The organism is Pseudomonas sp. 20P_3.2_Bac5, from assembly GCF_025466035.1.
In the GTDB taxonomy this organism is placed as follows: domain Bacteria; phylum Pseudomonadota; class Gammaproteobacteria; order Pseudomonadales; family Pseudomonadaceae; genus Aquipseudomonas.
This window is the reverse complement of the sequence record NZ_JANLOA010000070.1, coordinates 111673-168817: the sequence shown is the minus strand read 5'-3', so window position 1 is coordinate 168817 and position 57145 is coordinate 111673. Positions and strand designations below refer to the sequence as shown.

Below are 57145 nucleotides of genomic sequence, written 5' to 3'. Positions count from 1 at the left end.
CAGCGCTCAACTTGTGGCCGTTGAGGCCGTAGCTGAGCATGCCGTTGAGCGAGGTGTTGTCGATCTTGCCGCCGCGGGCCTGGCCCTGGTCATCGCTGATCGCCAGGCGCAGGTCGGCGCCGAAGGTACCCGGGCCGAACGGCTGGGTGGCGACCAGGCCGGCGAAGTGCTGGCGATACACATCGTCGAGCTGGGCGAAGTGATAGCTGCCGGTGATGCGGTCGGTGAATTTGTAGTCCAGGCCGGCGAGGTCGAAGTGATTGCCGGCGACGGTGCCGAGGAAGCGACCGTTCTTGTTGTTCAGTGCGATGTCTTCCTTGTTGGTGTCATCGCGATCCTTGGCCTTCTCCAGGCGCCCGCCGGTGAAGGTCAGGTTCTTCAATTCTTTGGAGGTCAGCAATCCGCCTTCGAAGGTCTGCGGCAGGATCCGCCCGTCGTTGGGCTTGAGGGTTGGCAGTTCCGGGATCAGCGTGCCGATCTTCAGCTCGGTGGCGGAGATCTTCACCTTGCCGGTCAGGCCAAGCTTGGAATATTCGTCGGCGGCGCGGCCGTCGTCATGGGTCGGCAACAGGCCGGTGCCGGTGCGGTCGGGGCTGGAGTCGAGCTTGATGCCGAGCATGCCCAGCGCATCGACGCCAAAACCGACGGTGCCTTCGGTGTAGCCGGACTGGAGGTTGAGCATGAAACCCTGGGCCCATTCGTCGCGCTTGGATTGCTGCGCGCTGGTGCCGTCGCGAAAGTCGCGGTTGAAGTACATGTTGCGGGTTTCGAAAGTGGCGCTGCTGTCTTCGATGAAGGCGGCCTGGCTCAGCGGGGCGACGCTGCAAAGGGCAATGGCGCTGGCGAGGGAAGTTGGACGAGCGGAAGGACGACGAGTAGGCGCGAACGCCTGCGGCTGTGATGACAGCATCGTGGAGTAACCCCGTTTATTGTTCTTATCGGTTCGAACACTGCGGTTCGTTCTACGGCTCCCGGAAAGGGCCGTGAACGGATGCTAGGGGCTCAACCTTTCGCTAACCTTTCAATCGACTTTCATCCGCGCGGTGGCTTCACAGGCCATGCTTCCTCTGTAAACTCCGCGCCACTGAACGCGATGCGACCGGGAGAAATCGATGCGAGTGCTGCTCGTCGAAGACCATCTGCAACTGGCCGAAAGCGTGGCCCAGGCGCTGAAAAGCACCGGCTTGACCGTGGACGTGCTGCACGATGGCGTGGCCGCCGACCTGGCCCTGGCCAGCGAGGAATACGCCGTGGTGGTGCTCGATGTGGGCCTGCCGCGGATGGACGGTTTCGAAGTGCTGGCGCGCCTGCGTGCCCGTGGCAAGACCGTCCCGGTGCTGATGCTCACCGCGCGCAGCGACGTCAAGGACCGGGTCCACGGCCTCAACCTCGGTGCTGACGATTACCTGGCCAAGCCGTTCGAACTGACCGAGCTGGAAGCGCGGGTCAAGGCCCTGCTACGGCGCAGCGTGCTCGGCGGCGAGCGCCAGCAGCGCTGCGGTCCGCTGGTCTACGACCTCGATACCCGGCGCTTCACCCTCAGCGATGAACTGCTGACCCTGACCTCCCGCGAACAGGCAGTGCTGGAGGCGTTGATCGCCCGTCCTGGCCGGGTGATGAGCAAGGAGCAACTGGCCTCCCAGGTCTTCGGCCTGGACGAGGAAGCCAGCGCCGACGCCATCGAAATCTATGTCCATCGGCTGCGCAAGAAACTCGATGGCCACGCTGTCGCCATCGTCACCTTCCGTGGCCTCGGCTACCTCCTTGAGCACCGTGATGCGTAGCGCCGGCAGCCTGCGCGGCCGCCTGCTGTGGAACCTGGCGCTGCTGCTGGTGGTGTTGATGATCGCCAGTGGCCTGAGTGCCTACTGGAACGGTCGCGAAGCTGCCGACACCGCCTACGACCGGACCCTGCTGGCCTCGGCGCGGACCATCGCCGCCGGGTTGTCGCAGCGCGACGGCACCCTCAGCGCCGACGTGCCCTACGTGGCGCTCGACACCTTTGCCTACGACAGCGCCGGACGCATCTACTACCAGGTCAACGACATCCACCAGAAGCTGATTTCCGGCTACGAAAACCTGCCGGCGCCGCCGCCCGGCACCCCACGCACCGACGATTACCCGGCGCTGGCGCGGTTCTACGATGCGCGCTACCTGGGCCAGGATGTGCGCGTGGTCAGCCTGCTCAAGGCGGTCAGCGAACCGAACATGAACGGCATGGCCGAGATTCGCGTGGCCGAGACCGAGGAAGCGCGGGTCCGCATGGCCCGCAGCCTGATGGCCGATACCTTGCTGCGCCTCGGCATGCTGGCGCTGGGGGCATTGTTGCTGGTGTGGTTTGCCGTCAGTGCGGCGCTGCGACCACTGGAACGGTTGCGCGGCGCCGTGGAAGAGCGCCAGCCGGACGACCTGCGGCCCTTGCCTTCGGTCGAGGTGCAGCACGAACTGGGGCCGCTGGTGCGGGCCTTGAACCACTTCACCGAACGCTTGCGCGAGCAGTTCGAGCGTCAGGCGCAATTCATCGCCGATGCCGCTCACGAGTTGCGCACGCCGTTGGCGGCGCTCAAGGCTCGAGTCGAGTTGGGGCTGCGCTCGAAAGAGCCGCAGGTGTGGCATGAAACCCTGCAGGCCACGGCGCAGAGCACTGACAAGCTGACCCACCTGGCCAATCAGTTGCTGTCCATGGCCCGGGTGGAAAACGGCGCCCGGGCGATTGCCGAGGGCGGCGCACAATTGCTCGATCTCAGTCAGTTGGCGCGGGAACTGGGCATGGCCATGGCGCCGCTGGCCCATGCCCGCGGGATCGCCCTGGCGCTGGAGGCCGAGGCGCCGGTGTGGGTGCGTGGCGAGCCGACGCTGCTCAACGAGTTGCTCAGTAATCTGGTAGACAACGCTTTGGCGCACACGCCCAAGGGCGGCAACGTGATCTTGCGGGTCACGGCACCGGGCGAGCTGGAAGTCGAGGATGACGGGCCGGGTATACCGGAGCAGGAGCGGGAGAAAGTCTTCGAACGCTTTTACCGGGGCAGTGCCCAGGGCACCGGGTTGGGTCTGGCGATTGTCGGTGAGATCTGCCGCGCGCACCTTGCCGCCATCAGCTTGCATGATGGCGAGAAGGGCGGGTTGAAGGTTCGGGTGAGTTTCAATCCGGCGGTGTGATGGTTTCAGGCCTCAATGTCAGCGGAACATCCGCTTCGCATCCATCAGCTCTTCCGACAGCACCGGACTGCTCGCCGACAACCGCAGATGCCTGAACGCCGGCAACGCCGCCAGCGGCCGTTCCCACTCGTTGCTATCGCACAGCACCCGGGCGATCTGGACGATGTCGATGTAGTCCACTTTGGCGGATTCCCGGTCCAGGTTCTGCACCTCTCCCGGTAACCCGGCCAGTTGCTCGGGGAACTCCCAGACGCTGAGGATCTTGTCGCCCAGCACCGGTTGGATCTGCTCGATCACATGGTTCAGGCAAACCGGGTCCGACAGCAGTTCGTTGTGCTCCTCGGCATAGGTCAGGATCGGCAGCACGCCGATCTGATGGACCAGCCCCGCGAGGGCGGCCTGATCGGGCTTCAGCTCGGTGAAGCGTTGGCACAGTTCATAGCTTATCCCCGCAACCTCAAGGCTTTTCGCCCAGATTTCCCGCATTTTTTGCTCGATCACTTCCGAGCGGGCATGGAAGATCTGCTCGATCACCAGGCCAATCGCGAGGTTGCAGCTGTAGTTGACCCCCAGTCGGGTGATCGCGGTCTGCAGGTCGGTGACTTCAGTAATAGCGCGCAGCAGCGGGCTGTTGACCACTTTGATCAGGCGAGCGGCGAGGGCGGCGTCGCTGCCGATCACCTTGCTCAGGGTGCTGACACTGATCTCGCTGTCTTCCGCCGCTTCGCGGATGCTCAAGGCAACCTCGGGCAGGGTCGGCAAGACCAGATCGTCATTGTCGATGGCGGCCAGTAACTGCGTTTGGACCATCTCGGCCAGCGTGTTCATCGTGATTCTCTCCCGCGTTCAGGGATGGCCCCGTCGGTATGCGCGGTGGGGCGTGGCGGGTTCAGCGCTGGATCTCGCGGTCGCGGTCCAGTTCGTAAGGTAACGGCAGCAGGCTCAGGCGTGGACCTTCGAGACTGCCCAGGTGCAAGTTGTCGTCTTCGACGGCGTCGGCCGTCAGCACCGCGAGCAGTTCGCCGCGGGCGGCAATCACCACTTCACCGACGGATGAACCGTGGGTCGGCGAGAAAATTTCGCTGCCGGGGGCCGGCATCTCGCCCTCGCTCAGGGCCAGCCGGTACAGGCGGCGCTTGAGCTTGCCGAGGTATTGCATGCGGGCGACGATTTCCTGGCCGGTGTAGCAGCCTTTCTTGAAGCTGACGCCACCCACCGCCTGCAGGTTGATCATCTGTGGAATGAACAACTCGCGGGTCTGTTCCATGACCTGTCCGATACCGGCGCGGATTTGTCCGAGCAGCCAGTCGTCCAGCTCGCCTTCCGACAGATGGTCGCTCACTTTCGCACGCACCGAGTCGGCCTGGGCGGCAGGCACCCACAGTTCGACACGGTCAGGAGAAACATTGATCGCGATCAGACTGTCATGGCGCACGGTGGCGCCAGCCTGATCCGGCACTTCCAGGCCCAGGGAGGCGAGGGCAGCTTCACCGTGGCTCAGGCCGAAACGGACCCAGGCAGCGCTTTCGTCGGTGAGCTTGGCCTTGGAGAACACGGCGTACTTCTTCAGGTCGGCCAGTTGCGGCTCCAGCAGCTCGCGGGTCATGGCCAGAAGGAAGCCATCGCCTTCGGGAAGGATGCGGAAGCTCGATTGCATCCGGCCTTTCTGCATGCAGCGCGAGCCGAGGCTGGAGGTGTTTTCGCTGAGATAACCGATATGGCAGGTCAGTTGACCTTGAAGGAACTTGCCAGCGTCCGAACCGCGTACAGCGAGGACGCCTTCATGGGAGAGGGTGCAGAAAAAAGCGGAGTCGGCCATGGTTCATCGCAGGTGAAATAAGACTGGGGGCCATCATAGAGTGCCATTGGCAAAATAGGTAGCGGACCTAGACCAATGCCGTGTGCCCTTGTGGGGTCCGGTCTGTATACTGGCCGCCTATTCGAGGAGGGCCCCATGGTCGAACAAACTGAACTCAATCGACTGTTCTGGCACAGCCGCCGCGGCATGCTGGAACTGGACGTACTGCTGGTACCTTTCACCCAGGAGGTTTACTCGACCCTGAGCGAGACGGATCGCGAGCTGTATGTTCGTCTGCTGAGCTGTGAAGACCAGGACATGTTCGGCTGGTTCATGGAACGCTCCGAGTCCGAAGACCCGGAACTGCAACGCATGGTTCGCATCATCCTGGACCGTGTCCAGCCCAAGTAACAGTTTCGAGTGCCGCTGGCAGGGCTCGAAGCTACTGCTGGCGGCTTATCTCGCCTGTCTCGCGCTGGCCATCACGGCGCTTGCGCTCCTGGCGATCCCGCCACTGCTTGCCTTCGCGGGCCTGGCCCTTTGCCTGGGGCATGCCTTCTGGGTCATTCCCCGCCAGATCCTCCTTTCCCACCCCGACGCCATCACCCGACTGCGCCGCGATGCCCATGGCTGGCAGCTATGGAGTGCCGTTCGTGGCTGGCACGCGGTGCAATTGCGCCGCGACAGCATGGCGCTGCCGGGGTTGGTGATCCTGCGTTTCCGCAGGCCCGGGCAATTCTTCGCCCGCAGCCAGTGCATCGGTCATGACGCGCTGGAGCCGGTGCAGCACCGGCGCCTGCGCTTGCGGCTGAAGTTCAGTCGGAAAAGGTGGGCGGCTGCAGAATAGTGTCCCTGGCATCCGGCAGCAGGTTCGGATAGTCCAGGGTGTAATGCAGGCCGCGGGACTCCTTGCGCTGCATGGCTGACTTGATCATCAGCTCGGCAACCTGGGCCAGGTTGCGCAGCTCGATCAGGTCGCGGCTGACTTTGTAGTTGCTGTAGAACTCGTCGATTTCATCCAGCAGCAGGCGCACGCGGTGCTCGGCCCGTTGCAGGCGCTTGTTGGTGCGCACGATGCCGACGTAGTCCCACATGAACCGCCGCAACTCGTCCCAGTTGTGCGCGATGATCACGTCCTCGTCCGAGTCGGTCACCTGGCTGGCGTCCCAGCAGGGCAGGGCGTTGGGCATGCCGACCTGTTCCAGTTGCGCGACGATGTCGGCAGCCGCCGAACGACCATAGACGAAACACTCCAGCAGCGAGTTGCTGGCCATGCGGTTGGCGCCGTGCAGGCCGGTGAAACTGGTTTCGCCGATGGCGTAGAGGCCCGGCACATCGGTGCGACCGTCCTGGTCGATCATCACGCCGCCACAGGTGTAGTGGGCGGCCGGGACCACCGGGATCGCCTGGCGGGTAATGTCGATGCCGAAGGTCAGGCAGCGTTCGTAGACGGTCGGGAAGTGGCTTTTGACGAAATCGGCGGGCTTGTGGCTGATGTCCAGATAGACGCAGTCCACGCCCAGTCGCTTCATTTCATGGTCGATGGCGCGGGCGACGATATCCCGTGGCGCCAGTTCGGCGCGCGGGTCGAAGCGGGGCATGAAGCGTTCGCCGTTGGGCAGCTTGAGCAATCCGCCTTCGCCACGCAGGGCCTCGGTGATCAGGAAACTTTTGGCCTGCGGGTGATACAGGCAGGTCGGGTGGAACTGGTTGAATTCCAGGTTGGCCACCCGGCAACCGGCGCGCCAGGCCATGGCGATGCCGTCGCCACAGGCGCCGTCCGGGTTGCTGGTATAGAGGTAGACCTTGGCTGCGCCGCCGGTGGCCAGCACCGTGAAGCGAGCGCCGAAGGTGTCGACCTCGCCGGTCGCGCGATTGAGCACGTAGGCGCCGAGGCAGCGTTCGCCGTCCAGGCCGAGGCGGCGTTCGGTGATCAGGTCCACCGCTACGCGCTGCTCCAGCAGTTCGATATTCGGCCGCTGCCGGGCCTGGTCCAGCAAGGTTTTGAAGATTGCCGCCCCCGTGGCATCGGCGGCATGGATGATGCGCCGGTGGCTGTGACCGCCTTCGCGGGTCAGGTGGAACTCGAAACCACCGTCGTCGACGCTGGCATGTTCATCGCGGGTGAAGGGCACGCCCTGGTCGATCAGCCACTGGATCGACTCGCGGCTGTGCTCGACGGTGAAGCGCACCGCGTCTTCGTGGCACAGGCCGCCGCCGGCATTGAGGGTGTCTTCGACGTGGGATTGCACGGTGTCGGTATCGTCCAGCACCGCGGCGACGCCGCCCTGCGCCCAAAAGGTCGAGCCGTTGGCGAGATCGCCCTTGCTCAGTACCGCGATGCGCAGATGGGAGGGCAGGTTCAGTGCCAGGCTCAGGCCCGCGGCACCGCTGCCGATCACGAGGACGTCATGTTGTAATTGTTGGCTCATGTCTGGATTTTCCGCGCGGGGCGACCACGAAGGACACTGGTATAAGGACGGTGGTATCGGCACAATGGTCAAGCGTTTATGGCATTGTGAAACTATCGTGAATCTGGGTGGGGTGCCTTTATAGCAGCCTCAATGCCCTGATTTCCATGTCACTGACGCGCTTCTGGCAGCCACGCGTGGAACTTTACTGGAAACGTACCTATCCATAGAGGGTTGCCTGTACGCCAGCAGCCGCAGCGGCAGGAGGCGACGGTCGTTTTGATCGTTGCCCATGTATAGAAGACTGATTTATTGACGCAGCCGGCAGCGACCGCGCTGCGTTTTTCGTGCGAGCCGATCAAGGGCCGCCGGAAACTTGTCTGGAGGGGGAGAACTTTTGCAAAAAGCCCGAGTCTATGGTTGCAAGCCTGAACGATGGCCAATGCAGCACCCCTCCAGGTTCACCGAGGAGTGTTCATGCTAACCCAGGAAGAGGATCAGCAGCTTGTCGAGCGCGTGCAGCGCGGCGACAGGCGAGCGTTCGATCTGTTGGTGCTGAAGTATCAGCACAAGATTCTCGGGTTGATCGTGCGATTCGTGCACGACACCCATGAGGCCCAGGATGTAGCGCAGGAAGCGTTCATCAAGGCCTACCGTGCTCTTGGCAATTTTCGTGGTGACAGCGCTTTCTATACCTGGCTGTACCGCATTGCGATCAACACGGCGAAAAACTATCTGGTGTCCCGCGGTCGGCGGCCACCGGACAGCGATGTCAGTTCCGAGGATGCAGAGTTTTACGATGGCGATCATGGCCTCAAGGACCTCGAATCCCCAGAACGGGCGCTGTTGCGGGATGAGATCGAAGGCACCGTCCATCGAACCATCCAGCAACTGCCAGAAGATTTGCGTACGGCGTTAACTTTACGTGAATTCGATGGTCTGAGTTACGAGGACATTGCGAGCGTCATGCAGTGTCCGGTGGGTACCGTGCGCTCTCGTATTTTCCGCGCTCGGGAGGCCATAGACAAAGCCCTGCAGCCGTTGTTGCAGGAAACCTGAGACAGCGGCGACAGCCAAGAGAGGAACCGCCATGAGTCGTGAAGCTTTGCAGGAATCGCTGTCCGCGGTGATGGATAACGAAGCGGACGAACTGGAATTACGTCGGGTATTGAGTGCCATGGACGATTCCGACACCCGAGCCACCTGGTCGCGTTACCAGGTCGCCCGTGCAGCGATGCACAAGGAACTGCTGCTGCCGAAACTGGATATCGCCTCCGCGGTCTCCGCCGCGCTGGCCGATGAAGCTACGCCGGCCAAGGTTGCTCGCGGCCCATGGCGTACTGTTGGTCGCCTGGCGGTAGCCGCCTCGGTGACACTGGCAGTGCTGGTCGGTGTACGCCTGTACAACCAGGACGAAATCACGGGTGCCCAACTGGCTGCCCAGCAACCGGTTCAACAAGGCCTGGTTGCACCACAGGTCCAGGGTCCGGCGGTTCTGGCAGGCTATAGTGAAAGTGCTGAACAGCCTACAGGGCCGATGGCCAATGGCGTGCTGCAAGGCCAAAGCGGCTGGCAAGACCAGCGTCTGCCAGGCTATATGCGCCAACACGCTCAGGAAGCAGCAGTGAAGGGTACTGAAAGCGCACTGCCTTACGCTCGTGCCGCCAGCCTGGATAATCGCTAGGAACACCAAGGAGGATCATGCGCGCGCTACCTCTCATACCGCTCTTGCTCAGCGGCTGTCTGACGCTGCCGGCCTTGGCCGCCAACTCGTCGACAGATGCCGCTGACTGGCTCAACCGTCTGGCCAAGGCCGAGCAAGAGCAAAGTTATCAGGGCACTTTCGTTTACGAGCGCAATGGTAGTTTCTCCACCCACGATATCTGGCATCGGGTCCAGGACGGTAAAGTCAGCGAGCGGCTGTTGCAGCTCGATGGTCCGGCCCAGGAAGTCGTGCGTGTCGATGGGCAGACCCAATGCGTGAGCGGGGCCCTGGTTCCGGGTGTGGGCAATGCGACGCAGTCGTCGGCGCGAGTCCTCGATCCTCTGAAACTGATGAACTGGTACGACTTGAGCGTCGCGGGTCAATCCCGCGTCGCCGGGCGCGATGTGGTGATTCTTACCCTGCGCCCGCGTGACCAGCATCGTTATGCATTCGAGTTGTACCTGGATCGTAAAACAGCGCTCCCGCTGAAGTCCCTGTTGATCAACGACAAGGAGCAACTGCTGGAGCGCTTCCAGTTCACCAGCCTGGAGACCAGGGTCCCCAGCGACGGTGAGCTCAAGTCCAGTGCCAATTGCCAGCAGGTTGCCCCGGCGTCAGGTCAGGTCAATGAGGCAGTGGTGGGCTGGCGTTCGGATTGGCTGCCGCCCGGTTTCGAGCTGGTCAACAGCAGTGTGCGCAAGGACCCGGACGGCAAGCACAGTATCAGCAGCATGATGTATGACGATGGTCTGGCGCGGTTTTCGGTGTTCCTCGAGACGATCGACAGTGGTGCCGGCTCTGACGCTCGCACCCAGTTGGGCCCGACTGCCGCTGTCTCGCGTCAACTGACCACGCCAAAGGGCGAAATGATGGTCACGGTCGTGGGAGAAATCCCGATTGGCACCGCTGAGCGTGTGGCGTTGTCGATGCGCCTGCAGGACGCTCAAGCCAGCCAGTGATAAACCCTGGAGTTGTTTTAGTACATGGATGACAAGGATGAAAAGCATGTCCCAGAGCCGCTGACATGATTGGTAAGCCTTCAAGTTTGCAAAAACATCCAGATTTTTCTATAGGTCAGCCCCTTCGGGGTCTGGCCTTTCCTGCTGTTGCAGCATCAAGAATGCCAATGTTTCTGGCCTGGTCGCAGCCCTTGGGTTTGTCACCAGGCCTTTTTCGTTGGCAGGTCCCTACTGCTTAACCACGCTCGTTGTGACGGGAGCCGTATGTCAATACCACGCTTGAAATCCTATCTATCGCTGTTTGCGGCCGTGCTGATGCTCGGCCAGATGGCTGCTGCCCAGGCTGAAGCCCTGCCGGACTTCACCACCCTGGTCGAGCAGGCTTCGCCGGCCGTCGTTAACATCAGTACCAAGCAGAAACTGCCGGATCGCCGCGTCGCTGCCGGTCAGATGCCGGACCTCGAAGGCCTGCCACCGATGTTCCGTGAGTTCTTCGAGCGCAGCATTCCGCAGCAACCTCGCGGTGGTGATCGCCAGCGTGAAGCGCAGTCGCTGGGTTCGGGTTTCATCATTTCCGATGATGGCTACGTGCTGACCAACAACCACGTGGTCGCCGATGCCGACGAAATCATCGTCCGCCTGTCCGACCGCAGTGAGCTGCAAGCCAAGCTGGTCGGCACCGACCCGCGCACCGACGTGGCGCTGCTCAAGGTCGAAGGCAAGAACCTGCCGACCGTGAAGCTGGGCGACTCGTCCAAGCTGAAAGTGGGTGAGTGGGTACTGGCGATCGGCTCGCCGTTCGGTTTCGACCATTCGGTGACCAAAGGTATCGTCAGCGCCAAGGGCCGTACCCTGCCGAACGACACCTATGTGCCGTTCATCCAGACCGACGTGGCGATCAACCCGGGTAACTCCGGTGGCCCGCTGTTCAACATGAATGGCGAAGTCGTGGGTATCAACTCGCAGATCTTCACCCGTTCCGGCGGCTTCATGGGCCTGTCGTTCGCGATCCCGATCGATGTGGCAATCGACGTTTCCAATCAGTTGAAGAAAGACGGCAAGGTCAGCCGTGGCTGGCTGGGCGTAGTGATCCAGGAAGTCAACAAGGACCTCGCTGAATCCTTCGGTCTGGACAAGCCGGCCGGTGCCCTGGTAGCCCAGGTGCTGGAAAACGGTCCGGCCGCCAAAGGTGGTCTGCAGGTGGGGGACGTGATCCTCAACCTGAACGGCCAGCCGATCGTCATGTCCGCCGACCTGCCGCACCTGGTGGGTGGTCTGAAAGACGGTGCCAAGGCCAAGCTGGAAATCATCCGCAACGGCAAGCGCCAGAACCTCGACGTGACCATCGGCGCGCTGCCGGATGACGATCAGGAAGTCAGCGCCAGTGCTGGCGGCGGGCTCGAGCGCAACAGCAACCGCCTGGGCGTTACGGTCTCCGACCTGACCGCCGAGCAGAAAAAGTCCCTGGAACTCAATGGTGGCGTCGTCATCAAGGAAGTCCAGGACGGTCCGGCGGCCTTGATTGGCCTGCGTCCAGGTGACGTCATCAGCCACCTGAACAACCAGGCGATCGCTTCGGCCAAGGAGTTCACCGAAATCGCCAAGGAACTGCCGAAGAACCGTTCGGTGTCCATGCGCGTACTGCGTCAGGGTCGTGCCAGCTTCATCACCTTCAAGCTGGCTGAATAAGCCGGTCTGACCAGAAAGGGCAGCCTCGGGGCTGCCCTTTTTTGTGCCTGCCACTTGATGAAATCGGCAGTGTCGGGCGTTTGCCCGGCGAATGGAATCTCCCACAACCCATCGGCATCAGGTACAATTCCCGGCTATTTTTCGGCGGGCGTCCGGCCTGCAGCCTTTTTGAGTGTTGATCCGTGAGTGATTTGAGTCATATCCGCAATTTCTCCATCATCGCCCACATTGACCATGGCAAGTCGACGCTGGCCGACCGCTTCATCCAGATGTGCGGTGGCCTCAGTGCCCGCGAGATGGAAGCGCAGGTTCTCGACTCCATGGACCTCGAGCGCGAGCGCGGGATCACCATCAAGGCCCACAGCGTCACCCTGCATTACAAAGCCAATGACGGCGTTACCTACCAGCTGAACTTCATTGACACCCCCGGCCACGTTGACTTCACCTATGAAGTCAGCCGTTCGCTGGCGGCCTGTGAAGGTGCGCTGCTGGTGGTCGACGCGGGTCAAGGCGTGGAGGCCCAGTCGGTCGCCAACTGTTACACCGCCATCGAGCAGGGCCTGGAAGTCATGCCGGTCCTGAACAAGATGGACCTGCCCCAGGCTGACCCGGACCGCGTCAAGGACGAAATCGAGAAGATCATCGGCATCGATGCCACCGACGCCGTTGCCTGCTCGGCCAAGAGCGGCATGGGCGTCGATGAAGTGCTGGAGCGTCTGGTACAGACCATTCCAGCACCGACCGGCGACATCGAAGCACCGCTTCAGGCGCTGATCATCGACTCCTGGTTCGACAACTACCTGGGCGTCGTCTCCCTGGTGCGCGTGCGTCATGGCCGCGTGAAGAAGGGCGACAAGATCCTGGTCAAGTCCACCGGCAAGATCCACCTGGTGGACAGCGTCGGTGTCTTCACCCCGAAACACACTGCCACCGCCGACCTCAAGGCAGGTGAAGTGGGCTTCATCATTGCCAGCATCAAGGACATTCACGGCGCGCCAGTGGGCGACACCCTGACCTTGAGCTCGACTCCTGATGTCGATGTGCTGCCAGGTTTCAAACGTATTCAGCCGCAGGTTTATGCCGGCTTGTTCCCGGTCAGTTCCGACGATTTCGAAGATTTTCGTGATGCGTTGCAGAAACTGACCCTGAACGACTCCTCGCTGCAGTACCTGCCGGAAAGCTCCGACGCCTTGGGCTTCGGCTTCCGTTGCGGCTTCCTCGGCATGCTGCACATGGAGATCATCCAGGAGCGCCTGGAGCGCGAATACAACCTGGACCTGATCACCACCGCGCCGAGCGTGATCTTCGAGGTCAAGCTCAAGACCGGCGAAACCATTCACGTCGACAACCCGTCCAAGCTGCCGGACGTGTCGTCGGTCGAGGATTTCCGCGAGCCGATCGTCGCCGCGACCATCCTCGTGCCCCAGGAGCACCTGGGCAACGTCATCACCCTGTGCATCGAGAAGCGTGGCGTTCAACGCGACATGCAGTTCCTCGGTTCGCAGGTACAGGTACGCTACGACCTGCCGATGAACGAAGTGGTGCTGGACTTCTTTGATCGCCTGAAGTCCACCAGCCGCGGCTACGCCTCGCTGGACTACCATTTCGATCGCTACCAGTCGGCCAACCTGGTCAAGCTCGACGTGCTGATCAACGGCGACAAGGTCGACGCCCTGGCACTGATCGTGCACCGTGACAACGCGCACTACAAAGGTCGCGCGTTGACCGAGAAGATGAAGGAGCTGATCCCTCGGCAGATGTTCGACGTGGCAATCCAGGCCGCCATTGGCGGGCAGATTGTGGCGCGGACCACGGTCAAGGCACTCAGAAAGAACGTACTGGCCAAATGTTACGGTGGCGACGTGAGCCGTAAGCGCAAGCTGCTCGAGAAACAGAAGGCCGGTAAGAAACGCATGAAACAGGTCGGCAACGTGGAAATCCCACAGGAAGCCTTCCTCGCCGTGCTCAGGTTGGATAGTTAGGTCCTATGTCACTAAATTTCCCGCTGTTGCTCGTCATCGCTGTCGCTGTGTGTGGGCTGCTGGCCCTGATCGATCTGCTGTTCCTGGCACCTCGCCGGCGTGCGGCGATCGCCAACTATCAGGGCAGCGTCACCCAGCCCGAGATGGCGGTGGTCGAGCAGTTGAACAAGGAACCGTTGCTGGTCGAGTACGGCAAATCGTTCTTCCCGGTGCTGTTCATCGTGCTGGTGCTGCGCTCGTTCCTGGTTGAACCGTTCCAGATCCCGTCGGGCTCGATGAAGCCGACCCTGGAAGTGGGCGATTTCATCCTGGTGAACAAGTTCTCCTATGGCATCCGCCTGCCGGTGATCGACAAGAAGGTCATCGAGGTGGGCGATCCACAGCGTGGCGATGTGATGGTGTTCCGCTACCCAAGCGACCCGAACGTCAACTACATCAAGCGTGTGGTGGGTCTGCCGGGCGACCAGGTGCGCTACACCAGCGACAAGCGCCTGTACGTCAACGGCGAGCTTATCGCCGAGCAACTGGTTGGCGCCGAGCCGGGCACTTTGGGCAGCGCCGAGCTGTACAAGGAAAAACTCGGTGAGGCCGAGCACCTGATCCGCAAGGAGATGAGTCGCTACCGCATGCCGCCGGACCAGCAGTGGGTGGTGCCCGCCGGGCACTATTTCATGATGGGCGACAACCGCGACAACTCCAACGACAGCCGCTACTGGGATGATCCTTCGATTCCCAAGGAACTGCTGGGCATGGTCCCGGACCAGAACATCGTCGGCAAGGCCTTTGCCGTCTGGATGAGCTGGCCGGAACCGAAACTGAGCCACTTCCCGAGTCTGTCGCGGGTAGGGCTGATCAAGTAGCACCTTCACGGCGCTGTCCTTCGGGACGGCGCCGAGTGCTTTTCTGGCATAGGCTGTATCGAGGGACTGCGCAAGTGGTTCCCAGCCATCCAGGCCAGCAGGCATGAATCCACACCGTCTTTCAGGATCTGCATTTGAACAACGCTTTATTTTCGACGGCCCCCGGCCGGATTGAACCGTGCGGCACCGGCGCCCAGGCGTCGCCGCTGACCATCGACCACGAACTTCGCGTGGGTACACCGTGAGCGTTTCCTTGAGCCGCCTCGAGCATCAGCTCGGCTACACCTTCAAGAACCAGGAGCTGATGCTGCTGGCCCTGACACACCGCAGCTTCGCCGGTCGCAACAACGAGCGGCTGGAGTTCCTGGGTGATGCCATCCTCAACTTCGTCGCCGGCGAAGCCCTGTTCGAACGCTTCCCTCAGGCCCGCGAAGGCCAGTTGTCGCGTCTGCGTGCCCGCCTGGTGAAGGGCGAGACCCTGGCCGTGCTGGCCCGTGGCTTCGACCTTGGCGAGTACCTGCGCCTGGGCTCGGGTGAACTGAAAAGCGGCGGTTTCCGCCGCGAGTCGATTCTGGCCGATGCCCTTGAGGCACTGATCGGTGCGATCTACCTCGATTCCGACATGCAGATCGCCCGTGAGCGCGTCCTGGCATGGCTGGCCGGCGAGTTCGAGAGCCTGACCCTGGTCGACACCAACAAAGACCCGAAAACCCGTTTGCAGGAGTTCCTGCAGTCGCGGGCCTGCGACCTGCCGCGCTATGAAGTGGTGGATATCCAGGGCGAGCCGCATTGCCGGACGTTCTTCGTCGAGTGCGAAGTGACCCTGTTGACCGAAAAAAGCCGGGGGCAAGGTGTCAGCCGGCGTATCGCCGAGCAGGTTGCAGCCGCAGCGGCACTGATCGCCCTGGGCGTGGAGAATGGCAATGACTGATACGAACACTACCCGTTGCGGCTATGTCGCCATCGTCGGCCGCCCCAACGTGGGCAAGTCGACGTTGCTCAACCATATCCTCGGGCAAAAGCTGGCGATCACCTCGCGCAAGCCGCAGACCACCCGTCACAACATGCTCGGGATCAAGACCGAGGGTGATATCCAGGCGATCTACGTCGATACCCCCGGCATGCACAAGAGCAACGAAAAGGCGCTCAACCGCTACATGAACAAGACCGCTTCGGCGGCGTTGAAAGACGTCGACGTGGTGATCTTCGTGGTCGACCGTACCCGCTGGACCGACGAAGACCAGCTTGTTCTGGAGCGCGTGCAGTATGTGCAGGGCCCGGTGATCCTGGCGATCAACAAGACCGACCGGATCGAGGAAAAGGCCGACCTGATTCCGCACCTGCAATGGCTGCAGGAACAACTGCCGAATGCCGAAATCGTGCCGATTTCCGCCCAGCAGGGACACAACCTCGAATCGCTGGAAGGCCTGATCGCCAAGCACCTGCCGGAAAACGATCATTTCTTCCCGGAAGATCAGATCACCGACCGCAGCAGCCGCTTCCTGGCCGCCGAACTGGTCCGCGAAAAGATCATGCGCCAGCTCGGTGCCGAGCTGCCGTACCAGATCACCGTCGAGATCGAAGAGTTCAAGCAGCAGGGTGCTGTGCTGCACATCCATGCCCTGATCCTGGTCGAGCGTGATGGCCAGAAGAAAATCATCATTGGCGACAAGGGCGAGCGCATCAAGCGCATCGGTACCGAGGCGCGCAAGGATATGGAAGTGCTGTTCGACGCCAAGGTGATGCTCAACCTCTGGGTCAAGGTCAAAGGCGGCTGGTCCGACGATGAGCGCGCGCTGCGCTCGCTGGGCTACGGCGACCTGTAATCCCCCAAGGCCCGATACCGTCCGGTATCGGGCCGACTTTTCCCGAAGCCGATCATGGAACAACCAGAGGCCCGACCGGCCTACGTTCTGCACAACCGCGCCTACCGGGAAACCAGTGCGCTGGTGGACTTCCTCACCCCCGAAGGGCGCGTGCGCGCGGTGCTGCGCCGTGCCCGTGGCAAGGGCGGCAGCCTGGCGCGGCCATTTTTGCCATTGGAAGTCGAACTGCGCGGGCGTGGCGAGCTGAAGAACGTCGGACGGCTGGACAGCGTCGGTGTGGCCGCCTGGCTGCATGGCGATGCGTTGTTCAGCGGGCTCTACCTCAATGAACTGCTGATCCGCCTGTTGCCGGCGGAAGATCCTCATCCCGCCTTGTTCGAGCACTACGCCGCGACCCTGCAGGCGCTCGGTGCCGGGCGTCCGCTGGAGCCGTTGTTGCGTTCGTTCGAATGGCGACTGCTGGATGAGCTGGGCTACGCCTTCGCCCTGGACCAGGACATCAACGGCGATCCACTCGCGCCAGATGGTTGGTACCGCCTGCAAGTGGATGCCGGACTGGAGCGGGTCTACCTGCTGCAACCCGGCCTGTTCACCGGCGCTGACCTCGCCGCCATGGCCGAAGCCGACTGGGAGGCGCCGGGCGCTCTCGCCGCGGCGAAACGCCTGATGCGCCAGGCGCTGGCGGTTCACCTGGGCGGTCGTCCGCTGGTCAGCCGCGAACTGTTTCGCAAGCGCTGAGCTCGTCGTATGCTGTCGGGCTCAATTTCCAGGAGAGTTTCTTCGTGACCCACAGCAACCGCATCCTTCTCGGCGTCAACATCGACCACGTGGCGACCCTGCGCCAAGCCCGTGGCACCCGATACCCCGACCCGGTCAAGGCCGCGCTGGATGCCGAAGAGGCCGGTGCCGACGGGATCACCGTGCACCTGCGCGAAGACCGCCGGCACATCCAGGAGCGCGACGTGTTGCTGCTCAAGGACGTGCTGCAGACGCGCATGAACTTCGAAATGGGCGTTACCGAGGAAATGATGGTGTTCGCCGAACACATCCGCCCGGCGCACATCTGCCTGGTCCCGGAAACCCGTCAGGAACTGACCACCGAAGGCGGCCTCGACGTGGCCGGCCAGGAAGCGCGGATCAAGGCGGCGGTGGAGCGCTTGTCGCGGATCGGTGCGGAAGTCTCGCTGTTCATCGACGCCGATGAGCGCCAGATCGAAGCCTCGCGCCGTGTCGGCGCGCCAGCGATCGAGTTGCACACCGGTCGTTATGCCGATGCCCACACCCCTGCTGAAGAAGCCGATGAGCTGAAGCGCATTGCCGATGGCGTGGCCTTTGGTCTGGGCCAGGGCCTGATCGTCAATGCCGGGCATGGTCTGCATTACCACAACGTCGAGGCGGTCGCGGCGATCAAAGGGATCAACGAGCTGAACATTGGTCATGCGCTGGTGGCGCATGCGTTGTTCGTCGGGTTCAAGGGAGCTGTGGCTGAGATGAAGGCGTTGATTCTGGCGGCTAGCCGGGGTTGATCGTTGTCGGGGCCGCTTTGCGGCCCATCGCCGGCAAGTCTGTCATTCACCCCGGAAACACCAGACTGAACCGCGTCGGCCCCTCCACCGCGCTGCTCACTTCGACCCGCCCGCCATGCACTTGCATGATCGACCTGACGATCGCCAGCCCGAGTCCCGTCCCGCCATCCTGCCGCGAACGCCCGCAGCCCACTCGATAGAACCGCTCGAACAGATGGGGCAAATGCTCCGCTGCGATCCCCGGTCCGCCGTTCTGCACCCAGCAGTGCATTCCGTCATTCTTTGCTTCGATGCCGATTTCAATCTGTTGCCCCGCCGGGCCATGGCGAATGGCATTGCTCAGTAAATTCGACAGCGCCCGTTGCAGCATCAGGCGGTCGGCCTGCACCGTGCCCCAGCCGCGTACCTTCAGCTCGATATCCTTGCTTTCGGCACTCAGGTCGAACAGCTCGGCGACCCGCCGCGCTTCGTCGCCCAGCGCCACCGTTGTCAGTTGCACATGCGTCAGCGGTTGGTCGACCTGGGCGAGAAACAGCATGTCGGTGATGATCCGGCTCAGCCGGGTCAGTTCCTCGATGCTGTCTTCCAGCGCCACCCGATAGTCCTCGGCCGGGCGCTCGCGGCTCAGGGTCACCTGGGCCTTGCCCATCAGGTTGCTGATGGGCGTGCGCAACTCGTGGGCCAGGTCATCGGAGAACTGCGCCAGTTGCTGAACGCCGCTGTCCAGCCGGTCGAGCATGATGTTGATGCTGTGTGCCAGTTCGCGCAGTTCCCGGGGCAGTTTCTCTTCCGGCAGACGGTGACTGAGGTCCTGCGCCGAGACTTGCGCGGCGATATGGCCGAAGCGGCGCAAGGGCGCCAGTCCGCCCTGCACCAGTTTCCAGGCGCACACGCCGATCAGCAGCAGCAACAGCGGCAACGCCAACACGGTGGAGCGCAGGTAGGCCTGCAGCAGGTCGAGGTCGTCGCTGCGGTTGACCGTCAGCAGTACCTGCACCGCCGTGCCGTCCTGCAGGCGCATGGCGCGGGCGGCGGAGAGCAGCGGATTGTCCTGGCTATCACGCCACTGGGTGAAGGACAGCGCGGGCCCGACGACGACGGTGTCCGGCGGCGCCTCCAGCGGCGGGCCGAGGCTGAGCAGTTCCGGATGGCGACCATGGCGTGCGGCCACGCTCAGGCTCAGGTTGTCGTGGCCCATCACCACATCCAGCAGGGGATGGGCGCGGGCGCGCAGGTCGGCGACCCTGAGGTCGACATTCAGGCTGTGCTCGATCTGATCCATCTTGCGCGTCAACTGCGCGCGTGCGCGGTTGTCCAGTTCGTGCTCCAGCGCCACCACTGCCAGCGCTGCCAGCAGCAGCACCAGCGCCGCGCCCATGACAATCACGCTAAGGCCCAGGCGCAGCGACAGCCGCGTCGTTCTCATTCGCGGGCTTCCAGCACGTAGCCGACGCCGCGCAGGGTGTGGATCAGTTTGTCCTCGAACGGGTCGTCGATCTTCGCTCGCAGGCGCCGAATCGAGACTTCGACGACATTGGTGTCGCAATCGAAATTCATGTCCCAGACCAGCGAAATGATCTGCGTGCGCGACAGCACGTCACCGCTCTGGCGCATCAGCAGGTGCAGCAGGGAGAACTCCTTGGCGGTCAGGTCGATGCGTTGGCCGCCGCGCCAGGCGCGGTGGCGGCTGGGGTCCAGTTCCAGGTCGGCGACTTTCAGGGTGGCCGGTTGCAAAGAGTGCTCGCTGCGCCGCAGCAAGGTGCGGATACGCGCCAGCAACTCGGGAAATTCGAAGGGTTTGAGCAGATAGTCGTCGGCCCCCAGGTCCAGGCCCTTGACCCGGTCGGACAGTCGGCCATGGGCGGTGAGCATCATGATTCGCGTGGCGGAATGGGCGCGCAGGCGCTGTAGCACGCTCCAGCCATCAAGCTCCGGCAAATTGACGTCGAGAATGATCAGGTCATAAGCCTGCTGCCGGGCCAGGTGCAGGCCATCCGGGCCGGTGCGGGCGCAGTCGACCACGTAGCCGTTTTCGGAGAGACCCTGTTGCAGATAGTCGGCGGTGCGGACTTCGTCCTCGATGATGAGCAGGCGCATGAGGTTCTCGGCATGGCGGAAAGAGGGGGGCGATTCTCGACCCTGAAGTCACTTCAGGGTCAAGCGGCGCTCGGCATGGTAAGCCAGGCGGCGGTGGTCGAAGGCGGAAATGACAGATTTGTAATATTTCAGTCACCTTGCCGATAAAGCCCGCTCCCTAGAGTGGCTCGCTCCGAAAAGTCAGCCGCCCTGCCGGCCTGCGACAGGGCGCAGGGGAGTACAGCCATGCGTTGCACAATCACCACCGGACGTGTCGGCCGCGGTCCGCGAAAAGCGCGGGCCTGGCCGCTGTCATTGAGCCTGGCGCTGTGGGTGCTGGCCCCGGCCAGCCTGGCCTCGACCCTAACGCTGGATGACGCCTTGCGCAGCGCCCGCGAACTCAACCCGGAACTGGCGGCCGCGCGCTGGGGCACCGACATCGCCGCTGGCGAGCGCATCCAGGCCGGTGTGCTGCCCAACCCGGAGTTGAGCTGGGAAGTCGAAGACACCCGTCGCCGCAGCCAGACCACCACCGTCACCCTCAGCCAACAGATCGAGCTGGGCGGTAAGCGCGGCGCGCGGATCGCCCTGTCCGAGCGCGACCAGGCTGTCGCCGCGCTGGAGCTGGAGCGCCGGCAAAACGCCCTGCACGCTGACGTCACCGCGGCCTTTCATGACGCCGCCCGGGCCCAGGAGCGACTGGAACTGGCCGGGCAGTCGCTGCGCCTGACCGAGCGTGGGTTGCAAGTGGTTCAAGGCCGGGTTCGGGCCGGGACGGCATCGCCCATCGAAGCGACGCGGGCGCAGGTGCAGGTGTCGCAGATGCGCCTGGAGCAGCAGCGGGCGGAGCAGGCCGTCGCGGTTGCCCATCAGCAACTGACGGCTGTCATCGGTATCGCCCAGGCCGGTTTTGACCGGGTCGAGCCGGTGACGAGCGGCCTGTCGCCGGTGCCGGCGTCCGAGCCGCTGCTCGATCGCCTCCCACAGACCGCCGATGTGCGCCTCGCCAGCCTGCAGATCGACCAGAGCGAAGCGGCCCTGGGCGTGGCCCGCAGCCAACGGATTCCCGACCTGACCCTGAGTGTCGGCAGCCAATACGACCGCACTGAGCGCGAGCGGGTCAACGTGCTCGGGGTGTCGGTCCCGCTGCCGTTGTTCGACCGCAACCAGGGCAATGTGCTGGCCGCCGCGCGCCGCGCCGACCAGGCGCGCGACCTGCGCAACGGCACGGAGCTGCGGGTGCGTAGCGAAGTGATCCAGGCCCTGGCCCAGTGGCGAACCGCCGGGCACGAAGTGCGCTCGTTCGAGACCTCGATCCTGCCGGCCGCGCAACAGGCGGTGGACGTCGCCACCCGCGGTTTCGAACGCGGCAAGTTTGGCTTCCTCGATGTGCTCGACGCCCAGCGCACGCTGGTCGAGGCACGCACCCAATACCTCGCGGCGCAGGCGTCGGGTACCGACGCCCAGGCCCGCATCCAGCGGATCTTCGGTGACCTGACCGGCACCCCGCTCTGATTCCCCCACGTTTCGAATCTGACTGCGCGCGGCCGGCCCCGGCCCGTCGCGCCTTTGCCGAGGAATTTGCATGAACAGGAAAACCATCACGCTGCTGTCCGTGACGCTGGTGCTCGGGCTCGGCCTGGGCACCGTGCTCGGGCAACGGATCGCCGCTCCGCATGCCGAGCAACCGGCCCGCGCCGCAGGGCACGATGAACATGGCGAAGAAGGCCATGGTGACGAGAAGCATGAAGAAAAGGGCCATGGCGACGAGGCTGAAGCCGGCCATGGGCACGGCGAAGAAGGCGCCGAAGGCGAGGGCGAGGAAGGTCATGTACGGCTGAGCGACGAGCAGATTGCCGTGGCCGGAATCGAACTGGCCACGGTGGAGGCGCGGACCCTGAGCCGCAGCCTGCACTTGCCGGGCGAGGTCCGTTTCGACGAAGACCGCACTGCCCATCTGGTGCCGCGCGCGGCTGGCGTTGTCGAGTCGGTGGCGGTCAGCCTCGGTCAGCAGGTCAAGGCCGGCGAGCTGTTGGCGGTGATCGCCAGCCCGCAGGTGTCCGAGCAGCGCAGTGAACTGGCGGCCAGCCAGCGCCGGCTGGAGATGGCGCGCAGCACCCTGGCGCGGGAAAAGGACCTGTGGGAGGAAGGTATCTCCGCCGAGCAGGATTACCTGCAAGCCCGGCAGGCCTTGCAGGAAGCCGAGATCGCCGCGGCCAATGCCCGGCAGAAAATCAGCGCCCTCAGCGGCAGCGTGGTGCTGGCCGGCGGCAATCGCTACGAACTGCGCGCGCCATTCGCCGGACAGGTAGTGGAAAAGCATCTGGTGCCCGGCGAAGTGGTCAGCGAAAACAGTGCCGCCTTCACCCTGTCGGACCTGTCGAAAGTCTGGGCGACCTTCGGCGTGGCCCCGCGTGACCTGGCCTCGGTGCGGGTCGGCATGCCGGTCACGGTGGTGGCGAGCGACCTCGGCGAGCAGGTCAGCGGCACCATCAGCCATGTCGGCAGCCTGCTGGGCGAGCAGACGCGCACCGCCACGGTCCGGGTGACCCTGGACAACCCGCGTGGCGCCTGGCGTCCGGGGTTGTTCGTGGCGGTGCAGGTGCCGACCGAGCGCCTGGCCGATGCCCTCGCCGTCCCCGAGCAAGCGGTGCAGACCGTCGAGGATAAAACCGTGGTGTTCGTCCGCAACGCCGAAGGCTTCGTCGCCCAGCCGGTGCAGCCGGGCGTGGCCGCCGAGGGCTTTGTCCAGGTGAGCGGCCTGCAGGCCGGCCAGCAAGTGGCCGCGCAGGGCAGCTTCATTCTCAAGTCGGAACTGGGCAAGGCCAGCGCCGAGCATTCTCACTGAGCCGCCACGGGTAATCGTCATGTTCGAACGCATCATTCAATTCGCCATCGAGCAGCGCCTGATCGTGCTGCTCGGTGTGCTGCTGATGGCCGGGCTGGGATTGGCCAGCTACCAGAAACTGCCCATTGACGCGGTACCTGACATCACCAACGTCCAGGTGCAGATCAACACCGCGGCGGACGGTTTCTCGCCGCTGGAAACCGAACAGCGCATCACCTTCGCCATCGAAACCGCCATGGCCGGTTTGCCCGGCCTGGAACAGACCCGTTCGCTGTCGCGCTCGGGGTTGTCTCAGGTGACGGTGATCTTCGAGGACGGCACCGACCTGTTCTTCGCCCGGCAACTGGTCAATGAGCGCCTGCAACTGGCTCGCGAGCAATTGCCCGAAGGCGTCGAGACGGCCATGGGGCCGATTTCCACCGGCCTGGGGGAGATTTTCCTGTGGACGGTGGAGGCCGAGGAGGGCGCGCGCAAGGCGGATGGCAGCCTCTACACCCCTACCGACCTGCGCGAGATCCAGGACTGGATCATCAAGCCGCAACTGCGCAACGTGCGTGGCGTGGCCGAGATCAACAGCATCGGCGGCTTCGCCAAGGAGTTCCAGATTGCGCCTGATCTCAAGCGCCTGGCCGCCTACAAGCTGACGCTCAATGACCTGCTCACCGCGCTGGAGCGCAACAACGCCAACGTCGGCGCCGGCTACATCGAGCGCCAGGGCGAGCAGTTGCTGATTCGCGCGCCGGGGCAACTGGCAGGCATCGAGGACATCGCCAACATCGTCCTGGCCAATATCGACGGCACGCCGATCCGCGTGCGCTCGGTGGCCGAGGTCGGCATTGGCCGCGAACTGCGCAGCGGCGCGGCCACCGAGAATGGCCGTGAAGTGGTGCTCGGTACGGTGTTCATGCTGATCGGCGAAAACAGCCGCAGCGTGTCGCAAGCCGTGGCGCAGAAGCTCGAGCAGATCAACAAGACACTCCCGGCCGGGGTCAAGGCGGTGACGGTGTACGACCGCACCGACCTGGTGGACAAGGCCATCGCCACGGTGAAGAAGAACCTGGTGGAAGGCGCGATCCTGGTCATCGCGGTGTTGTTCCTGTTCCTTGGCAATATCCGCGCGGCGCTGATCACTGCGATGGTGATCCCGCTGTCGATGCTGTTCACCTTCACCGGGATGTTCAGCAACAAGGTCAGCGCCAACCTGATGAGCCTGGGCGCGCTGGACTTCGGCATCATCGTCGACGGCGCGGTGGTGATCGTCGAGAACGCCATTCGCCGCCTGGCCCACGCCCAGCAGCATCATGGCCGCCTGCTGACCCGCGCCGAGCGCCTGCGGGAAGTGTTCGCCGCTTCCCGCGAAGCGCGCCGGCCGCTGATCTACGGGCAACTGATCATCATGGTGGTGTACCTGCCGATCTTTGCCCTGAGTGGTGTCGAGGGCAAGATGTTCCACCCCATGGCCTTTACCGTGGTCATCGCCTTGCTTGGCGCCATGCTGCTGTCGGTAACCTTCGTGCCGGCGGCCCTGGCGCTGTTTGTCACCGGCAAGGTCAAGGAAGAGGAAAACGCCCTGATGCGCGGCGCCAAGCGTGGCTACGCGCCGCTGCTGCGCTGGGTGATGGGGCATCGACCGCTGGCGTTCAGCCTGGCCGCGGTGATGGTGTTGTTGTCCGGCGTGCTGGCCGGGCGCATGGGCAGTGAGTTCGTGCCGAGCCTGAGCGAAGGCGACTTCGCCTTGCAGGCCCTGCGTGTGCCGGGCACCAGCCTGAGCCAGTCGGTGCAGATGCAGCAGCAACTGGAGCGCAGCGTGCTGGAACAGGTGCCGGAAGTGCAGCGGGTATTTGCCCGCACCGGCACCGCCGAGATCGCCGCCGACCCGATGCCGCCGAACATTTCCGACAGCTACGTGATGCTCAAGCCGAAGGCGCAGTGGCCGGATCCCGGCAAGTCCCGTGAACAATTGATCGCCGATATCCAGCGCGCGGCGGCACGGGTGCCTGGCAGCAACTACGAGCTGTCGCAGCCGATCCAGTTACGGTTCAACGAGCTGATTTCCGGGGTGCGCAGTGATGTCGCGGTGAAGTTGTTCGGCGACGACATGAGCGTGCTCAACCGCACCGCCGCCCAGATCGCCAGCACCCTGCAAGGTGTGCCGGGTGCTTCTGAAGTGAAGGTCGAGCAGACCAGCGGCCTGCCGGTGCTGACCATCGATGTCGATCGCGACAAGGCTGCCCGCTACGGGCTGAACGTTGGTGATGTGCAGGACAGCATCGCGGTGGCGGTGGGCGGGCGAAAGGCCGGCATTCTCTATGAAGGCGACCGCCGCTTCGATCTGGTGGTGCGCCTGCCGGATGAGTTGCGTACCGATATTCAGGGCATTTCGCGGATGTTGATTCCGGTGCCGGCCAGCGGCGGCAATGCGCAGATCGGCTTCATCAGCCTGGCCGACGTGGCGCGAGTGGAACTGGTGCAGGGCCCCAACCAGATCAGCCGCGAGGACGGCAAGCGTCTGGTGGTGGTCAGCGCCAACGTGCGTGGCCGGGATATCGGCTCGTTCGTCGCCGACGCGCAGGAACGGATCGATGCTCAGGTGCAGATTCCTGCGGGCTACTGGGCCAACTGGGGCGGTCAGTTCGAGCAGTTGCAGTCGGCGGCGCAGCGCTTGCAGGTGGTGGTGCCGGTGGCGCTGCTGCTGGTCTTCGCCCTGTTGTTCATGATGTTCAACAACCTCAAGGACGGTCTGCTGGTGTTCACCGGCATTCCCTTCGCCCTGACGGGCGGGGTGGTGGCGCTGTGGTTGCGGGACATTCCGCTGTCGATTTCCGCAGGCGTCGGTTTTATCGCCCTGTCGGGTGTGGCGGTGCTCAACGGGCTGGTGATGATCGCCTTCATCCGCAGCCTGCGCGAGCAGGGCATGCCGTTGCGCCAGGCAATCGATGAAGGTGCGCTGACTCGCCTGCGGCCGGTGTTGATGACGGCGCTGGTGGCGTCGCTGGGCTTTATCCCGATGGCCCTGGCTACCGGCACCGGCGCCGAGGTGCAGCGACCATTGGCGACGGTGGTGATCGGCGGGATTCTCTCGTCCACGGCGCTGACCTTGCTGGTGCTGCCGGCGCTGTATTACCGCGCCCATCGCAAGGATGAAGCGCTGGAGGATGCAGAACGGGAGGAGGCCAGAGCCTGATCGATGACGCCCGCTGGCGAGCCTTGCAGCACTGTAATGTGCGGCTCACCTTGTCGTTAGGCGGGCGTCCTTATGATCGCGGTGAATTCATTCACGAGGTCAGATCCATGAACTTCAGCAAATACGCACTGATCGCCGCGCTCACCCTGGGCAGCACCAGCGTCATGGCCGAAGGCGGCGCCGAGCGGGCCCGGTTGTTCGTCCAGCAATTCAAGGAAAGCCAGCAGCAGCTTTGGGGCGACAAGGGCGTCAAGGCGCAGAAGACCGAGCAGGTTGTCCAGAGCGATCAGCGCACGCCGAAAGGCAGCAACAAGTAACAGCCATTCACCGCTCCACAACTCCTTTGCGAGGTGAATGTTTTGGGCGCCCCTTGGGGTGCCCTTTTTTTTGGTTCTTCACGGAATCGCGGGGACGATGGGCTTTGGTCCTGGTTTTGGCTTTGGCTTTGCGAACTTATCCATTCGATGCGGCGAGGCTGCCGGCCCCTTCCGCCCTTACGGCGGCCTACTTTTTTCTTGGAAAAAGTAGGCAAAACCGCTCGCTCCCACATCCGGCCCTACGCTGCGCTCCGGGTCCCCTCGCTCCGGCGCCTTTCGGGGCCACGCGGTCTACGACTTGCTTCGCAAGTCTTCAACTCGCGTCTTCGGCTAACGCCGAAGGTGCTGCGCACTGCCCCTACAGGCACCTCCGCTCGGCCTCCTGAAGTCGCGAAGTTACGGGCGGCGCCTGGACTGGCGCATCTTCGAAAGCAAAGTCTGGTGCTGGTTTGCCAGATGAGGTCAGGTGGTTTGCGAGCAAGGAACAGCTTACTCGGCGGCGGACGCTATCGCCGGCAAGCCGGCTCCCACAGGGGGCGCGGTGTGAGCAGTTTTTGTGGGCCACTGATTTGCTTTTGCTGTTGCTCTTGATGCGCGCAAGTTCAGACGCCACAGATTGCGACGTCAGAAGGCCGAGCGGAGGTGTCTGTAGGGGGCAGGTGCGCAGCACCCTTCGGCGTAGCCGAAGACGCGAGGTGAAGACTTGCGAAGCAAGTCGTAGGCCGCGTGGCCCCCGAAAGGCGCCGGAGGGAGGGGACCCGGAGCGCAGCGTAGGGCCGGATGCAGGAGCCAGCGGTTTTCGTCTATTTTGCCAAGACAAAATGGACTCGCCGTAAAGGCGAAAGGGGCCGGCAGCCTCGCCGCATCGAACGGATAAGCTCAGATCTCCCAAGCCCAAAGCCCCCAGTATTCCGTGAAGAACCCTTACTTGCGCGCCACCAACACCGCCCGCCGTGGCGCCGGCAGGCCTTCGATGGTCAGGCTGTGATCATTCGGGTCGAGAAAATCGCTGAGCGACTGATAGCGCATCCAGTCGGTGCTGCGCTGTTCTTCCACGCTGGTCACGCTGACATCCACGCAGCGCACATCCTGGAATCCGGCGCGGCGCAGCCAGCGTTCCAGCGCCGGCACCGACGGGAGATACCAGACGTTGCGCATCTGCGCGTAGCGGTCTTCCGGCACCAGCACCTGGTTTTCATCGCCTTCGATCACCAGGGTTTCCAGCACCAGTTCGCCGCCTTTGACCAGGCAATCCTTGAGCGCCAGCAGGTGCTCGATGGGCGAACGGCGATGGTAGAACACGCCCATGGAGAACACGGTGTCGAAGCCTTCCAGTGCTGCGGGCAGGTCTTCTAGGGCGAAGGGCAGGTGCCAGGCCGGCAGTTCCGGCAGGTAGCGCTGCACCGCCTGGAACTGGCAGAAGAACAGCCAGTTGGGGTCGACGCCGATCACGCTGTCGGCGCCGGCGCCGAGCATGCGCCACTGGTAGTAGCCATTGCCGCAGCCGACATCCAGTACGCGCTTGCCGCGCAGATCGAGGTGCGGCGACACCCGCGACCATTTCCAGTCCGAACGCCATTCGGTATCGACGTGCACGCCGAACAGGTCGAACGGACCCTTGCGCCACGGCGACAGGCCCATCAGCGCGCTGCGCGCCTGTTCGCGGGTGGCGTCGTCGCAGTCGAAGTCCAGGCGCAGGCCGTTGACCAGGTCGATGTCGCGCGGGGTCAGGGCCGGCAGGGCATCCAGCGCGCTTTGCCAGCGCTCCAGGTCGCCATGGCCTTTTTCCAGTTTGCTGTCGAGTTGCGCTTGCAGGCCCTGGGACCATTGCGCCAGGGGCGTGCCCGCCAGGCGGCGGACGAGGGGAGAAAGATCGATCATGGCAAGGCAATCAGAGAGGCGAAGTTCAGGCACTGGAACCACGGCACCACCTTGGAGAAGCCCGCGGCCAGCAGGCGTTCGCGGTGTTCTTCGAGGCTGTCGGGTTTCATCACGTTTTCGATGGCGCTGCGTTTCTGGGCAATTTCCAGTTCGCTGTAGCCATTGGCGCGCTTGAAGGCGATATGCAGGTCGGTGAGCAGCGCGTGCTCCTCGGCGTCTTCGAAGCGCAGTTTTTCCGAGAGGATCAGCGCACCGCCCGGCACCAGCGCCTGGCGGATCTTGCCGAGCAGGGCCAGGCGCGCGGCCGGCTCGACGAATTGCAGGGTGAAGTTCATCGCCACCACCGACGCCGGGTGCAGCTCAAGGGCGGTGATGTCGGCCTCGATCACCTGTACCGGCAGCAACTCCTGGTACATGGCGTCCTGCGCCTTGAGGTACTCGGTGCAGCGCTCGACCATGGCTGGCGAGTTGTCCACCGCCAGTACCCGGCAGCCTTCGCTGCGCACATGCCGGCGCAGCGCCTGGGTGACGGCGCCGAGGGAGCTGCCGAGGTCATAGAGCAGAGTGTCCGGGCGGGCGAACTGCGCGGCGAGCACGCCGATGTTCTCGACGATGGTCGGGTAGCCGGGCACCGAGCGCTTGATCATGTCGGGGAAGACCCGCACGACATCTTCGTTGAAGGTGAAGTCGGGCACCTGATCCAGCGCTGCGGAGAATAGACGGTCGGGTTCTTGGCTCACGGTATGTACACGGGATGGTCGAAACGGGGCGACATTCTAGCCAAGTGGGGAAGGGATGCCTATGAGTTACCGGACCAGCGCCCGTCTTCAGCCGCTTCTACAGGATGTTTCCGCCCTTCAGGACGGAACCCGGCGGCTCCCATCGCGCGAGCAGGTCCTTAGGGTAGTCCTCCTGTCATGTCGTCCATGACAGCAATCAGGTCCGGGAAGGACTTTTTGATGAGGACACACCAATGATCATTCATGAACAGAATGAGTCGCTGCAGGCGCTGGATAGCCAGCAGCGAGCCGAGTTCGTTCCGAAGCAGTATTTCGATGTCATTTCCAGACGTACTGAAAAAAACAGGATGCAACCGGCGCTGATTTTTACCGCCGACAACCTGAGATCCATCAAGCGGTATGTGGAGTACGTCTATCGCTTGCCGAAAAGTGCTGACGAAATCAGCGAAGGCCACAACTTCGCGCTGCTGGGGCTCGATGCCAATCTCGTTCTCAGGCACTACGCCAGCCTGCGCAAGCATGCCGAGGCGTGGGACATCATCGAGCGTGAGTCCAAGCGCCTGGGCACCCAGCTTGAACAATTCGCCAAAGAGTTCCTCGCACAGGGCGACCACCTGCTCTCCGCGCTGAAAAGCACGGCTGCCTATGGCCGGCTCAGTGAACGCCTGGTTGACGTGATGGATGACGTCACGCTCCAGCACCTGCCGTACCGGGTGCTGGACAGCAAGGATCAGGCGCAGATCGTCAATGTCGGGGTCTACCTTTCGTTCATCAGGGAAGACATCGACGAGGCCAAACAGGACATTGCGACGATCAAGGAGCGGGCAATCTGGTTCACCGATGCGGTCGTGAAGCAGTTGCGCCCGGAAATCGATTGGTTGATGCAACGGCTCAACAATGTCGAGGCCGAGAAAATAATCAGTACGCTGCGTGCGGAAATCGAGCCGATGGATGGCTTGATTGCGCAGAAGAGTGCCGAGTATCAGGCGCTGGTGGGCTATGCGTTTTCCGGGCTGGCATTCGGCTTGATCGGGGTGGCGATTACTGGCGGTATTTATGGCGCGCAGGCCGAGCAAGTTCGCGCCGAAAAAAACGAGTTGATATGCCGCCGGGATGCGTTGGCACAGAAAATCGCTGCCATCAGCCCGATGATCGGGAGCTTCGAAAAGACCTCGTTGCAGATCGCCGACCTGAAGTTTCGCCTGACCGAGGTGCAGACGGCCGCGAAGAACCTCGAGGATGTCTGGAGCATGCTGGGCGTGTACGTCGAGGAGTCGGAGGAGGAAATGCGCCGGATCGATACCGACATCAAGCTGGCGACGTTCATCCACCGCTTCGAGCGTGTTGTGCGGCCGTGGGAAAGCATTCGCGGCCTCTCCGCGCAACTGTCGCGGATCTTCAACGAAACGCTGGATGAAATCAGCCGCAAAGGAGCCCTTCGATGAACAATCCCATGACACCCGTGGATGATTACCCGCTTCCCGCAGTGGCGAAAATGACCGTCTTGAGAGAGCGGATTCTGGAGGTTATCTACAACGACACTCAGGGGCTGTTGCCCGTGTTCGTTGAAAGCGCGCAGAACCTTGCCAGTGCGGTACTGAAAACCGACCGGATGCTCAACGATCAGGTACTGAGTACGTTGGTCCTGCTGCGCAACCATATGTGGGACGACCTGTGCACATCCCTGGAGGAGGCCCGCCGCCTGCCGGCTCAGGGTGAGCAGCGAGACATGGCTGTGCGCAATCGCGAGCGGGACCTGGAACAGGATGCGCAGCGCGATGTTGAGCGCCTGGAGAGCAAGGAAATGGAGATCGAGGAGCAGTTGCGCGCACTGGAAGCGCTCAGGCTACCGGCGACGGGGCAGCGTTCCGCCAGCCTCATCGAACAGCGCGATAACTTGCTGAAGCTCATCGCCAGCGAGCGAGGGCGTATGAGTAGCCTGGATGCTCGGATTGCCGACACGACGTTGGTGATCGACGCCTTCGATGCGCCGAGCGTATCCAAAGTGTTCAAGGGCTTGATTCCTACGGAACAGGAGGTAGAGCAGGTGACCAAGGCGCTTGCCGGCAAGGGGGTGAGTTCCGACCTGTTGATAAGTGCGTCGAAGAGGTTCGTGGACAATCTGTCGGGCGTCATGGAAGGGCGAAAACTGCTCGACCTGACCCGCGCGCGGAACCGGCTGGTGAGCGAACGCGATGCCATCCGCAGGGAACTGTTCGATTGGGACGCGAAACAGGCGGGGCTGGAGCGCGAACTCGGGCAGTTGCCCAACGTGACAGTGTTGAGCGATCTGCGCAGTCAATGGCTGGAGCAAGGGCGGGTGCTGACGCGCAGTTGGGCCATGCAGGTCGCGGTGATGAAGCAGCAGACCAGCCTGGCGGACCTGGCGGACAGGTTGGCGGCGATGACGCGGTACTTGCTGGCCGTACGCCGCCTTTATGAAGCGGCCTAGCGTACCGAAACCTGGCAGTCGAAGGTCCGCTCGGGCTTGACCTCGGGGGCCCAGGGTTGCTGGTAAACCAGCAGCAGGTGGCCGCTGCCGGCGGTGCGGGCGCGGAAGCGCCAGGTGGACTGGCCGGCGCTGCCGACCATGCCGTCGGTATCCGCGCTGCTGTAGACCTCGGGGCCGAGGGCGGTGAGGACGCTGTTGGCGGGATTCTGCAGCAGCCAGCGGTAGCCGGTGCTGGGGTTGCTCGGGAGCGTGAGGGTCAGGGCCTGACCGACGCTCAGGCGGATCGGGCACTCGCTTTGGCTTTCGACGATAAGGGTTTCGGGCTGCACGGCATCGCGCGAGCAGGCGGCCAGCAGGCTCACGCCCAACAGCAGGGCGGTACGGCGGATAGTCATGATCGCTCCGGAGCGCGAGTGGGTATGGGCTCGGAGCTTAAACCGGATGGAGGTTCAGGTTCTACTGGTGCTGTGGGAGCGGGCGTACCCGCTCCCCCAGGTAACCATCAGGCGAACATCACCTTCGCCACATCGCCGAAACGCTTGGCGAAATGCACGGTCAGCCCCTGCTTGAGGTAGTCCGGCAGTTCCTGGAAGTCGCCGCGGTTGGCTTCCGGCAGGATCAGTTCGAAGATCTTCTGCCGCCGCGCCGCAATGACTTTCTCCCGCACCCCGCCAATCGGCAACACATGCCCGGTCAGCGTCATCTCGCCGGTCATCGCCACGCCTTTCTTCGGCGACTGGTCGCGGGCCAGTGAGAGCAGGGCGGTGGCCATGGTGATACCGGCGCTCGGGCCGTCCTTCGGCGTGGCACCTTCCGGCACATGCAGGTGGACGAAGGCTTCGTTGAAGAAGGTCGGATCACCGCCGAACTGCTTCAGGTGCGAACTGACGTAGCTGTAGGCGATTTCTGCGGACTCCTTCATCACGTCACCCAGTTGCCCGGTGAGCTTGAAGCCGCGATTCAAGGTGTGGATGCGGGTCGCTTCGATCGGCAGGGTGGCGCCGCCCATGCTGGTCCAGGCCAGGCCGGTGATCACCCCTTTGCCGGCCAGCACCTGTTCGCTGCGGAACACCGGCATGCCCAGCGCGGCTTCGAGGTCTTTCGGGCCGATCTTGATCACGGCGTCCGGTTCGTCGAGCAGGCGGACCACGGCCTTGCGCACCAGCTTGCCCAGTTGTTTTTCCAGTTGCCGCACCCCGGCTTCGCGGGCATAGCCCTCGATCACCAAGCGCAAGGCCGCGTCGCTGATGCTCAGGCTGGTCTTGGCCACGCCGGCTTTTGCCAGTTGTTTGGGCCACAGGTGGCGCTTGGCGATGGCCAGTTTTTCCTCGGTGATGTAGCCGGACAGGCGGATCACTTCCATACGGTCGAGCAACGGACCGGGGATCGAATCGAGGGTGTTGGCGGTGCAGACGAACAGCACTTTGGACAGGTCCAGGCGCAGGTCGAGGTAGTGGTCGAGGAAGTCGACGTTCTGCTCCGGGTCGAGGGTTTCCAGCAGTGCCGAGGCCGGGTCGCCCTGGTAGCTCTGGCCCATCTTGTCGATCTCGTCGAGCATGATCACCGGGTTCATCACTTCCACGTCCTTCAGCGCCTGCACCAGCTTGCCCGGTTGGGCGCCGATGTAGGTGCGGCGATGGCCCTTGATCTCGGCCTCGTCACGCATGCCGCCGACGCTGAAACGGTAGAACGGCCGGCCCAGGGATTCGGCGATGGACTTGCCGATGCTGGTCTTGCCCACGCCCGGCGGGCCCACCAGCAGCACGATGGAACCGCTGATCTCGCCTTTGTAGGCGCCCACGGCGAGAAATTCGAGGATGCGTTCCTTGATGTCGTCCAGCCCGGCGTGGTGCTGGTCGAGCACCTTGCGCGCGTGTTTGAGGCTGAGCTTGTCGGTGCCGTACACGCCCCACGGCAGGGCGGTCGCCCATTCCAGGTAGTTGCGGGTGACGGCGTATTCGGGCGAGCCGGTTTCGAGGATCGCCAGCTTGCCCATTTCTTCGTCGATGCGTTTTTTCGCGGCGGGCGGCAGGGTCTTGCCTTCCAGGCGCTGCTTGAACTGTTCGAGGTCGGCGCTGCGGTCGTCCTTGGTCAAGCCCAGCTCCTGCTGGATGACCTTGAGCTGTTCCTTGAGGAAAAACTCGCGCTGGTGCTCGCCAATCTGCCGGTTCACCTCGGCGGAAATCTCGTTTTGCAGCCGCGCGACTTCGACTTCCTTGCGCAGCATCGGCAGGACTTTTTCCATGCGCTTGAGCATCGGCACGCAGTCGAGGACTTCCTGCAACTGCACCCCGGTGGCCGAGGTCAGGGCTGCGGCGAAGTCGGTCAGCGGCGACGGATCGTTGGGGCTGAAGCGGTTGAGGTAGTTCTTCAGCTCTTCGCTGTACAGCGGGTTGAGCGGCAGCAGCTCCTTGATCGCGTTGATCAGCGCCATGCCGTAGGCCTTCACCTCGTCGGTGGGATCGGCGGGCTGGTGCGGGTATTCGACTTCCACCAGGTATGGCGGACGGTGGTGTTTGAGCCAGGTGCGGATGCGCACCCGGGTCAGGCCCTGGGCGACGAACTGCAGCTTGCCGTTCTCGCGGCTGGCGTGGTGCACCTTGACCAGCGTGCCGTACAGCGGCAGGGCCGAGGTGTCGAAATGACGGTGGTCTTCGACCGGCGTGTCCATGAAGAACAGCGCCAGGGAGTGGTGCGGGGTTTTCGCCACCAGGTCCAGGGTTTCCGCCCACGGTTCTTCGTTGACGATCACCGGCAGCACCTGCGCGGGGAAGAACGGGCGGTTGTGAATCGGGATGACGTAGACCTTGTCCGGCAACTGTTGGCCGGGCAATGCCAGGGTCCGGCCGGTGGGATCGTGATCTTCGAGATGTTCGACTTCGGCGTATTCGTCTGGGTGTTCCGGTAGATCCTGCTGGTCGCTCATGGGGCACCTGCGTGAATGACTATGGTGCTTAGATGGGGCGGTAGGTGGGTGGTTTCAATGCCTGACGGATTTTGTCGGAGAGTCTGACCGGACGGTCGATGCCGATCGAAGCTTAGTGCAGTGATTGCCAAATGCTACTGTGACGGTTTGTCGGTTAACCACTGGGCAGGGAGGTAAGGCGATGGACGTTGCACTCAAGCGCATCAACCGCGAACTACATGATTTCAGCAAGGATCCACCGGCCAATTGCAGCGCGGGGCCGGTTGGGGACGACCTGTTTCATTGGCAGGCGACGTTGATGGGGCCGTCGGGCAGCCCGTATGAAGGCGGGGTGTTTTTTCTCGATGTGCAGTTTCCGCCGGATTACCCCAATCATCCGCCGAAGTTGCGCTTCAAGACGCCCGTGTGGCATCCCAATATCGGGGAGGACGGCGAGGTCGGGCTGGATATCCTGGACGAAAACTGGACCCCGGCGCTGACCCTGGCGAAGGTGATGTTGAGCGTCAGTGCGTTGCTGGTCGATCCGGATCCGCGGGGGGCGTTGCAGCTGGAAGCGGCGCTTGAGTATCAGCGGATGCGGGTGGAGTTCGACCGGAAGGCGCGGGAGTGGACGCGGAAGTTTGCCATGTAGGTTTGCGGTGGTTTTGAGGGCCCTATCGCCGGCAAGCCGGCGATAGGGCCTCAGCCGCACTCAGTTCGGCAATTTGTAAGCGATGATGTAATCGCCCATCTTGGTACCCAGCGAACCGTGACCACCCGCGGTGACCAGCACGTACTGCTTGCCGTCCTTGCCGGTGTAGGTCATCGGGGTCGCCTGGCCGCCCGCCGGCAGGCGGGATTTCCACAGTTCCTTGCCGGTGTTGACGTCATAGGCGCGCAGGTACTGGTCCAGGGTGCCGCTGAGGAAGCCGAGGCCGCTGGCGGTGACGATGGAGCCGCCCATGCTCGGCACGCCGATCGGCAGGCCGATCGGGATCGGCGAGCTGTCGCGGCTGGTGCCGTTCTTGTGTTTCCACACCACTTTGTTGCTGAGCAGGTCGATACCGGCCACATAACCCCAGGCTGGGGCCTGGCACGGCACACCCAGCGGCGACATGAACGGGTGCATGATCACCGCGTACGGCGCGCCGGTATTCGGTTGCACGCCGCTGGTCTCGCTCTCGCGCTTGCTGCCTTCGGCCACCGCGGCACGCGGCACCATCTTCGAGACGAAGGCCATGTAGTTCGGGCTGGTGAACAGGATCTGCCGAACCGGGTCAACCGACACGCTGCCCCAGTTGAACACGCCGACGTTACCCGGATAGACCAGCGAACCCTGCTCCGACGGCGGGGTGTACTGGCCTTCGTAGCGCAGTTGGCGGAACTGGATGCGGCAGAGCATCTGGTCGAACGGACTGGCGCCCCACATGGCCTGTTCGGTCAGGTCCGGGCCGAGCAGGTTGAGGTCGGAACGGGCCTGGGTCGGTGCGGTGTGGTCGCCTTCGACCGCGCCTTGCGGTGCCGGGATCTCGCGGATCGGCACGATGGCGCTGCCGTCGCGACGGTCGAGCACGTACAGGCTGCCCTGTTTGGTCGGGGCGATCAGCGCCGGCTTGATGCCGTCGGCGGTCTTTAGGTTGAGCAGGGTCGGCTGGCTGCCGACGTCCATGTCCCACAGGTCGTGGTGGGTGAACTGGTAGTTCCAGCGCACCTTGCCGGTGGCGAGGTCGAGGGCGACGATGCCGGCGCTGAATTTTTCCGCGCCCGGGGTGCGGTCGGCGCCCCACTGGTCTGGCGTCTGGTTGCCCAATGGCAGATAGACCATGCCGAGGTTCTCGTCGACGCTGGCCAGCGACCACATATTCGCCGAGTTGCGGCTGTAGGTCTTGCCGGGGGCGAGCGGTGCGGTCTGGTCGGGGTTGTTGCTGTCCCAGTTCCACACCAGGCGACCGTCGTGGACGTCGTAGGCGCGGATCACGCCGGACGGCTCGTTGGTCGATTCGTTGTCGGTGACGTGGCCGCCGATAATCACCAGGCCGCGGGTGATGGCGGCGGGCGAGGTGGAGTAGTAGCCGCCGGCGGTGAACGGGCCGATGCCTTGGGTCAGGTCGATCACGCCCTGGTTGCCGAAGCCTTCGCAGACTTTGCCGTTGTCGGCGTTGAGCGCGATCAGGCGCGCGTCGGCGGTGGGCAGGTAAAGGCGACGCGGGCAGGCGCGGGCCACGGCCTGGCCGGCCTCGGAGATTTTCGGCGCCGGGCTGCCGTCGGCGTTCACGTAGCCGTTTTCGTCGTAGTAGGAGACGCCGCGGCAGGTCATGTGGGCGAAGCCCTTGAAGCCGGACGGGCTCTTGATCTGCGGGTCGAAGCGCCAGATTTCCGCGCCGGTGTCGGGGTTCAGGGCCAGCACCTTGCTGTGGGCGGTGCAGGCGTAGAGCATGCCGTTGACCTTCAGCGGGGTGTTCTGGTTGGTCAGCTCGACCGGATCGTTGTCGGTGGGCATGTCGCCGGTGCGGATGCGCCAGGCTTCTTCCAACTGATAGATGTTGGTCGGAGTGATCTGGCGCAGTGGCGAGTAGCGGTCGCCGAACTCGGTGCGGCCATAGGCCTGCCAGTCGCCGTCGGGCATGTCCGGGGCGGTGCTGCCGAGGGTGGTGGTGTCGCGACCCAGTTCACCCTTGATTTCGCCGGGGTAGGTGAACTGGCTGGCGATGGCGGTGGCGCCGGAGGCCACCACTGCCAGGCTCAGCAGGGCAACGTTGATGCGCGCCGGCTGACCGGCCAGGCCACGCAGCGGACGCCGCGCCCACGGCAGCAGCAAAACCACGCCGATGGCGAACCACAGGGCCAGGCGCGGCACCAGTTGCCACCAGTCCAGGCCGACTTCCCACAGTGCCCAGGCGGTGCTGCCCAGCAGCACCAGGCCATACAGGCCCAGGGCATGCTTGCGCAGCGCCAGCAGCATGACACCGGACACGGCGAAGCCGATCCCGGCAATCAGGTAATACAGCGAACCATCGAGCTGCATCAGCTTGATACCGCCGGCCACCAGGGCCATGCCCATCAGCAACAGCAGCACGCCGAGCAGTCTCGGTAACCAGCGGGTTCTACTCAGGGCACCCTCAGTGCTCATCGTCAGTTCTCCATCATGTTGAAAACGTCAGGCCCGGGGGCCGGTTAAAAGCTGCTCTGGATCTTCAGGCCACCAATCAGCGCGTCGTCCACCTCGCTGACGCCGCCCGGATGGCGGATGTACTGCAGGTTCGGGCGCACGGTGAGCCAGTCGGCCAGGTGAATGCCGTAATACAGCTCGGCGCTGTATTCGGTGTCCTGGACCGGCAGGAAAGTGGAGTCGTCGTAGGTGTCGACGCCGGCGACGGCATTGCGCGTCTCGGCGTTCTTGCGGTAGGCGGGATTGACGTGCACGCGGGCCAGGGCGAAGCCGATGTCGTCCTTGGCGCGGGCATCGAACGGCCCCTTGTACACCACACCTGCCTGAACATAGTTGTCGATGGCATTGGTCTTCTTATCGTGCAGCGTGGCATTGGCGAAAACGCTGAGGCCACGGGAATGGTCGCTTGCCAGCGACGTCACCTGCTGCTGCGCCCCCAGCCAGAATCCGTGCTTGCCCGCATGACGGGCGTAGGCCTGGCCACTCATTGCCGCAGCGTGATCGTCGTCGTCGCGGTAAACATCGTTTGCCTTGGCATTACTGTAGTAGTAGCCGGCGCGATATTCCCCTTTGAGGCCTCTGACTGCCGGGCTCCAGACCAGTTCAAGCGGAAACATCGCGCCTTGGGTGCCGCTGCCGCTGAGTTTGAAACCGTTCTGCCGGTCGAGGTTGGACGGGTTCTGCTCGAAGGCGCCGACCTGCGCGTACAGCTCGGGCGTCAGGTTGTAGCGAACCCGTGCCGCCCACTGGCTGACCGGCCAGTTGTACCAACTGTCGCCGACCCAGTTGCCGACCTGCGAACCGCAGAAGGCCAGGTTCTGGAAGTCGCAAGGGAAGCTGTTGAAGTCCTCGCCTTCGCCGAAGCGGCCCACTTTCACGTCCAGCGCGCCGTCGAAGTACTTCTGTTTGACCCACATCTGCGTCAGCCGCCAGGTCTGGCCGCGTCCCCAGACTTCCTGGGCCGAGGTGAAGCCGCCGACGCGCGGGTCGTTGATGCGGTCGTTGCTGATGTTGTTGCCGTGGCGTTCGGTGACGGTCAACTGGAACTCGGCGTCGTGCCAGCCGAGGATCTTCTCCAGGTCCAGATGGCTGCCGAAGCCGAACTGGTCGCTGTAGCGGGCGGTGCGGTCGTGGTCATGACCGCCGCGCAGGTTGCTGCCCATTTCCCCGGTGTAGGTGAGGCTGAAGTCGTAGCCGCGTTCGGCCAGTTCGGTGCGGCTGCCGTTCCAGTCGCCGAGCATCCACGGCGAGTCGGTATCGAACAGCGAAGCGCCGTGGGCGGCACCGGCGAAAGCGCACAGCAGCGGCGCGGCAAGGAGGTGGGGAGCAGGGAAGCGAGGCATGAGATAGCGCTATCTTTTGAGTGTTGAAAAAAACGGCAAATGTCCCGGCGGGTGGAGGATCGCCAGGATTGTGTAGTGATTTTGGTGGATTAAGCGTTTCAGCTTGGGGCGGGAGAATATAGAGGATCGTGGGGATTGGAAAGGCGGAGCCTCGCGATGGAGTGTTGTGGGATTGGTAACAATCCTGCTTGCAGGCCTTCGCGACGAAGCGTCGCGAGGGCCGCAAACGATCAGAACGTTGTACGCAAACCGACCTCGACACTGCGTCCGGCCGCCGGCGCGATATCCCGCAGGATCGAGCTGGCATAGCGCACCGTCTGGTCCGTCAGGTTCTCGCCGCGGACGAACGCCAGCCACTCGCTTTCGCCGACATTGAAGCGGTAGCCGAGGCTTGCCCCGAGAGTGGTGTAGCCATCGGTGCTGGTTTCGTTGGCCGGCTTGCGGTGCTGCGAGGCGGCGTGTTGCACGTCGATCCGCGCCTGCCAGCGGTCGAGGTTCCACAGCAGGCCGCTGTTCAGGCGCAGCGGGGCGATGCGCGGCAGGTCTTCGCCGGTGTCGAGGTTCTTCGCGCGGGTGTAGTCGCCGGACAGCTCCAGGGCGAAGCTGCCGTAGCGGTTTTCCAGCAGTTGCCAGCGGTCCTGCGCCTCGATGCCATAGAACCGCGCGCGCACGCCGCGGTAGAGGTACTCGGGCACGTCGCCTGCGTGGTCATGATCGTGGTCGTGGTCATCATGGTCATGATCGTCGTCGCCGTGGTCATGGCCTTCGCGCATTTCGCCGCTGGCCAGCAGGCCGATGTAATTGCTGAAGTGGCTGTAGAACACCCCGACGCTGCCTTTGTGCGTGCCGTTGTCGAAACGCAGGGCCAGGTCGCTGGCGATGGCTTTCTCTTTCGACAGGTTCGGATCGCCCACCTCGTAGCTGCCGGTGGCGACGTGGGCACCGTTGGCGTACAGCTCGTAGAAGGTCGGCGCGCGCTCGGTGTAGCCGAGGCTCGCGGCCAGCGACCAGACCGGCGTCAAGCGGTACACCGCGCCGGAGGACAGGCTGGCGGCAGTGAAGCTGCTGGCGCTGTCGGCCTCGGCGAAACGCTCGCTGCCCTGGCTGTCGGGGTCGACCCGGGTGTGTTCCAGGCGACCGCCGAGGCTCAGGTTGAGGCGCTCGGTGGCTTGCCACTGTTCCAGCAGGAACAGCGCGACGCTGTTGGTATCGGTCTGCGGGACGAAGGCTTCTTCACCCAGGGCCGAGAATTCGTTGCGGCTGACCTGTGCACCGATCACGCCTTCCACCGGGCCCAGCGGCTGGTGCCGGGCTTCGACGCGGGCTTCGTAGCCTTTGTTCTTGAAGGTGGTGTGAACCTCGCCTTCTTCCAGTTCGCGGTGTTGGTAATCGGTGTAGCCGAGGTCGAATTTCAGTGAGCTGAATGGGCCGTCCAGGTCGCGGATTTCCGAGGCGAAACCGTAGTGATCCTGCTCCATGGCCAGGCGCACGCCGGGTTCCGCCACCGAGCCGTAGTTGGAATCGTAGCGGCTGTAGGACAGGCCGGTGTAGCCATGCTCCCAGGTGTAGGAACCGCCGATGGCGCCGCCGTCCTGGCGACCGTCGCTGTTTTCCAGACGGTGACGGCTGCCGGGTTCGCCGGCATCGCGAACCTTCGCGCTTTGCGCGTAACCGGGAATGCGCAGGTCATTGAACTGACGACTGTTGGCGTCCAAGTGCAGGGCGAAACGACCGTCGCCCGCTTCCAGTTTGCCGGCGCTGCTGCGGGTGGTGTCGGCGCCGCCGTAGCGCAGTTCGCCAGCACCGTGGATGCCTTCGATGGCTTCGGTGGGAATGCGGTTATCGAAGGTATTGACCACGCCGCCGATGGCGCTGCCGCCGTAGAGCAGGGCGGCGGGACCGCGGACGATTTCCACGCGCTCGATGTTCACCGGGTCCAGCGGAACGGCGTGGTCGTAGGACAGCGCCGAAGCGTCCAGCGCACCGACGCCGTTGCGCAGCAGGCGAATGCGGTCGCCGTCCAGACCGCGAATGATCGGCCGGCTGGCGCCCGGGCCGAACCAGGTCGAGGACACGCCGGGCTGGTTGTTGAGGGTTTCACCGAGGCTGCCTTTCTGTTGCAGCAGTAACTGGTCACCTTCCAGCACGCTGCTCGGCGTGGCCAGTTGCGCGTTGCCCAACGGGTTGGCAGTGACTACCTGAGGTTGCAATTCCAGCGCCTGGCTTGGTGAGCTGGCAAGCCAGAGGGCGACGGCAAGGGGTGAAAGGGGGAGCGGGAGGTAACGCATGCAAGGTCCTTGGCAGAGGTCATTTATAGTTACACTATAACATTGCCGTGAAATCAAAATGCAATCCCTCTCGTGGCGCATCCCGCCAGCTAGACTCCTGAAAGCCTCGATCCGGATGAAAGAGGCAGACGCGCGCCGACACCTGGGCTAAGGTGCGCACCTTTGTTTTGCTGGAGACAGGCATGAGCGCCGCTGACAAGAATCCGCTGCATGGCGTGACACTGGAAAACATCCTCACCGCGCTGGTCGCGCACTACCAATGGGACGGGCTGGCGCAACGCATCGACCTGCGCTGCTTCAAGAGCGACCCGAGCATCAAGTCGAGCCTGACCTTCCTGCGCAAGACGCCGTGGGCCCGAGAGAAAGTCGAAAGCCTGTACCTGAAGATGCTGCGCGATATCAAACGCGGGCAGTAAGGCGATGACCGCGCGACACTGGACCGGCGCGGCGGCCTGCCTCGGCTGGTTCGGCCTGGCGATCCAGTTGTACCTGGTGCTGTGGGCGCGCTGGCAGGACCAGGCCAGCCTGTTGGGCGGGCTGGTCAATCTCTTCGGTTTTTTCACCGTGCTGAGCAATGTGTTGGTCGCCACTGTGCTGACCCAGGCGGCGTTCGGCCGTGAGTCGGCGGCGCGGCGATTCTGGTTGTCGCCGTGGGTAGGTTCCGGCGTGCTGGTCAGTATTGTCTTCGTCGCTGTGGCCTACAGCCTGTTGCTGCGCCATCTCTGGCAGCCCGAGGGCTGGCAATGGCTGGCGGACGGCTTGCTGCACGACGTCATGCCGGCGTTGTTCGCGGTGTATTGGTGGCTGCGGGTGGAGAAGGGCACGTTGCGGCTCAGGCATCTGGCGGCTTGGCTGCTTTACCCGCTGGGGTATTTCGGCTACGCGCTGTTGCGCGGCCATTGGGTCGGGTTTTACCCGTACCCGTTCATCGATGTGGCGACCTTGGGCTACCCCCAGGTAGTGCGCAATGCGCTGACGATGCTCGGCGCGTTTATCGTCCTCGGCGTGTGTGTCATTGGCCTGGACCGCTGGCAGGGCAAGCGCCTGGCGCGAGCCAGGACGCAGCCCTGATTGACTTACGCCGTCACTCGTCGGCGGTGCCGTCCAGACGCCAGTAGGCGGCAGCCTTGAGGCGGTCTTCCGACACGCCTTTTTCTTCCAGCAGCAGCGCCTTGGCCTTGCGGGTCAGGGCCTTTTCCAGCGCGACCCAGGCGTACAGTTCGCCTGGCGGCAGGCTCACTTCGGCCAATACCTCCAGCACATTCTGCTTGTGCCGCTCGATCCAGATCACCTCGACCTCGGCCTTGCTCGGCAGCGGCTGGCGTTCTTGTGCGTCTTCAATTTCAACCAGCACCAGCACCTTGCGACCGGCTGATAATTCTTCCAGGCGGCGACCGATGGCCGGGATCGCGGTTTCATCGCCCACCAGCAGGTAGCTGTCGAAGATATCCGGCACCACCAGCGAGCCGCGCGGGCCGGCGATGTTCAGTTTCTGGCCGGGCGCGGCCTGGGCGGCCCAGGTCGAGGCAGGGCCGTCGCCGTGGAGGACGAAGTCCAGGTCCAGCTCGTTGTTGGCCAGGTCGATGCGCCGCGGGGTGTATTCGCGCATGGTCGGCTTCACGCCTTCCTTGGGCAGGTCGACGGCGTCCATGGCCGCCTGTTCTTCGGCGTTGTTGGCGAACAGCAGTTTGACGTGGTCATCGCTGCCGAGGCTGATGAAGCCTTGCAGTTGCGCGCCGCCGAGGGTGATGCGGCGCATGCGCGGGGTCAGGTCGACGACCCGCAGCACGGTCAACTGGCGGTGTTTGATCTCGTGCATGACGCGGTGGATGGTGTTTTCGCTCACAGTCATTCGGATGGCTCCTGGGAAGGGGAGGTTGCCGGGCCGGCAACGATGGCTTTCGCGGTTTGGTTGAGCAGGTTGCGCACCCGCTCGATTTCTTGTGGGTTCCAGCGCCCGCTGTGCATCTGCAGGGCATGGCGCAGGTTGTGGACGGCTTCGTGGATCTCCGGCGGACGGTCATGCCCGCGCAGCGAGCGCTTGCTGACTTCGATGCGCATGCGCACGCCGTCGAGCGCCACGGCCTGGTCTTCGAGGGATTGGCGCCCGGCGTCGGTGGCGCGGTAGAGCTTTTTGCTGCCGTCGATTTCGCCGCTGATCAGTTCGCTTTCTTCGAGAAAGGTCAGGGTCGGGTAGATCACGCCCGGGCTCGGGCTGTAGTTGCCGTCGAACAGGCTTTCGATCTGGCGGATAAGGTCGTAGCCGTGGCAGGGCTGCTCGGCGAGCATCGCCAACAGCAGCAGTTTCAGGTCACCCGGAGCGAAGACCCGGGGGCCGCGGTCGCCGCGTTCGCGACGGCGTTCGAAGCCCTCGGATTCGCGGGGGCCGTGGGGGAAATCGCGCATGAGGTTTCTCCTGTGTGCTTACGATATGTCTCAAGATATTACTCAAGATATATCTTATTGCAAGCGGGAGATTGGTTTGGTCAGGCCTCATGCGGCTTAAAAGGACGACGGAGAACTCAATTTGCCTGGGTAACACTCGACCCTGGCTCAGCCATCAGCGGCGGCGCGCAGAGGGTGTTGCCGCCCGGTTTCAGGTACGGCAGAAGAATCGGCGCCATGCCCTTGAGCACTTGCACCGGCAGCGCCGAAGTGAATTTGAACGCTTCGGCCGCCCGGCCCGGCACGAAGGCGGTGAGGGTGCCGAAGTGGTTATCGCCCAGGTAGAACACGAAGGTCGCCGTGCGGTTCAGCGAGCGTGAGCCGATCAGCCGGCCACCGGCGCCGAAGCTTTCGATGCGGTTGTCGCCGGTGCCGGTCTTGCCGCCCATGGTCAGCACGGTGCCGTCATCGAGCTTGAACGCCCCGGACACACGCCGCGCCGTACCGGCATCGACCACTTGCGACATCGCCCCGCGCAGGGCCTGCGCGACTTCCACCGAAAGCACCCGTTCGCCGCGGTCGGGGTCACCGGCCAGGCTGGTTTCGTAGGGGGTGCCCGCGGCGAAATGTAGCGTGTCGATCCGCAGCACCGGCAGGCGCACGCCATCGTTCTGGATGATCCCGACCAGTTCGGCGAGCGCTGCCGGGCGGTCGCCGGAGCTGCCGATGGCGGTCGCCAGCGATGGCACCAGGTGATCGAACGGGTAGCCGACGCGTTTCCAGCGCGCATGGATATCGAGGAATGCCTCGACTTCCACCAGGGTGCGGATGCGGCTGTCGCGGGCGCCCTTGTGCTTGCTCTTGAACAGCCAGCCGTAGACTTCCTGACGCTCGAAATGGCTGGCCAGCACCGCCTCCTGGAAACTCGCGCCCGGGTGTTTGAGCAGATAGCCGACCAGCCACAGGTCCAGCGGGTGGGACTTGGCGATAAAACCCTGGTCAGGCAGGTCGTACTTGCCGGGACCGTAGGCCAGGTACAGGTCTTCGAGGCGGCCATCGCTCAGCGGATCTTTCTTGCCGGCCAGCGGCTTGCTGACCAGGCCTTCTTTTTTCATGTGGGCGCGGACGAAGGCGTTGAAGGTGCTCTGGTCCGCTTCGGGGAACAGGTAGCGGTGCACGGCGGCCAGGCGAATCGGGGTCGCCCGCAGGCCGTCGAGGAAGGTGTCGAGGCGTTCCTGCGAGGTTTTGCGCTGGTATTTTTTCCAGAACCGGCGAAGGAAGTCGGTGCCTTCGCGGTCGGCGAAGCGCGCCAGGTATTCCTGACGCCGCGGCTCGGCATCGTCCTTGAGCAGCGCGGAACTGTTGCCCGGCGCCTGGTAAGTGCTGTAGCGCACCAGATCGCGCATCAGACGGATGAAGGGCAGGTTGATCGACTCGCGCAGGGCGTCTTTCAGCGTCGGAATACGACCGTTGTCTTCCTTGCGGAAGTTGTTGAACACATGCAGGCCGCCACCGGTGAAGAACGCCTCGCCGGGGCTGGCCGAATACTTGCGCTCCAGCGCGGCATCGAGCATCGCGGTGATGTTGCGGTCCTTGTTCTGGATCAGGTAGTCGATGGCCCAGCGGGTGATGAAGTCGACATCGGTCACTTCGACTTTCTTCAGTTCCGGCACCGACAGGCCGCCGTAGCGGTCATGCAGCTCGGAGATGATTTCCAGATAACTGGTCAGCACCCGCAGCTTGGCGGTGGAGCCCAGCTCCAGCTTGCTGCCTTCGTTGATGTCGAAGGGCTGGTCGGTGCTGTCGGTCTGTACCCGTACCCGCGAACCGTCGGCGGTGCGCTCCATCAGGGTGAAGCTGTAGCGCACCTGGGTGGTGCTGGTGGGGGTCAGCAAGCGTTCGCCGAACAGCCCCATTTTTTCGGCGAAGGCCGGGTCGGCGAGGTTTTTCAGGTAGTCGCTGACCTGGGTCTGCAAGCCCGATTGCAAGGTGCTGGTGGCCGACAGGTCAAGGCGGTCGAGGTCGTACAGCGGCCGCGCGAGCATGCTCGAAAGACGGCTGCGGGCGACACTGATGCCCTTGTTGGTGACGATCGGCACGATGGTCGGCTGGGCCACCCAGTCGCGGTAAATCGCCTTGCTGGCCAGAGCGGCGTCGGCCAGTGGCTGGTCGATGATGTTGCCCGCCGCCAGCAGGCGGATGTGGCTGTCGGTCAGCACCGCCAGTTCATTGCGGCCCTTGGCCAGGAAGTGCGAAGGACGGCGCTGGGCGATCATCAACGAAAGTACCTGGCGCAGGGCCAGACCACGGGCGGCGAGGGTTTCCGGATCGGTTGCGGTGGAAGCCAGCAGGCGGTTGACCTCGGCGAAATCGGCGCCGTACCAGACACGCAAGCCCTCGGCCATGCCGTGCACTTCACCGTGGCCGGGCACCGCCGAGAGCGGCACGCTGTTGAGGTAGTCGCGGACGATACGCTGCCGTGCTTCCAGGGTTTGCGGGCCGTCCTGGTAGGCGCGCACGCTGGCGGAAATCATCTGGCGGATCTTCTCGCCGCCAGACGCCGTCAGGCCGTCCGGCGAGTGGCGGTATTTCTCCAGTTGGGTGGCCAGGGTGCTGCCGCCCGCCGACTGGCCGGGCAGGGCGAGGTACTTGGCGATCTGGGTGTAGGCCGCTTTGGCGAAGCGCGGCCAGTCCACCGCCGGGTTGCCGTTGGGGTCGTTGGGATCGAGCAGGTCGCGGTTCTCGATGAACAGCAAGCTGTGCACCATCACCGGCGGAATAGAGGCGAAGTCCGGATAAAGGTGTTGCGGGTACTGGTACTGATAGAGCACATCGCCCTTGCAGTCGGTGATGCTCAGGCCGGCCTGAATTTTCTCGGTGTAGGGTACGAAAAAGCCCCGATCAACGTAGTTCATCAGTGCTGGAGAAAAGCGAGTCTGCTCCACCACCACGTAGTCCCGCTTCAGCAGGCGAGGAATGAATTCTCCGAGAGCGCTGTAGCCCAGACGCTTATCGAACGGCCCTTCGCCGGGGTAGACCATGGCGTCGGTGGGGCCCTTGTGCATCGAATAGCTCAGGGTCGCGGCGAACTTGCTGAACTCGCGGGATTGCAGACGCGAACTCTGCATTTCCTTGGTGGCGGCATAGCCCAGCAACGCCAGCGTGACCAGCACGATCAGGGCGATCAACCACCACAAGTAGCGTAGGCGGGAGCGGCGAGGCGGCGGCGTTTCTTCCGAATTTTCTGCGGGGGCTAGGGTATTTCCGTGATCCGAGTGCCACTGTGCGCCCATAGTCTTAAGCCCGGTTTTGTCTTTTTCGTCTTGCTTGCCTGAAGCTTAGACGCTGACCGGAGGCGGTGAAAAAATTGTTGAGAGCTGTCAGTTAATTCCTAAAAACGAGTCAGAAATCATAGGTTTTGCGCGTCATATTGGCCGCCCTATTTTGGTGCCAAACTTCCCGCAATCAATGAGCGATCCGCGCTTTGTGGTGAAAGCCACTCCACAAAAGCTGTTCTGGCCGAGACTTCCCGCCAAATATCCCGCTGTTTACAGTGAAAACACCTGCATTCGCCTCCCTATACTGCTGGCCCTTTCGCTCTGCGGGCACCTTGACTGCCCGCGGACGGGCTCACCCACAAGGTCGAGCCCGGCGAGGCACCGCGTCCTGCCTATCGGCGATGCGTCTGCCTGCGTGATTGCTCATATCCAATAACAAAATGAGGTTGTATCACCATGCCAGTCGGCAACCCTTCTCCTGCCGAGACCGTCCAGGGCGGTCCACTCAAACGGGAACTCGGCGAACGCCACATTCGCCTCATGGCCCTCGGCGCCTGCATCGGCGTCGGCCTGTTCCTCGGTTCGGCCAAGGCCATTGAAATGGCCGGCCCGGCGATCATGCTGTCCTACATCATTGGCGGCCTGGCGATCCTGGTGATCATGCGGGCGCTCGGCGAAATGGCCGTGCACAACCCGGTGGCCGGGTCCTTCAGCCGCTACGCGCAAGATTATCTCGGCCCGCTGGCGGGCTTCCTGACCGGCTGGAACTACTGGTTCCTCTGGCTGGTGACCTGCGTCGCGGAAATCACCGCGGTGGCCATTTACATGGGCATCTGGTTCCCCGACGTCCCGCGCTGGATCTGGGCCCTGGCGGCGCTGGGCAGCATGGGCGCGATCAACCTGATCGCGGTCAAGGCCTTCGGCGAGTTCGAATTCTGGTTCGCCCTGATCAAGATCGTCACCATCATCGCCATGGTCATCGGCGGCATCGGCGTCATCGCTTTTGGCTTCGGCAACGACGGTGTCGCGCTGGGCATCGGCAACCTGTGGAGCAACGGCGGCTTCATGCCCAACGGCGTGACCGGCGTGCTGATGTCGCTGCAGATGGTGATGTTCGCCTACCTCGGCGTGGAAATGATCGGCCTCACCGCCGGTGAAGCGCGCAACCCGCAGAAGACCATCCCGCAGGCCATCGGCTCGGTGTTCTGGCGCATCCTGCTGTTCTACGTCGGCGCGCTGTTCGTGATCCTGTCGATCTACCCGTGGAACGAAATCGGCAGCCAGGGCAGCCCGTTCGTGATGACGTTCGAGCGCCTGGGCATCAAGACCGCCGCCGGCATCATCAACTTCGTGGTAATCACCGCCGCGCTGTCGTCCTGCAACGGCGGCATCTTCAGCACCGGGCGCATGCTCTACAGCCTGGCGCAGAACGGCCAGGCCCCGGCCGCCTTCGCCCGCACCTCGCGCAACGGCGTGCCGCGCAATGCGCTGCTGCTGTCCATCGCCGCCTTGCTGCTGGGTGTGTTGGCCAACTATCTGGTGCCGGAAAAAGTCTTCGTCTGGGTGACCTCGATTGCCACCTTCGGCGCGATCTGGACCTGGGCGATGATCCTGCTGGCGCAACTGAAATTCCGCGCCGGACTGAGCGACGCCGAGCGTGACCGCCTGCAATACCGCATGTGGCTGTGGCCGCTCAGCTCCTATCTGGCGCTGGCGTTCCTGGTGCTGGTGGTGGGCCTGATGGCGTACTTCGAAGACACCCGCGTGGCGCTGTATATCGGCCCGGCGTTCCTGGTGTTGCTGACGGCCCTGTATTACGGGTTCAAGCTGGCGCCGAAGGGTGAAGAAGGCGGGCTGGTACGCCCGGCCTCATAACATCGAAAACCTGCAGGAGCGCGCTGGTCCGGGCGCTCCTGCACGGATCAGGCTGCGGGGGCCGGCACCACCCGCGTCAGCCGTTTGTTCCAGTCCAGCCACACCGCCAGCAGCATCATCAATCCCACCCCCACCAGTGCACTGAACACCTGCATCGACCAGTGTTCATCGCCCAGCGCGTTGGCCATGTCCGCCAGCGGCGCCAGCAGCACGCCGAAGCAGAACACTTCCAGCGAATACCGACCCATCCGGCAGCTTTGCCGCGCCAGCCAGTTTTCCAGCCATGCGCCTGCGGGCAGCAAACGTGCGGTGCAGTAGGCGAGGGCCAGGAAGTGCAGCAGCCGCGCCGGTGACAGGTTGGTCTTGCTGATCGGGTACAGCCACTCGGCCAGCACCTTCGGCATGAAGGCGTCGTGCACCTCGGGCCAGCGCCACGACAAGGCAATCAGCGCACACAACAGCAAGTAGCCCGCCGCGACCATGAACAACGGCTGCCGCCACACCGGCCGCAGCTCCGGCGTGTGCTCGCGCTGGGAATGAATCGCCACCGCGCCGCCAAGAATGAACAGCAGTTGCCAGGCCAGCGGATTGAAGAACCACACCCCGCCTTCCTGCGCCGCCAGGTTCCACTGGAACATCGGCGCCATCAGGTACAGCGCCACCGAAAAGCCCACCACGTATTCCGCCCGGCGCAGCATCAACGGCAGCACCAACGGCAGCCCGAGCAACAGCAGGATGTACAGCGGCAACGGGTCCATCAGGTTGGGTTTGAAGCGCAGCAGCAACTCGTCCACCAGCGCCTGCTGCGGATTGCCGAGGAAATAATAGAGGCCCATTTCCTCGATCATGTCGCGGGTTTCGACGTGGTTGTTGGCGACGAAGACAATGCCCATCAACAACACCAACAGGAAGATGTGCACCACATACAGGACCCAGGCGCGGCGCAGGATGCGCACGCACGCGACGACCCAGCCGTCGCGCAGCGCCACCTTGCCGTAGGCCAGCACCGCGGCGTAGCCGGCGAGGAAGACGAAGATTTCCGCCGCATCGCTGAAGCCGAAATTGCGCACGGTGAGGTTGGCCAGCGGGTTGCCGGGGATGTGGTCCCAGAAGATGAAGACCAGCGCCAGCCCTCGAAAAAAGTCGATCCGGTGATCGCGCCCGTTAATCATGATGAAGGCTCTTGAAGAAGGGTGTTTCAGTAGAGGATCAGCGCAGGCGATCTGCGGTTCCGCGCCGCTGACCTTTGCCGATCAGTGGCGCGGAGGGTGGGGAGTTTTGCCGGATATTGCAACGACGGCGTGTTACCGAATGTCTCTCAGGCGGCCTCGGCGTTCGGCTCGAAACTGTCCGCCCGGGCCATCGCCCACATGTGCTGGTAGAACTCGCCGCTGACCTCGCCGCTGAGCAACTCGCCCGGCTTGAGGAACACATGCAGTTGCGAGAACAGCTTGATCTCGGTGGCGGACTTGCGCCGCACCAGATGTTTGGCCTCCAGTTGCGCCGGGTGGTCGAGGCCGGCGGCGGCGAGCATTTCGGCCAGGGCCTTGAGGGTGTTGCGGTGGAAATTGAACACCCGCTGGGCCTTGTCCGGCACCACCAGGGCGCGCTGGCGCAGACCGTCCTGGGTGGCGACACCGGTCGGGCATTTGTTGGTGTGGCAGCTTTGCGACTGAATACAGCCGATGGCGAACATGAAGCCACGCGCGGCGTTGGCCCAGTCGGCGCCGATGGCCAGCACGCTGGCGATGTCGAAGGCGCTGACGATCTTGCCGCTGGCGCCGAGCTTGATCTTGTCGCGCAGGTTCAGCCCGACCAGGGTGTTGTGCACGAACAGCAGGCCTTCGCGCAGCGGCACGCCGATATGGTCGGTGAACTCCACCGGCGCCGCGCCGGTGCCGCCTTCCTTGCCGTCGACGACGATGAAGTCGGGCAGGATGCCGGTTTCCAGCATCGCCTTGGCGATGCCCATGAATTCCCACGGATGGCCCAGGCAGAACTTGAAGCCCACCGGTTTGCCGCCGGACAGTTCGCGCAGTTGAGCGATGAAATGCATCATCTCGATCGGCGTCGAAAAGGCGCTGTGCCGCGACGGCGAAACGCAGTCCTCGCCCATCATCACGCCGCGGGTCTCGGCGATTTCGTGGGTCACCTTGTGCTTGGGCAGGATGCCGCCGTGGCCGGGTTTGGCGCCCTGGCTCATCTTGATTTCGATCATCCGCACCTGCGGGTTGCGCGCCTGTTCGGCGAAGCGCTCGGGGTCGAAGCGGCCGTCGGCGGTGCGGCAGCCGAAATAGCCGCTGCCCAGTTCCCAGGTCAGGTCGCCGCCGTGTTCGCGGTGATAGGGGCTGATGCTGCCTTCGCCGGTGTCATGGGCGAAGTTGCCCAGCTTGGCGCCGAGGTTCAGCGCGCGAATGGCATTGGCGCTCAACGAGCCGAAGCTCATCGCCGAGATATTGAACACCGACGCCGAATACGGCTGGGTGCATTGCGGCCCACCGACGATGACCCGGAACGCCGACGGATCGCTCAGCGGCGCCGGGCGCATGGAGTGGCCGATAAACTCGAAGCCGGACTGATAGACATCGATCAGCGTGCCGAACGGCTTGTCCGCCCCCTCGTTCTTGGCCCGGGCGTACACCAGCGAGCGCTGCGCGCGGGAGAACGGCAGGGCATCGCTGTCGGATTCCAGCAGGTACTGGCGGATCTCCGGACGAATACCTTCGACCAGGTAGCGGATATTGCCGAGGATCGGGTAGTTGCGGCGCACCGCATGGCGCTTCTGCAGCAGGTCGAACAGGCCGATCAGGCTGAGAATCGCGGTGGCGAGGGTGAAGGGCCAGAGCCATTCATGGTGCATGAACGGCAGGCTGGCGAGGGTGAACAGGACGCAGGCGGCGAAGAAGGCGTAGCGGCTCAGAAGTGACAGGCTCATACGGTTTCCTTTGTATTGGCACGGTCAGGCAAGCCGTTAACCATATAGCCGATAGGGAAATGAAGCCAGTCAGGCGCCGCGAATCAACCGGTCGCGCAGCGCGGCATGATCCTCGTCCGCGACCTCCGGCCAGTACTGCACCGCCCCGGCCACCAACGCCGCGACCGGTAGGCCATCGCGGTACAGCAGCCGGTTGCCGGCCAGCGCCGGGACTTTGCTGCCGGGCAGCAAACTGCCGCTGAGGTTGAGCGGGTCGCTGCCGCTGACCGCCACCAGGCTGCCGTCCAGCGGACGCCGGCGCACCCCGCGCAGTACGGCGATGGCTTCCGGCAGGGCGAACTGTTCGCCGGCCAGGCCGCTGACGAAGCGGCCGCCACGGATTTCGCCGCGGGCTTCCAGGCGGTGGAAGGTGCGCAGCAGCTCGCGCCAACTCGGCAGCCAGTCGGCTTCGCGCTCCAGCAGGCGCCAGAACACCACGCCGTAGCGGCGCAGCAAGGTCCGGGCGATGTGTTCGCGGACCGCTTCGCTGTCGTCGGACGCGGCACTGCGGCGCAGCAGCGACCAGCGCCCGGCGTCCTCCATGCCGCCGAACAGCGGCCCGCGTCCGCGCCGGCTGCTGTGGGCCTGGCGTTTGCTGGCGGGGGTGATCAGCGCGCGCAGGCCGGCGAAGCTGTCGGCGCTGACCAGCCCGGCCGCCACCAACTCTTGCAAGGCGGTTTCCAGTTCGGTGGGCAACAGGTGGGCGTCGTCGCGCAACTCGTCGAAGAACAGCGCACCGTGCTGGCTCAAGGCGCCGTGGACTTTCTGTGCCCGTGGCGACAGCGCTTCGAGGTCGAAGGGCTGACCGAGGCCCTGCCAGATCCCCAGGCGGCTGCGCGGCAGCAGCACCAGCGGCGTGCTGCGCAAGGTGCTGGCGGCGGCTTTGCCGCTGGGGGCCAGGCGCGCCCAGACGAATTTGCCGGCGCGACAGGCTTCGTCCAGCCAGCGCGGGCTGTAGTCGCCAAGGCGTGCGGGCAGCAGGTCGTTTTCCCAGGCGCCGGCCGCCGCCGCGTAGCCTTCGAATTGCTCCAGCACTTCGCCAAGGGCGGCGTTGCCTTGCAGGCGGCTGCCGCTGGACAGGTGCTGCCAGTCGAACAGGAACCGCATGAAGTCCTGCAGGCTGACCGGCTCGATTTCCCGGCGCAGGCGCTTGAGGGTGTAGCGGTGGATACGCGCCAGCAGGTGCCGTTCGCACCATTGCTCGCGGGGTTCATCGGGGTGGAACCGGCCGCGCATGACATAGCCTTCGCCTTCCAGGCGGGCGAGGGCCTGCTGGATGACCGCGAGGTTCAGGTGCAGCGGCGCGGCGATCTGTTCCGGGGCCAGCGGACCGAAACCGCTCAGCCGGGCGCGCAGCAGTTCCAGCACGGCGCTGTCTTCCTCCACCACGGCATCGAAGCCCGGCAGTGGCGCGACGGCGGGTTGCAGTTCGGCGTGTGGGTACACCGCCAGCAGCCCATTCAGGCGCTCGCGGGCAAGCCACAGACCGGCGCCGTCCGCCAGTTGCAGGTGGCAGGCGCGGCCGCTTTCGGCGAGGGCGTCCAGCCACTGCGCCCAGTCGGGATTGGCGGCCACTTCCGCGTCGCTGATGGCCGCCAGGCTCATCAGTGCTTCATGCATTTCGTCGCTGTTGCCGGGTGCCGGCCAGGCTTCCAGCGCCACGGCGGCAATGGCATCGCGGTCGAGGGCGCCCAGTTCGTCAGCGCTTTGCGGCTCGCTCCAGCGCCGGTTGAGCACGGCCTGGGTGCGCCGCTCTTCCAGCGGGGCGTCGTCAAGGAAGGTGTAGGGACGGGCATTGAGGATCGCCGCCGCCAGCGGCGACGGCGCGGGCAGGTCGCGGCAGATCAGGCGGATGCCGCCCGCTTCGATGCGCCGCAACAGGGCCAGCCAGCCGTCGGCATCCATGGCCTCGTGCAGGCAATCATCGAGGGTTTGTTCCACCAGCGGGTGCTCCGGCACTTCGCGCTCGCCGGCGAGGTTTTCCAGGCAGGCCAGTTGATCGGGAAACACCGCGGCGGTCAGGTCTTCGCTGCGCATGCGCTGGATCTGCGGAGCGATTCGCTTGCCGCCGGCAAAGCGCGGCAGGGCCAGGGCGACCCCGGCATTCCAGCGCCAGCGCACGCCGAACAGCGGCGCGTCGAGCACCGCCTGGATCAGCACCTGCTCGGCGCTGGCGCTGGGCAAAAAGCGCCAGACGTCTTCCAGCGGAAAACTGTGGCCCGCCGACAGTGAAAGGATGATCGCGTCTTCGCTGGCCGCCGCCTGCAATTCGAAGTTGAAGGTGCGGCAGAAGCGCTTGCGCAGGGCCAGGCCCCAGGCGCGGTTGATGCGGCTGCCGAACGGCGAATGAATGATCAGTTGGGTGCCGCCGGATTCATCGAAAAACCGCTCCATCACCAGGGTGTCCTGGGACGGCAGGGCGCCGAGGACCTGGCGGGTCCGGCCGAGGTAATCGAACAGTTGCGCGGCGCTGTCCGCGCCGAGGCCGAGGGTCGCGCCGAGCCAGTCCAGCAGGGGTTGTTCGCGGCCCTGGTGGTCTTGCAGGCAGTGGTCGATTTCGCCTTGCAGGCGGGCCACAGCGCGGGACAGTTCATCGCTGCGCCCCGGCGCTTCGCCGAGCCAGAAGGGGATGTTCGGCGGCAGGCCCTGGGCGTCCTCGACCCGCACCTTGCCCGGCTCGACGCGGAGGATGCGGTACGAGGCGTTGCCGAGCTGGAAGATATCGCCGGCGATGCTTTCCACGGCGAAGTCTTCGTTGACGCTGCCGATGTTCAGCGCCTGCGGCTCGAGCATCACCGCGTAGTCGGCGTTGTCGGGGATGGTCCCGCCGCTGGTGAGGGCGGTCAGTTGGCTGCCGCGTCGGCCACGCAATTCGCCGCTCACGGCGTCGCGGTGCAGGTAGGCGCCGCGTACACCCTGGCGACCGCTGTAGCCCTCGGCGAGCATGCGCAGCAGCGCTTGATAATGTGCTTCGTCGAGTTCGGCGTAGGGCCGGGCGCGCCGGAAACAGTCCAGCAGCGCCTGTTCCGGCCACGGCTGGCAACTGACCTCGGCGATGATCTGCTGGGCCAGCACATCCAGCGGCGCCTTCGGTACATGCAGTTCGTCCAGCTCGCCGCGGCGCACGCAGTCGAGCAGGGCGACGCATTCGATCAAATCGTCGCGGGTGGTGGCGAACAGTCGGCCCTTGGGCGTGCCTTCGACCTGGTGACCGGAGCGGCCGACACGTTGCAAAAAAGCGGCGATGGAGCCGGGCGAGCCGATCTGGCAGACCAGTTCGACTTCGCCGATATCGATGCCGAGTTCCAGCGATGCGGTGGCCACCAGCACTTGCAGCTCGCCGCGCTTGAGGCGCTGTTCGGCGTCCAGTCGCGCTTCTTTTGCCAGGCTGCCGTGGTGCGCCGCCACCGCGTCGCGGCCGAGGCGTTCGCTGAGGTGCCGGGCGAGGCGCTCGGCCAGTCGCCGGGTGTTGACGAACACCAGGGTGGTGCGGTGTTCGAGGGCCAGTACCGCAAGGCGGTCATAGACGCGCTCCCAGACATCGTTGGCCATCACCGCGCCGAGGGGCTGCGGCGGGACTTCGATGGCCAGGTCGCGCTGGCGCGCATGGCCGATGTCGACCACCGCGCAGGAGCGTCCCGTGCCCACCAGATAGTCCGCCACACGTTCCACCGGCCGCTGCGTGGCGGACAGGCCGATGCGTCGCAGCGGTTTGCCGCACAGGGATTCCAGGCGCTCCAGGGTCAGGCTCAGGTGGCTGCCGCGCTTGTTGCCGGCGATGGCGTGGATTTCATCGACGATCACCGTCTGCACGGTCGCCAAGCCCTTGCGCCCGGACTCCGAGCCGAGCAGCACATACAGTGACTCGGGCGTGGTCACCAGAATGTGCGGTGCCTGCCGGCGCATGGCGCTGCGTTCTTTTTGCGGGGTGTCGCCGGTGCGCACGGCGGTGCGGATGGCGGGAACCGGCAGACCGAGCTGCTCCAGTTCGGCACTGATGCCGGCCAGCGGATTTTGCAGGTTGATCTGGATATCGTTGGACAGCGCCTTGAGCGGCGAGACGTAGACCACCCGGGTTTCGTCCGGCAACTGGCCGTCGTTGGCCAGGCCCTGTGCGAACAGTTCGTCGAGTACCGCGAGAAAGGCGGTGAGGGTCTTGCCCGAGCCGGTCGGCGCGGCCACCAGCAGCGATTCACCGTTGTGGATCAGCGGCCAGGCCTGCGCCTGCGCGGCCGTCACCGTGGGGAAATGGCGGCGAAACCAGTGGCGGACAGCCGGGTGGAAGAGGTCCAGCACCGGATGGTTGTGGGCGGGCAGATTCATTCGCTGTTTATGCGTCCTCTATCCGATGCTTGCAAGGTGCCACTGGTCAGTTGCGGCATGGCCGTGGGATCCTTGCCGGCCCTTTTTTTCGCTGTGAGCTGTCGCCATGAGCAAGACCATCCGCATCGCCGCTGCCCTGTTGATCGACCCGCGCGGGCACACCTTGCTGGTGCGCAAGCGCGGCACGCAGGCGTTCATGCAGCCGGGCGGCAAGATCGAGGCGGGTGAAGCACCGGTGGCGGCGCTGGCGCGGGAGTTGTTCGAAGAACTGGGGCTGCGCATCGATCAGGAGCAGGCCGGCTATCTCGGCAACTTCAGCGCACCGGCCGCCAATGAGCCGGGCTTCGAAGTGGTGTGCGAGCTGTTCCGCGTCGACACCGCTGAGACCGTGGTGCCAGCGGCGGAAATCGAGGAAGCGCTGTGGGTGGATGCCGAGGCGGCCGAGCGGCTGGTGTTGGCGCCATTGACGCGGGACCTGATCCTGCCGCTCTACCGAGGCGTTTGACTGGGCGGGGCGCCTTACCTGACCACACTCACCCCGTCGAGGGTGGAGAACGAGGTGTCTTTGGCGGTGAGCAGGAAGTCGCGCATGTACGGTGCGTCCAGCATGTCGGTGCGGATCGCGGCGTACAGCGTGGCGAACAGGCCTTTGTCGCCCAGGCGCTTGCCCTTCACATAACCCCGCGAGCTGTATTCGTGCAGCGCCCAGTGCGGCATGCCGCAGACGCCGCGGCCGCTGGCCACCAGTTGCATCATCATCACCGTCAGTTCCGCCGTGCGCACCTGCCCCGGTTCGACATCGGCCGGCTCGAGGAAGCGGGTGAAGATGTCCAGGCGGTCGCGCTCCACCGGGTAGGTGATCAGGGTTTCCGTGGCCAGGTCTTCCGGCACCACATAGGGTTTGCTCGCCAGTGGATGCTGGTTGGCTACCGCCAGCATGGCTTCGTAAGTGAACAGCGGAACGTAGGTGATCCCGGCCAGGTCCACCGGGTCGGACGTCACCACCAGGTCGAGGTCGCCGCGGGCCAGGGCCGGCAGCGGGGCGAAGGCGAAGCCCGAGGCCAGGTCCAGTTCGACTTCCGGCCAGGCATCGCGGAACTGGTCGATGGTCGGCATCAGCCACTGGAAGCAACTGTGGCACTCGATCGCCATGTGCAAACGCCCGGCGGTGCCGCCGGCCAGCCGGGCGATG

45 protein-coding genes (2 of these 45 running past the window's edge) are annotated in these 57145 nt (G+C 64.0%); 25 read left to right on the top strand and 20 right to left on the bottom strand.

Annotated features, from left to right (window positions below; translation table 11 throughout):
• Positions 1 to 910 carry the 5' portion of an OprD family porin gene (locus tag NTD88_RS13780; protein ID WP_262154410.1) on the bottom strand. The gene continues 380 nt to the left of window position 1, outside the view, so the window shows 910 of its 1290 coding nt (coding positions 1-910); its start codon is at positions 908 to 910; the stop codon falls past the left edge of the window.
• Between the two features lie 202 nt (positions 911 to 1112).
• On the opposite strand from NTD88_RS13780, the gene NTD88_RS13775 reads away from it, so the two are divergent.
• Positions 1113 to 1784 carry a response regulator gene (locus NTD88_RS13775; RefSeq protein WP_095154830.1) on the top strand — a complete coding sequence of 224 codons (672 nt, stop codon included), beginning with the start codon at positions 1113 to 1115 and terminating at the stop codon, positions 1782 to 1784.
• Positions 1777 to 3159 carry a sensor histidine kinase gene (locus NTD88_RS13770; RefSeq protein WP_262154409.1) on the top strand — a complete coding sequence of 461 codons (1383 nt, stop codon included), beginning with the start codon at positions 1777 to 1779 and terminating at the stop codon, positions 3157 to 3159. The genes NTD88_RS13775 and NTD88_RS13770 overlap by 8 nt, the downstream gene beginning before the upstream one ends.
• An 18-nt stretch (positions 3160 to 3177) precedes the next feature.
• On the opposite strand, the gene NTD88_RS13765 is transcribed toward NTD88_RS13770, so the two are convergent.
• Together NTD88_RS13765 and NTD88_RS13760 are read right to left on the bottom strand one after the other, a co-directional pair.
• On the bottom strand, positions 3178 to 3987 hold the full coding sequence (locus NTD88_RS13765) for an HDOD domain-containing protein (protein WP_095154832.1): 810 nt from the start codon (positions 3985 to 3987) through the stop codon (positions 3178 to 3180).
• A 61-nt stretch (positions 3988 to 4048) separates the two neighbouring features.
• The gene (locus tag NTD88_RS13760; protein WP_262154408.1) at positions 4049 to 4978 is read right to left on the bottom strand and encodes a YgfZ/GcvT domain-containing protein; all 930 of its coding nucleotides are present in this window, start codon (positions 4976 to 4978) and stop codon (positions 4049 to 4051) included.
• Positions 4979 to 5113: 135 nt separating this feature from the next.
• Here NTD88_RS13760 and NTD88_RS13755 point away from each other — a divergent pair, with 135 nt between their 5' ends.
• Positions 5114 to 5368, top strand: a complete 255-nt coding sequence (locus NTD88_RS13755) for a succinate dehydrogenase assembly factor 2 (RefSeq protein ID WP_095154834.1) — start codon at positions 5114 to 5116, stop codon at positions 5366 to 5368.
• Positions 5352 to 5804, top strand: coding sequence for a protein YgfX (locus NTD88_RS13750; protein WP_262154407.1), 453 nt, complete (start codon positions 5352 to 5354; stop codon positions 5802 to 5804). The genes NTD88_RS13755 and NTD88_RS13750 overlap by 17 nt, the downstream gene beginning before the upstream one ends.
• Here NTD88_RS13750 and nadB read toward each other — a convergent pair.
• Complete coding sequence (gene nadB / locus NTD88_RS13745) at positions 5773 to 7389, bottom strand: L-aspartate oxidase (protein ID WP_095154836.1); 1617 nt, start codon at positions 7387 to 7389, stop codon at positions 5773 to 5775. The two genes, NTD88_RS13750 and nadB, sit on opposite strands and share 32 nt — an antisense overlap.
• Before the next feature lie 456 nt (positions 7390 to 7845).
• Between nadB and rpoE the strand changes: the two genes are divergently transcribed.
• From rpoE to pdxJ, 10 genes are all read left to right on the top strand, one after another.
• Positions 7846 to 8427 (top strand): RNA polymerase sigma factor RpoE, encoded by a 582-nt coding sequence (rpoE, locus tag NTD88_RS13740; protein ID WP_010220971.1) that lies wholly within the window; start codon positions 7846 to 7848, stop codon positions 8425 to 8427.
• Positions 8428 to 8458: 31 nt separating this feature from the next.
• A complete protein-coding gene (locus tag NTD88_RS13735; RefSeq protein ID WP_262154406.1) occupies positions 8459 to 9052 on the top strand; it encodes a sigma-E factor negative regulatory protein in 594 nt (197 codons plus the stop codon).
• Between the two features lie 17 nt (positions 9053 to 9069).
• Entirely contained in the window at positions 9070 to 10032 is a 963-nt protein-coding gene (locus NTD88_RS13730; RefSeq protein WP_175652257.1) for a MucB/RseB C-terminal domain-containing protein, read from the top strand.
• Positions 10033 to 10347: 315 nt separating this feature from the next.
• Positions 10348 to 11721, top strand: a complete 1374-nt coding sequence (locus tag NTD88_RS13725) for a DegQ family serine endoprotease (RefSeq protein WP_262154419.1) — start codon at positions 10348 to 10350, stop codon at positions 11719 to 11721.
• A gap of 182 nt (positions 11722 to 11903) precedes the next feature.
• The gene (gene lepA / locus NTD88_RS13720; RefSeq protein WP_095154840.1) at positions 11904 to 13703 is read left to right on the top strand and encodes a translation elongation factor 4; all 1800 of its coding nucleotides are present in this window, start codon (positions 11904 to 11906) and stop codon (positions 13701 to 13703) included.
• A gap of 5 nt (positions 13704 to 13708) precedes the next feature.
• A complete protein-coding gene (gene lepB / locus NTD88_RS13715) occupies positions 13709 to 14563 on the top strand; it encodes a signal peptidase I (protein ID WP_095154841.1) in 855 nt (284 codons plus the stop codon).
• 241 nt (positions 14564 to 14804) lie between these two features.
• On the top strand, positions 14805 to 15494 hold the full coding sequence (gene rnc / locus NTD88_RS13710; protein WP_095154842.1) for a ribonuclease III: 690 nt from the start codon (positions 14805 to 14807) through the stop codon (positions 15492 to 15494).
• Complete coding sequence (gene era / locus NTD88_RS13705; protein ID WP_095154843.1) at positions 15487 to 16389, top strand: GTPase Era; 903 nt, start codon at positions 15487 to 15489, stop codon at positions 16387 to 16389. Before rnc ends, era begins: the two co-directional genes overlap by 8 nt.
• A 54-nt stretch (positions 16390 to 16443) precedes the next feature.
• Positions 16444 to 17127, top strand: coding sequence for a DNA repair protein RecO (recO, locus tag NTD88_RS13700; RefSeq protein WP_095154844.1), 684 nt, complete (start codon positions 16444 to 16446; stop codon positions 17125 to 17127).
• Between the two features lie 44 nt (positions 17128 to 17171).
• Positions 17172 to 17915 (top strand): pyridoxine 5'-phosphate synthase, encoded by a 744-nt coding sequence (gene pdxJ, locus NTD88_RS13695; protein ID WP_095154845.1) that lies wholly within the window; start codon positions 17172 to 17174, stop codon positions 17913 to 17915.
• A 46-nt stretch (positions 17916 to 17961) separates the two neighbouring features.
• Here pdxJ and NTD88_RS13690 read toward each other — a convergent pair whose 3' ends face one another.
• Both NTD88_RS13690 and NTD88_RS13685 read right to left on the bottom strand, forming a co-directional pair.
• Positions 17962 to 19341 (bottom strand): heavy metal sensor histidine kinase, encoded by a 1380-nt coding sequence (locus tag NTD88_RS13690; protein WP_262154405.1) that lies wholly within the window; start codon positions 19339 to 19341, stop codon positions 17962 to 17964.
• Complete coding sequence (locus tag NTD88_RS13685; protein ID WP_262154403.1) at positions 19338 to 20012, bottom strand: heavy metal response regulator transcription factor; 675 nt, start codon at positions 20010 to 20012, stop codon at positions 19338 to 19340. The genes NTD88_RS13690 and NTD88_RS13685 overlap by 4 nt, the downstream gene beginning before the upstream one ends.
• 225 nt (positions 20013 to 20237) lie before the next feature.
• Between NTD88_RS13685 and NTD88_RS13680 the strand changes: the two genes are divergently transcribed.
• The 4 genes from NTD88_RS13680 (at position 20238) to NTD88_RS13665 (ending at position 26340) form a co-directional block, all read left to right on the top strand.
• Complete coding sequence (locus NTD88_RS13680; RefSeq protein ID WP_262154402.1) at positions 20238 to 21506, top strand: TolC family protein; 1269 nt, start codon at positions 20238 to 20240, stop codon at positions 21504 to 21506.
• A gap of 70 nt (positions 21507 to 21576) precedes the next feature.
• Positions 21577 to 22839 carry an efflux RND transporter periplasmic adaptor subunit gene (locus NTD88_RS13675; protein WP_262154400.1) on the top strand — a complete coding sequence of 421 codons (1263 nt, stop codon included), beginning with the start codon at positions 21577 to 21579 and terminating at the stop codon, positions 22837 to 22839.
• Positions 22840 to 22858: 19 nt separating this feature from the next.
• Positions 22859 to 26023, top strand: coding sequence for a CusA/CzcA family heavy metal efflux RND transporter (locus NTD88_RS13670; protein WP_262154398.1), 3165 nt, complete (start codon positions 22859 to 22861; stop codon positions 26021 to 26023).
• Between the two features lie 107 nt (positions 26024 to 26130).
• Positions 26131 to 26340, top strand: a complete 210-nt coding sequence (locus NTD88_RS13665) for a hypothetical protein (RefSeq protein ID WP_262154397.1) — start codon at positions 26131 to 26133, stop codon at positions 26338 to 26340.
• A 924-nt stretch (positions 26341 to 27264) separates the two neighbouring features.
• Here the strand turns inward: NTD88_RS13665 and cmoB are convergent.
• Together cmoB and cmoA are read right to left on the bottom strand one after the other, a co-directional pair.
• Positions 27265 to 28221, bottom strand: a complete 957-nt coding sequence (cmoB, locus tag NTD88_RS13660) for a tRNA 5-methoxyuridine(34)/uridine 5-oxyacetic acid(34) synthase CmoB (protein WP_262154396.1) — start codon at positions 28219 to 28221, stop codon at positions 27265 to 27267.
• Positions 28218 to 28961, bottom strand: coding sequence for a carboxy-S-adenosyl-L-methionine synthase CmoA (cmoA, locus tag NTD88_RS13655; RefSeq protein ID WP_262154395.1), 744 nt, complete (start codon positions 28959 to 28961; stop codon positions 28218 to 28220). Before cmoA ends, cmoB begins: the two co-directional genes overlap by 4 nt.
• A gap of 233 nt (positions 28962 to 29194) precedes the next feature.
• Between cmoA and NTD88_RS13650 the strand changes: the two genes are divergently transcribed.
• Both NTD88_RS13650 and NTD88_RS13645 read left to right on the top strand, forming a co-directional pair.
• Entirely contained in the window at positions 29195 to 30406 is a 1212-nt protein-coding gene (locus tag NTD88_RS13650; RefSeq protein WP_095154854.1) for an alpha-xenorhabdolysin family binary toxin subunit A, read from the top strand.
• Positions 30403 to 31413, top strand: a complete 1011-nt coding sequence (locus NTD88_RS13645; RefSeq protein ID WP_262154394.1) for an alpha-xenorhabdolysin family binary toxin subunit B — start codon at positions 30403 to 30405, stop codon at positions 31411 to 31413. Before NTD88_RS13650 ends, NTD88_RS13645 begins: the two co-directional genes overlap by 4 nt.
• On the opposite strand, the gene NTD88_RS13640 is transcribed toward NTD88_RS13645, so the two are convergent.
• Together NTD88_RS13640 and lon are read right to left on the bottom strand one after the other, a co-directional pair.
• Entirely contained in the window at positions 31410 to 31808 is a 399-nt protein-coding gene (locus NTD88_RS13640; protein ID WP_262154392.1) for a protease inhibitor I42 family protein, read from the bottom strand. The genes NTD88_RS13645 and NTD88_RS13640 overlap by 4 nt on opposite strands.
• A gap of 107 nt (positions 31809 to 31915) precedes the next feature.
• The gene (gene lon / locus NTD88_RS13635) at positions 31916 to 34339 is read right to left on the bottom strand and encodes an endopeptidase La (protein ID WP_262154391.1); all 2424 of its coding nucleotides are present in this window, start codon (positions 34337 to 34339) and stop codon (positions 31916 to 31918) included.
• A 181-nt stretch (positions 34340 to 34520) separates the two neighbouring features.
• On the opposite strand from lon, the gene NTD88_RS13630 reads away from it, so the two are divergent.
• The gene (locus NTD88_RS13630) at positions 34521 to 34970 is read left to right on the top strand and encodes a ubiquitin-conjugating enzyme family protein (protein WP_262154390.1); all 450 of its coding nucleotides are present in this window, start codon (positions 34521 to 34523) and stop codon (positions 34968 to 34970) included.
• 60 nt (positions 34971 to 35030) lie between these two features.
• Here NTD88_RS13630 and NTD88_RS13625 read toward each other — a convergent pair whose 3' ends face one another.
• The 3 genes from NTD88_RS13625 to NTD88_RS13615 all read right to left on the bottom strand — a co-directional run bounded on the left by NTD88_RS13625 (position 35031) and on the right by NTD88_RS13615 (position 41118).
• Complete coding sequence (locus NTD88_RS13625) at positions 35031 to 37448, bottom strand: glucose/quinate/shikimate family membrane-bound PQQ-dependent dehydrogenase (RefSeq protein WP_262154389.1); 2418 nt, start codon at positions 37446 to 37448, stop codon at positions 35031 to 35033.
• A 44-nt stretch (positions 37449 to 37492) separates the two neighbouring features.
• Entirely contained in the window at positions 37493 to 38830 is a 1338-nt protein-coding gene (locus NTD88_RS13620; RefSeq protein WP_262154388.1) for a carbohydrate porin, read from the bottom strand.
• Between the two features lie 230 nt (positions 38831 to 39060).
• Positions 39061 to 41118, bottom strand: coding sequence for a TonB-dependent receptor (locus NTD88_RS13615; protein WP_262154387.1), 2058 nt, complete (start codon positions 41116 to 41118; stop codon positions 39061 to 39063).
• 182 nt (positions 41119 to 41300) lie between these two features.
• Here NTD88_RS13615 and NTD88_RS13610 point away from each other — a divergent pair, with 182 nt between their 5' ends.
• Positions 41301 to 41534 carry a VF530 family protein gene (locus tag NTD88_RS13610; RefSeq protein WP_262128318.1) on the top strand — a complete coding sequence of 78 codons (234 nt, stop codon included), beginning with the start codon at positions 41301 to 41303 and terminating at the stop codon, positions 41532 to 41534.
• A gap of 4 nt (positions 41535 to 41538) precedes the next feature.
• Positions 41539 to 42189, top strand: a complete 651-nt coding sequence (locus NTD88_RS13605) for a Pr6Pr family membrane protein (RefSeq protein WP_262128319.1) — start codon at positions 41539 to 41541, stop codon at positions 42187 to 42189.
• A gap of 13 nt (positions 42190 to 42202) precedes the next feature.
• Here NTD88_RS13605 and NTD88_RS13600 read toward each other — a convergent pair whose 3' ends face one another.
• From NTD88_RS13600 to NTD88_RS13590, 3 genes are all read right to left on the bottom strand, one after another.
• A complete protein-coding gene (locus tag NTD88_RS13600) occupies positions 42203 to 42970 on the bottom strand; it encodes a siderophore-interacting protein (RefSeq protein WP_262154386.1) in 768 nt (255 codons plus the stop codon).
• On the bottom strand, positions 42967 to 43524 hold the full coding sequence (locus NTD88_RS13595) for a PadR family transcriptional regulator (protein ID WP_095154865.1): 558 nt from the start codon (positions 43522 to 43524) through the stop codon (positions 42967 to 42969). Before NTD88_RS13595 ends, NTD88_RS13600 begins: the two co-directional genes overlap by 4 nt.
• A gap of 116 nt (positions 43525 to 43640) precedes the next feature.
• A complete protein-coding gene (locus NTD88_RS13590) occupies positions 43641 to 46796 on the bottom strand; it encodes a transglycosylase domain-containing protein (RefSeq protein ID WP_262154385.1) in 3156 nt (1051 codons plus the stop codon).
• A 441-nt stretch (positions 46797 to 47237) separates the two neighbouring features.
• Between NTD88_RS13590 and NTD88_RS13585 the strand changes: the two genes are divergently transcribed.
• Positions 47238 to 48656 (top strand): amino acid permease, encoded by a 1419-nt coding sequence (locus tag NTD88_RS13585; RefSeq protein WP_110972506.1) that lies wholly within the window; start codon positions 47238 to 47240, stop codon positions 48654 to 48656.
• A 47-nt stretch (positions 48657 to 48703) separates the two neighbouring features.
• On the opposite strand, the gene NTD88_RS13580 is transcribed toward NTD88_RS13585, so the two are convergent.
• From NTD88_RS13580 to NTD88_RS13570, 3 genes are all read right to left on the bottom strand, one after another.
• Complete coding sequence (locus tag NTD88_RS13580) at positions 48704 to 49828, bottom strand: OpgC family protein (RefSeq protein WP_262154383.1); 1125 nt, start codon at positions 49826 to 49828, stop codon at positions 48704 to 48706.
• 146 nt (positions 49829 to 49974) lie between these two features.
• Positions 49975 to 51591 carry an FMN-binding glutamate synthase family protein gene (locus tag NTD88_RS13575; protein WP_262154381.1) on the bottom strand — a complete coding sequence of 539 codons (1617 nt, stop codon included), beginning with the start codon at positions 51589 to 51591 and terminating at the stop codon, positions 49975 to 49977.
• Positions 51592 to 51660: 69 nt separating this feature from the next.
• Positions 51661 to 55953, bottom strand: coding sequence for a DEAD/DEAH box helicase (locus NTD88_RS13570; protein ID WP_262154380.1), 4293 nt, complete (start codon positions 55951 to 55953; stop codon positions 51661 to 51663).
• A 106-nt stretch (positions 55954 to 56059) separates the two neighbouring features.
• Between NTD88_RS13570 and NTD88_RS13565 the strand changes: the two genes are divergently transcribed.
• Positions 56060 to 56458: an NUDIX hydrolase gene (locus tag NTD88_RS13565; RefSeq protein ID WP_095154871.1), complete on the top strand. Its 399-nt coding sequence runs from the start codon at positions 56060 to 56062 to the stop codon at positions 56456 to 56458.
• Between the two features lie 14 nt (positions 56459 to 56472).
• On the opposite strand, the gene metR is transcribed toward NTD88_RS13565, so the two are convergent.
• Positions 56473 to 57145, bottom strand: partial view of a transcriptional regulator MetR gene (gene metR / locus NTD88_RS13560; protein WP_095154872.1) — the 3' portion only. The gene runs 245 nt beyond the window's last position; only the last 673 of its 918 coding nucleotides appear in the window; the start codon falls outside the window, past its right edge — the gene reads right to left on this strand; the stop codon is at positions 56473 to 56475.

Coding starts and splice junctions, on each gene's coding strand:
- NTD88_RS13775 (WP_095154830.1), top strand. CDS start 1,113: ATGCGAGTGCTGCTCGTCGAAGACCATCTGCAACTGGCCGAAAGCGTG.
- NTD88_RS13770 (WP_262154409.1), top strand. CDS start 1,777: ATGCGTAGCGCCGGCAGCCTGCGCGGCCGCCTGCTGTGGAACCTGGCG.
- NTD88_RS13765 (WP_095154832.1), bottom strand. CDS start 3,987: ATGAACACGCTGGCCGAGATGGTCCAAACGCAGTTACTGGCCGCCATC.
- NTD88_RS13760 (WP_262154408.1), bottom strand. CDS start 4,978: ATGGCCGACTCCGCTTTTTTCTGCACCCTCTCCCATGAAGGCGTCCTC.
- NTD88_RS13755 (WP_095154834.1), top strand. CDS start 5,114: ATGGTCGAACAAACTGAACTCAATCGACTGTTCTGGCACAGCCGCCGC.
- nadB (WP_095154836.1), bottom strand. CDS start 7,389: ATGAGCCAACAATTACAACATGACGTCCTCGTGATCGGCAGCGGTGCC.
- rpoE (WP_010220971.1), top strand. CDS start 7,846: ATGCTAACCCAGGAAGAGGATCAGCAGCTTGTCGAGCGCGTGCAGCGC.
- NTD88_RS13735 (WP_262154406.1), top strand. CDS start 8,459: ATGAGTCGTGAAGCTTTGCAGGAATCGCTGTCCGCGGTGATGGATAAC.
- NTD88_RS13730 (WP_175652257.1), top strand. CDS start 9,070: ATGCGCGCGCTACCTCTCATACCGCTCTTGCTCAGCGGCTGTCTGACG.
- NTD88_RS13725 (WP_262154419.1), top strand. CDS start 10,348: ATGCTCGGCCAGATGGCTGCTGCCCAGGCTGAAGCCCTGCCGGACTTC.
- lepB (WP_095154841.1), top strand. CDS start 13,709: ATGTCACTAAATTTCCCGCTGTTGCTCGTCATCGCTGTCGCTGTGTGT.
- era (WP_095154843.1), top strand. CDS start 15,487: ATGACTGATACGAACACTACCCGTTGCGGCTATGTCGCCATCGTCGGC.
- recO (WP_095154844.1), top strand. CDS start 16,444: ATGGAACAACCAGAGGCCCGACCGGCCTACGTTCTGCACAACCGCGCC.
- NTD88_RS13690 (WP_262154405.1), bottom strand. CDS start 19,341: ATGAGAACGACGCGGCTGTCGCTGCGCCTGGGCCTTAGCGTGATTGTC.
- NTD88_RS13685 (WP_262154403.1), bottom strand. CDS start 20,012: ATGCGCCTGCTCATCATCGAGGACGAAGTCCGCACCGCCGACTATCTG.
- NTD88_RS13680 (WP_262154402.1), top strand. CDS start 20,238: ATGCGTTGCACAATCACCACCGGACGTGTCGGCCGCGGTCCGCGAAAA.
- NTD88_RS13675 (WP_262154400.1), top strand. CDS start 21,577: ATGAACAGGAAAACCATCACGCTGCTGTCCGTGACGCTGGTGCTCGGG.
- NTD88_RS13670 (WP_262154398.1), top strand. CDS start 22,859: ATGTTCGAACGCATCATTCAATTCGCCATCGAGCAGCGCCTGATCGTG.
- NTD88_RS13665 (WP_262154397.1), top strand. CDS start 26,131: ATGAACTTCAGCAAATACGCACTGATCGCCGCGCTCACCCTGGGCAGC.
- cmoB (WP_262154396.1), bottom strand. CDS start 28,221: ATGATCGATCTTTCTCCCCTCGTCCGCCGCCTGGCGGGCACGCCCCTG.
- NTD88_RS13650 (WP_095154854.1), top strand. CDS start 29,195: ATGATCATTCATGAACAGAATGAGTCGCTGCAGGCGCTGGATAGCCAG.
- NTD88_RS13645 (WP_262154394.1), top strand. CDS start 30,403: ATGAACAATCCCATGACACCCGTGGATGATTACCCGCTTCCCGCAGTG.
- NTD88_RS13640 (WP_262154392.1), bottom strand. CDS start 31,808: ATGACTATCCGCCGTACCGCCCTGCTGTTGGGCGTGAGCCTGCTGGCC.
- lon (WP_262154391.1), bottom strand. CDS start 34,339: ATGAGCGACCAGCAGGATCTACCGGAACACCCAGACGAATACGCCGAA.
- NTD88_RS13630 (WP_262154390.1), top strand. CDS start 34,521: ATGGACGTTGCACTCAAGCGCATCAACCGCGAACTACATGATTTCAGC.
- NTD88_RS13625 (WP_262154389.1), bottom strand. CDS start 37,448: ATGAGCACTGAGGGTGCCCTGAGTAGAACCCGCTGGTTACCGAGACTG.
- NTD88_RS13620 (WP_262154388.1), bottom strand. CDS start 38,830: ATGCCTCGCTTCCCTGCTCCCCACCTCCTTGCCGCGCCGCTGCTGTGC.
- NTD88_RS13615 (WP_262154387.1), bottom strand. CDS start 41,118: ATGCGTTACCTCCCGCTCCCCCTTTCACCCCTTGCCGTCGCCCTCTGG.
- NTD88_RS13610 (WP_262128318.1), top strand. CDS start 41,301: ATGAGCGCCGCTGACAAGAATCCGCTGCATGGCGTGACACTGGAAAAC.
- NTD88_RS13605 (WP_262128319.1), top strand. CDS start 41,539: ATGACCGCGCGACACTGGACCGGCGCGGCGGCCTGCCTCGGCTGGTTC.
- NTD88_RS13600 (WP_262154386.1), bottom strand. CDS start 42,970: ATGACTGTGAGCGAAAACACCATCCACCGCGTCATGCACGAGATCAAA.
- NTD88_RS13595 (WP_095154865.1), bottom strand. CDS start 43,524: ATGCGCGATTTCCCCCACGGCCCCCGCGAATCCGAGGGCTTCGAACGC.
- NTD88_RS13590 (WP_262154385.1), bottom strand. CDS start 46,796: ATGGGCGCACAGTGGCACTCGGATCACGGAAATACCCTAGCCCCCGCA.
- NTD88_RS13585 (WP_110972506.1), top strand. CDS start 47,238: ATGCCAGTCGGCAACCCTTCTCCTGCCGAGACCGTCCAGGGCGGTCCA.
- NTD88_RS13580 (WP_262154383.1), bottom strand. CDS start 49,828: ATGATTAACGGGCGCGATCACCGGATCGACTTTTTTCGAGGGCTGGCG.
- NTD88_RS13575 (WP_262154381.1), bottom strand. CDS start 51,591: ATGAGCCTGTCACTTCTGAGCCGCTACGCCTTCTTCGCCGCCTGCGTC.
- NTD88_RS13570 (WP_262154380.1), bottom strand. CDS start 55,953: ATGAATCTGCCCGCCCACAACCATCCGGTGCTGGACCTCTTCCACCCG.
- NTD88_RS13565 (WP_095154871.1), top strand. CDS start 56,060: ATGAGCAAGACCATCCGCATCGCCGCTGCCCTGTTGATCGACCCGCGC.